Genomic DNA, 55,039 nt, shown 5'->3' with positions numbered 1-55,039 from the left:
CCACGTCATGCACTCCAAAAAATTCTAGCCGCCCGCCTTCAACTGCCGGTCTTGCCGGCGGTCCCCTCATTTAGGGAACCATCTTCGTTCTGCGAGGGGTCGGTCGTTGCGGCGCGTTCGCGCGCCTGCAGCTTCCGGCGCTTCAGGTTCTCGCGCAGCGCCGATTTCAGCCGGTCGTCCCGGGACACCCTCGCCTGCCTCGCGCTCTTGTCAGTCTCGTCAGCCATCACGGCACCATCACAGCAATCGGCAGCAGGATGCCACCGAAGTGTGGCAGCTCAAGAGGCCGACGCGATCCGATCGTGCGAAAGGCGAAATGGAACGAATCCGGCATCCCGGGCAACTGGCCAGTTGGCCGGGGATATCGGCCCCCGAATCGACGAAAAGTCGGTGATTTCGCGTCAAACCGGGCATTCTGGCCCTGATATCGGCCCGATTTTCTCGTTTTGACGAGGCTTGCAAGCTTGCACAGGAGGGGGGCTTGTGGCAGATATCGGCCCGCTTGGTAGGCCCCTCTCGGGCGCCCGATTCTTCACCAGCACATGCTGCCGTAGCTCAGTGGTAGAGCACTCCATTGGTAATGGAGAGGTCGACAGTTCAATCCTGTCTGGCAGCACCAGCTTTTTCCATTGAAGCGAGCCCTCCGCCTGGCAGCGAGCCCGCAACAGCCACGGATGCGATCGTGATCACACGTTCCCTACCCTATGAAGGACTGCTCCACGAGATCGTCGAGCATAATGGCGTGCTCTATCTCGGCGGCATCGTCCCTGAAGATGCGGGGCTCGACATGGCGGGCCAGGCCGACGATGTGCTGCGCCAGTTGAAGACCCTGCTTGATGGGGCCGGCTCCGATCTCTCCTGCGTTCTGCAGGTGACGATCTTTGTGGTTGATCTCGCCGACAAGGCGGCGCTCAACCAGGTGTGGAAGCGCTATTTCACCGCGGACCATCTGCCGGCGCGTGCCGCCGTCGGCGTCGCGGATCTCGGCCCGGGCGTCAAGCTGGAGCTGACGGCGATCGCCGCCCGCCGCTGATCCTCGAGCGGCACGGGCGAGGCGAGAACGCTCAGTCATTACTGTGTTCACGCATAACGCAACGTTCTCGCGGCGCGAAGCGTCCGAGTTTTGCTGGTTTCCTTGACCCTCTCCATGTGAAGAGGGCGCAGGGAAGGCCGGGTGCCGGCTGGCACCCATGATCCGCCGCGCGAAGAATTTGCACACGCAAATGCGCAAGCGGGACAACAGGTGGGCCGGAAAACATCCGGCCTTCCCTGCGCGATGGTTTGACGGCTTATGCGCGCTCTCCCCGGAGCCGAGTTCCTTCTGGCCTCCGTCACCTCGCGAATTGGCGATGTCCCGAGACCCGGTTGAGCCCCGACCCATCTCCGCAAGGCTTGACCGTAGCAACGACGGTCAGGACCACGCGGTTTTGCCGTACGCAGCCGGCCCGGCTTCGCCGGACTTGAGCGCCGTCCGTCCGCACGCAGTCGGGACCTCACGAGGTTCATCTCGCCCTGGTCCCACCTTCGCGTGCCCGGCGCTGCCGCGTCCACCGGACCCCGGCCCACGTTCGTGACGACGTACGATCGCCCCTCTCCCTGGACCGGGATGGCGGGAATATGCCGCAATTCCGAATTTCGGTAAAGTGGAATATTTTCGCAAAAAGGGGTTGACTGGATTTTGCGAGAGGAGGGTGTTTTGCCCGACGGGTCAAAATCGTTGGGATCGATATCCGCTTGCGGTGGCGCTTCGCAAAGATGCAGTCACGCTGTCCTTTTGACCCCTAAATTCACGGTGATAATGTCGTAACCTGCGGTCCGTCCGGGAGGACACCATGGAATGGTTTGACCGGCTGTTTGGAAGGACGTCGTCAGCTCCGACCCGGCTCTTTGCGAGATTCAGGCGGACGTCGAGGGCACCGACTGATCCCGACCTTCTGAAAATCGCCAAAGACCGGAAAGGGCATGTTTCGCGAAGAGCCGTACGAGATGAATATGAGCGGCTGGTCTTGGAGAAGTACGCGCACGATAAGTCGTGATTTCCAAGACCCATCGAGCCTTGCTCAGTGGCGAAACATGATGGTTTCGCAACAGCTCTACACGTCCTGCGCATCATCAATCGAGCCACCCACCTGCAGTGTCGCGAACCGCTCATCCGCCCGTCGCAGCCGTCGGCACAGCTCGCGATTGATGTTCTGCAGGACGATCACATAGGCGCGGATATCGGCCTTGTAGCAAGCGTAGAGCTTCTGGGCCGTCAGCTCGTACAGCTCGGTCGGGCTTTCCGCGACGACCGTGGCGGAGCGGTTCTGCATTTCGATCAGCGTCATCTCGCCGAAGAAATCGCCTGGCTGCAGGCCGGAAAGCGGAATGACGCTGCCCGAACCGACCCGTTTGCTCACCGCCAGCCGACCGGATTTGACGATGAACATCGAGCGTCCCGGCTCGCCCTCCGCAACGACCGTTGCTCCGGCATCGAAGCGGCGCTCGACCAGCATTGAAATCAGGAGGTCGAGGCTCGGCTCCGGGAGACCGCCGAAGAACGGTGTGGCGAGCAGGAACGCCTTCAGATCGGGAGCGCTGGCGGCCATTGCGCAAAGATACGCCCCCTCGCCATCTGCGGCAAGCAGAGGACACCGGCGCTGGCGCCGCCCAATGAATGAGGCTCAATGTGTTCGAACAGGGAGGTCTGCGACGCGCGGTCGGCTTCGCGCGGTTTACTGCCGCGCAACGCTCTCGCCGCGCAACGTCCGCCGTCTCCAGAGGTCAGCCATGATCTTCGCGGCCGCCGCAAGGACGAGCGCGCACAGCGCGACCTTCGAGATCGTCTCCATCGTCCCCTCGATCAAAAGGCAATGCACCACGCTGCCTGCGACGATGACGATCGCGAGGGGAATATGGACGATGCGCCAGGTTCGCAGCCGCAGTCCCAACCGCCGGCGCAGCAGCGCCAGAACCGCAATGATGAAGATGGCCCACATCGCGGTCACGCCGAAGGGAGAGAACGGCGTCGGCGATGTGTAGGTCAGGGCATCGATCATGTCGGGCGGGCTGGTGAACCAGAGGCCGGCGACGTGGATCACCACCGCCACCACCAGCGCACCGCCGATCCAGTGATGGGCGCGCCGTCCGCTATAGGCCGGCAGGCCCGGCAGATATCCGCCGATCAGCAGCGGCTGCACCAGCACGAGGCCGAGGGCGATGATCCCGGCGAAGCCGGCGAGAATGTAGACCGGGCCGCGCCATGCGAGTTGCTCGCTTGCTGCAGCAGCGGCGATCGGCACGCCAATGGCAAGGGCAAGCGCGACCCAGATCAGGACCGCCCGGGCCGATCTCCATCCCTTCATTTGCAAGTCAGCTCAGGCCGGCTGCAGCACGAAATGCGCCTCGAGGCTGGTTTCCTTGGCGCTCCGCATCACCGGCCGCAGGAAGACGGTCCTGAACTCACCGCTGTCATAGGCGAGATGGCCGTGCGGCTGGCCGAAGATCGGAATGATCTGCGGCATCTCGAGCCGGAACTTGCCGTCCTTGTCGGTGAGCGTGGCGCCATGACTCTGCGGCTCGTGCTCCTGCCCTTCGACCGTGTGGGCCCAGATCTGGATGCGCTGCCCGGCGAGCGGAGCGCCGTCGCCGGCGCGGCGGACGGTGCCGCTCATCCAGAAGCCGCCCTTGCCGATCCGCTCCACGATCGCCGCGCCCTTGCGGTAATTGTTCGCCCCGCCCGACATCGACTGGGTCGGTGCGAGGCCGTCCGCGCGCGCCGGCACCAGGAGGCCGGGGAAGGCTGATACCAAGACCCCGGTGGCGAGGACGGTGCCGCCGGCGGCGAGAAGGCTGCGGCGGTCGAGTACGACGTTGGTCATGTCAGTTCCTCCCGGCAACGGGCCTCTTGCTCGCGCAAGCTACAACAACAGGCGCAGAACGCCCAGTTGAGGGGGAGGGGACCATCGGTCGCAATAACAGTGTTGTGAACCGGGGCATTCGCAGCTCATGGCGGGCAGGATGGGTCGCGTGGCGGAGAACCCACCAGCCCTGGTGACGAAACGTGCGAGGGCTCTACCCATCCTGCGCGCTGCCACTACATGTCTTTCCTCAAGACGCGCATGATCGCGCAGCCCTCCACACCGGCAGCCCCCATATGATCCCCTTCTCCGTGCTCGACCTCGCTCCCATCCGCCAGGGCGGCGATGCGGCGCAGGCTTTCCGCAACTCGCTCGACCTTGCCCGGCATGCCGAGGCGTGGGGCTACAAACGGTTCTGGCTCGCCGAGCATCACAACATGACGGGAATCGCGAGCGCGGCGACGTCGGTCGTGATCGGACATATCGCGGGCGGAACAAAGACGATCCGCGTCGGCTCCGGCGGGGTCATGCTGCCGAACCACTCGCCTCTCGTCATCGCCGAGCAGTTCGGCACGCTGGAATCGCTCTATCCCGGGCGGATCGATCTCGGGCTCGGCCGGGCGCCCGGCACCGACCAGTTCACCGCGCGGGCGTTGCGGCGCGATCTCGCCACCACCTCCGAGAATTTTCCGCATGACGTGCTGGAGCTGCAGGCGCTGCTCGGCGACGTGCAGCCGAACCAGGCGATCCGCGCCGTGCCCGGCATGGGGACCAAGGTGCCGCTCTGGATCCTGGGATCGAGCACGTTCGGCGCGCAGCTTGCCGCGATGCTCGGCCTGCCCTTTGCGTTCGCCTCGCACTTCGCGCCGCAGATGATGATGCCGGCGCTGCGCGAATATCGCGCGCGGTTCGAGCCCTCGGCGCAGCTCGACAAGCCCTATGCGATGATCGGCGTCAACGTGTTCGCCGCCGACACCGACGACGAGGCACAGCGGATGTTCTCATCGCTGCAGCAGCAGTTCATCAACCTGCGCCGCGGCACGCCTGGGCCGCTGCCGCCGCCGGTCGACGACATGGACGCGCTGTGGTCGCCGGCCGAGAAGGCCGGCGTCGGCCAGTCGCTGTCGTGCTCCGCAGTGGGTTCGCCGGCCGCCGTGGAAGATAAGCTGAAGGCGCTGATCGCCGAGACCGGCGCGGACGAATTGATGACGACGGGGCAGATCTACGACCACGCCGCGCGGCTGCGCTCGTTCGAGATCGCAGCCGAGGTGCGGGATAGGTTGGCGAAGCAGCCGGCGGTGTGAGCGGGTCCGATTGTTGCCGCGATGAAGGTGCGCTCCCTCCCCCCCTTGCGGGGGAGGGCTGGGGAGAGGGTGTCTCCGCAATGGGACAGCCCCCCTAGAGGAAAGAGCCCTCACCCCGACCCTCTCCCGCAAGCGGGAGAGGGGGCGCACCGCGCGCGTGGCGAGGGGGCTCAGCCCAATCCTCTCATGCCCTAATCCGGAAAGCCGAACAGCTTGGCTGGATTGTGCACCAGGATCTTCTCCAGCTCCGCCTGGTCCGGCGCGTAGCGGTACATCAGCTCGAGCAGGTCGGCATCGTTCGGCGGCTGCTTCACCGAGACCGGATGCGGCCAGTCGCTGGCCCAGACGCAGCGATCGGGAGCGGCCTCGATATAGGCGCGCGCGATCGGGATCACGTCGTCGTAGGGAGCCCCGGTCTTCGAGGTCTTCTCGCCGAGCGACAGCATCACCCAGAAATTGCCCTTGCCGAGCAGCTCCAGCATCTTGCGCAGGTTCGGATCGGCCCTGCCGGCTTCGGGATCGGGGCGCGCCATGTGGTCGATCAGCACGGGCACGTCGAGAGTCTCGTACTTGGCGACGCTCGACATGATGCCGTCCTTCTCCGGCTGGATCTTGACGTACCAGCCGAGCTCGCGGATGCGCGCGATCGCGCGGGCGAAATCGGCATCGGAGAGCACGGCACCAAGCTCCTGGCGGAAGCTGAAGCGCGCGCCGCGCACGCCGGCATCATGCAGCTTGGCGAGGTAGGAGTCGCTCGCCTCGGCGAACACCAGCGCGTTGGCGCAGCCGCGATAGTTCGGCCCCATCGCGGCGAGACCGTCGAGCACGACGGCATGGTCGGCACCGTAGGTCGTGGTCTGCACGATGATGCCGCGCTCGATGCCGAGCGCCTTGTGCATGCGCAGCGCCGCCTCCCAGGTCGCGGTCGGCATCCGATAGGCGGCGCCGGGACGCTCCGGATATTTGTCGATGGGCCCCAGCACGTGAAACTGGCTATCGACGGTCTTCGGCGGCGGCGCCTTGCTTGGCCGGCGCGGATTGGGATCGAACGGCAAATAGGTCGGCATGCGCAAAGCTCCTCAGTCGATCACGGCGGTGAAGTCGCACTGCACCAGCGCGCCGCCGTCCATGTTGTCCATCGGCAGCGCGTGGCGCGCCGGGCGCGAATGCTCGTCCGGAAACATCTTGAGCCACTCGACATTGACCGGGCCGCGATTGCCGCGGTCCTTCAGCCACACCGTCATCTTGATGATGTCGTCGGTGGTGCCGCCCGCGGCCTCCACCGTCGCCTTCATATGCGCGAACATGTTGGCGCATTGGGCGTCGAGACTCTCTGGCATTGCATTGGTCGCGGGATCGCGGCCGAGGATGACGCCCGACATCACGAGATTACCGATGCGGCAGGCGTTGGGAATCGGATTGACGTGCTTGAAGCCGCCGATGTGGATGCTCTTGCGCCGTGTCATGGTGCGCTCCCTGCTTGTTGTTGCCTCAGACGAACTGGCACGACACCGAGCCGAACGTGCCATAGTCGGCATGAAACGTGTCGCCGCGGCGGATGTCGACGGGCCGCGTGAACGATCCCGCCAACACGACCTCGCCGGCGGCGAGGGACTCATCATGCGGCGCGAGGCGGTTGGCGAGCCAGGCGATGCCGTTGGCGGGGTGATTGAGCACGCCAGCGGCAAGCCCGGTCTCCTCGACCTCGCCGTTGCGGAACAACAGCGCGCCGATCCAGCGCAGATCAGCATCCATCGGGCGGATCGGCCGGCCGCCGAGCACCAGCGCGGCATTGGCCGCGTTGTCGGAGATCGTGTCCATGACTTTTCGCGTCCTGCCCGTCTCCGGATCGACGCGATGCATGCGCGTCTCCAGGATTTCCAGCGCGGGCGTGACGTAGTCGGTGGCGTTGAGCACGTCGAAGATGGTGCAATCGGGCCCGCGCAGCGGCGCCTTCAGCACGAAGGCGAGCTCGACCTCGATGCGCGGCGCGTGGAAGCGGTCGAACGGGATCGGCGTGGCGTCGGCATAGAACATGTCGGCGAACAGCACGCCGTAGTCGGGCTCGGAGATGCCGACCGCGCTCTGCATCGCCTTCGAGGTCAGTCCGATCTTGTGCCCCTTGATGACGCGGCCGCGACCGAGCTGGAGCCTGGTCCAGGCGCGCTGAACCGCGTAGGCATCCTCGATGCTGAAGTCGGGGTACTCCTTCGTGAACATCGGAATCAGCGATTTCGTGCGCTCGGCTTCGTCGAGGCGCGCGGCAAGGCGTTCGATCGTCGCAACATCCAGCATGGCTTATTGCTCCGCCGCCACGGTGTTACGCAGCACGCCGATGCGGCTCGACTCGACTTCGACGACGTCGCCGACCTTCAGCCAGCGCGGCGGATCGAACCGCGCGCCTGCGCCGGTCGGCGTGCCCGTCACGATCATGTCCCCGGGCTTCAGCGTCGCGAAGGTGGAGAGATAGGAGATCAGGACGTCGAACGGGAACATCAGCCGCTCGGTCGTGTCCTGCTGCCGCACCTCGCCGTTGACGCGCGTGACGATATCGAGCGGCCCGCGCGGATCGAGCTCGTCCGCGGTGACGATCCACGGACCGATGCTGCCGGAGCGGTCGAAATTCTTGCCTTGCGTGACGTTGAACTTGCCGTGGCGCAGCCAGTCGCGGATCGTGCCCTCGTTGCACAGCGTCATGCCGAAGATGTGCGACCACGCCTGCTCGCGCGGGATGTGACGGCCGCCCTGCCCGATCACGATGACGAGCTCGCCTTCATAATCGAGCTGGTCCGAAACCTTGGGCTTCTCGATCGCTTGGCCGGAGCCGGTCATCGAGGACATGCTGCGCACGAACAGGCTGGGATATTTGGGCAGGTCCGAACTGTCTTTATATTCGGCGTTGCGCTCGGCGTAGTTGACGCCGATGCACCAGAGCTTTTCCGGCGCCAGCACCGGCGGCAGCAGGACGAGTTTTTCCAACGGGTAGTCGGGCTTCTGTCCGGCCGCCGCTTCCTGCGCATCGGACAGCGCATTCGCTGCGATCAGCGCCTTCACATCCGAGAAATCGCGGCCGATCCGTTTCGTCAGATCGATCACACCGCCTTCGACGGCCGCTCCGTAGCGCGGCTCTCCATCCAGGAGATAGCTCAGGAGTCGCATTGTATTTCCTCCAATGATCTTGAGGCAGCTGGGCCCGAGACAGACCCGCGCGCTCAGTCTTTCGACTTGGGAGTCTGGAACACGGTGTTCAGCGTCACGATCTCGCCGAGGCGGGCGTAGCGCGGCCCGCCGATCCGCGCGATCGGGTCGAGCGCCCTGGTCTCGACCTTGCCGTCGTTCACGAGGCCGTCGCGCAGATGAAACATCACGACCTCGCCGACGATCAGCCGGCTCTTGGCCTCGCCGAATTCGAGGCACTGCCGAAAGCGGCACTCCATCGCGACCGGCGCGGCGGCGAGCCGTCGCATCTTGATGAGGTCGCAGGGCAGCGTTTCGAGTCCGAGATGCTCGACCTCGCTGATTTCAGGCGGATGCTCGACGGAGCTGTCGTGCACCGCGGACATCAGCGGGGTATCGGCGATGTGGATGACGTATTCCTCGGTGTCGAGGATGTTGTGCGCGGTGTCCTTGTAATCGGCGCCCTTGCGGCCGACGCTGATGGCGAGCATCGGCGGCTTCTGCGAGACGAAGGTGAAGGCGCTGAACGGCGCGAGGTTGAGCACGCCACTTCGCGACAGGCTCGTCACCCAGGCGATCGGACGCGGCACCACGATGCCGGTCATCAGCCGGTAGATGCGCTCGGCGCCGAGCTCGGCGGGATCGATCCGCATCGATCAATCCGCCCTGATGTTGGCCTTGCGCACGACCGGAATCCACTTGGCGTCCTCGCGTTCGAGATAGGCCTTGAATTCTTCCGGCGTCATCGGTGTAGCTTCGCCGCCGAGCTTCTCGAACTTGTCGACCACGGCGGGGTCTTTCAGGATCGCGACCAGCGTCTCGTGCAGCTTGTCCACGATCGGCGCGGGCGTGCCGGCGGGCGCAAACAGGCCCGTAAACGTCTGGCCGTCGAAATCCTTGTAGCCGAGTTCGGCGAAAGTCGGCACGTCGGGCAGCGACTTCAGGCGGTGCGGGCTGGTGACCGCCAGCGCGCGGAACAGGCCGGCCTTGATGTGCTGGAGGCTGACCGTGAGCTGGTCGAACGCGAACTGCACCTGGCCGCCGAGCAGATCGTTGATCGCCGGCGCATTGCCGCGATAGTGCGCGGTGACCCATTGCAGCTCGAGGTTCGACTGCATCAGCTCGCTGAGCAGATGGTTGGTGGTGCCGGGACCGGGCGAGGCCATCGTCAGCTTGCCGGGCTCGCGCTTGGCGAGATCGAGAAACTCCTTGAGCGTCGTTGCCTGCACCGACGGATGGACCTCGAGCACCAGTGGCGTCATCGAGATCGTCGAGATCGGCAGGAAGTCCTTCTTCCAGTTGTAGGCGTCGCGCTTGTTGCATCTCGGTCGCGAACAGCACCGGGCCGTTGGCACCGACGAACAGCGTGTAGCCATCGGGTGCCGACTTCGCGAAGGCCTCGCCCGCGATCATGCCGCCGGCGCCGGCCTTGTTCTCGATGACGAAGGGCTGGCCGAGCTTTTCCTGGAGCTTGTCGGCGACGATGCGTGCGGCGCTGTCGACATTGCCGCCGGCGGGATAGGGCACGATCAGCTTGACGTTGCGCGCCGGCCATTGCTGGCCCGACGCCGGCCCCGCCAGCATCGCAGTGACGGCAGCTATGGCAATCCAGATTAATCTCATGTTAACCTCCCGGCGGCGCATTCGATTCATTCGAATGCCTGGACGTCGCACGACGCTCACAAGGCATTCCGATCGGAGCGCAATCTCCAGATGCGCGCTTGCCCTGTCGAGGGAATTGTGGCGTTCTTGTCCATATTATGGACAAGAGGCGTTCAACGAAATCCGCCCGTGGCGCCGAGGAACCGCGACAGGGCGCGCAGGCGATCCGGCGGGCGCTCGCGGTGCTGCGCATCCTTGCCGCAGGCCGCGAAGACGGTGTGCCATTGGCCGAGGTGGTCCGCGCCACCGGCCTCACCCGCCCGACCGTGCATCGCATCGTCCACGTGCTGATCGAGGAAGGCATCGTCGAGCGGCATGGCAAGAGCGGGCGCTACGCGATCGGCAACCAGGTGCCGGAGCTGGCGCTCGCACGGCCGCGGCCGTCGCGGCTGCTGGTCGCCGCAAATCCGTCGCTGCAGCGCGCGTCCGCCGAGATCGGCGACACGCTGTTCCTGACGGTGCGCACCGGCAACGACACGCTGTGCGTCGATCGGCGGATCGGCGTCTATCCGATCCAGGTGCTGTCGATCGAGATCGGCGCGCGCCGGCCGCTCGGCGTCTCCAGCGCGGGCGTCGCCATCCTTGCCGCGATGCCGGCGCAGGACGCGCGAAAGATCGTTGCAGCCAACGAGAAGCGGTTCGAGGCCTACCAGACCGACGTGGGCACCGTGACGAGCCAGGTCACTGCAGCGCGGCGGCGGGGCTACAACATGAGAGAGATCGGCCTCGTGCAGGGCACCAAATCGATCTCGACCTGGATCAAGACCCCGGACGGACGGCCGACCGCCGCGATCACGGTCTCCGCCGTTCGAACCAGGCTCGGCCCCCGCCGCGAGCAGGAGGTCGCGGAGATTCTGTTGCGGGAGGCGCGCGCCATCGAGCAGGCGATCCGGGGCTAGGCGGCGTTGTCAATGGGCTGACGTGGTCCCTCGTTTTATGGCACAAGAGCCGCCATCGCCGACCGACAAACGAGGCCACGCATGCCCGCGCCAAAACCGCCTGCTTTCGAGACCCTGAGCCTGCATGCGGGCCAGCATCCGGATCCCGTGACCGGCGCCCGGGCGGTGCCGATCTACCAGACCACGTCCTACGTGTTCCAGGATTCCGATCACGCTGCGGCGCTGTTCAACCTGGAGCGCGCCGGCCACATCTATACCCGCATCTCTAACCCGACCACGGGCGTGCTCGAGGAGCGGCTTGCGGCCCTCGAAGGCGGCGTCGGCGCCATCTGCACCGCCAGCGGCATGGCCGCGCTGCATCTGGCGATCGCGACGCTGCTCAATGCCGGTGACCACGTCGTGGCGTCGAGCTCGCTCTATGGTGGCACCATCAACCTGCTCGCGCACACGCTGCCGCGCTTCGGCATCACCACCACTTTCGTCAAGCCGCGCGATCTCGACGCGTTCCGCGCCGCGATCAAGCCGAACACCAAGCTCGTGATCGGCGAGACCATCGGCAATCCCGGGCTCGAGGTGCTCGACATCCCCAAGGTCGCGGCGATCGCGCATGACGCCAAGATCCCGCTGCTGATCGACAACACCTTTGCCACGCCCTATCTCAGCCGCCCGATCGAGCTGGGCGCCGACATCGTCATGCATTCGGCGACCAAATGGATCGGCGGCCATGGCATCGCGATCGGCGGCGCCATCGTCGACGGCGGCCGCTTCGACTGGCGCGGCTCCGGCAAGTTCGGCGTGCTGACCGAGCCCTATGGCGGCTATCACGGCATCGTCTTCGACGAGCAGTTCGGCACGGCGGCCTTCATCATGCGCGCGCGCACCGAGGGCCTGCGCGATTTCGGCGCCTGCCTTTCGCCGACCAACGCGTTCCAGCTGCTGCAGGGCGTTGAGACGCTACCCGTGCGCATGGACCGCCACATGCAGAACACGCATCTCGTGCTGGAGGCACTGAAATCCAACAAGGCCGTCGACTGGGTGCTGCACCCCTCGCTGGAAACCCATCCCGACTATCAGCTCGCCAAGCAGCTCTTGCCGCGCGGCGCCGGCTCGATCGTCTCCTTCGGCATCAAGGGTGGCCGGCCGGCGGGGCGCAAGTTTATCGAATCGCTGCGCATGATCAGCCATCTCGCCAATGTCGGCGATGCCAAGACGCTGGTGATCCATCCGGCCTCGACCACGCATCAGCAGATGGACGCCGAGCAGCTCAGGGCTGCCGGCGTCGGCGAGGAGCTGGTACGGCTGTCGGTCGGCATCGAGACCGCAAGCGACATCATCGACGATCTCGCCCAAGCGCTGCGCATCTCGCAAAAGGTCTGACGCCATGAAGCTCTCCGTCAACGGCACTGAAGTGTTCGCGGCAACCGGCGGCCGCGACTTCGACAAGTCGCTGCCCGCGGTCGTCTTCATCCACGGCGCCGGCTTCGATCACTCCACCTGGGCGCTGCACACGCGCTGGTTTGCCCATCACGGCTTTGCCGTGCTGGCGCCTGACCTGCCCGGCCACGGCCGCTCTACGGGGCCTTCACTCGGCAGCATCGCGGAGATGGCGGATTGGACGGCGGCGCTGCTGGATGCAGCGGCCGCCACGAAGGCGCATCTGATCGGCCATTCCATGGGCTCGCTGATCGCGCTCGAGACGGCGGCGCGCCATCCCGACAAGGTCTCCGCGCTCAGCCTGATCGGCACCGCCGCGACCATGACGGTCGGCCCGGATCTCTTGAAGGCGGCCGAAGCCAACGCGCAGGATGCAAACGACATGGTCTCGATCTGGGGTCTCGGCTTCAAGGCCGAGCTCGGCGGCAGCCTCGCACCGGGCCTGTGGATGCATGGCGGCGCACAGGCCGTGCTTCAGGCCTGCGAGCCCGGCGTGCTGTTCAAGGATCTGTCGGCCTGCAATGCCTATGCGAATGCGCTTGCCGCCGCGGCGAGCATCAAGGTGCCGACGACGCTCATTCTCGGCGAGCGAGACATGATGACGCCGGCGAAGGCGGGTAAGGCGCTTGCGGCCGCGATCCCGCATGCGAAGACCGTCGTGGTGCCCGGCGCCGGCCACATGATCATGGCCGAACGTCCGGATGAGTTGCTGGCGGCGCTGAGGGGCTGAGCCGCTTCCAACTCAAGCGTTTGGAACGCGGATAGCCGCAGGGAGCGTCATGGCCGGGCTTGTCCCGGCCATCCGCGGCTGGCGATGCAGAACGGTGAACGTGGATGCCCGGGACAAGCCCGGGCATGACGGCGTCCTCTCAATGTCCAGCTCACGAGCCCGGCGTCCATTTCCAGACGATGTCGGAGACGTTAACCGGCTTCGGGATGAGGCCGAGCTTTGCGAAGCGATCGGCGACCGCCTGCTGGCTCTTGACCACCTCGGCATCGAGCGGCACGACGCGATAGTTGGAGCGGGCCACGAAGCGCCTGACAGCCTCGATATCGACGCCGGTCGCCTCTGCTTGCGCCTTCGCCACATCCTCGTGGTGCGAATCCGCCCATACGCCTTCGGACGCGAAGGCTGTGTTGAGCTTCGCGACGAGGGAAGGATACTTCTCCACGAAGTCGGTGCCGGCGATGTAATAGGCGTTCGGCTTGTGAACATCCTTGTCGAACGCGAGGACGCGCGCGCTCTCCTTCAATTCCGCGAGCGCCAGATAGGGATCCCAGATCGACCAGGCGTCGACCGAGCCCTTCACGAAGGCCGCCGTTGCGTCCGCCGGCGCGAGCGGCGCCGGTGTGATGTCGGACCAGGACAGGCCGGCCTTCTCGAGCGAGGCAACGAGGAGATTATGCGCGCTGGATCCCTTGCCGAAGGCGACGCGCTTGCCTTTGAGATCAGCGAGCGTCTTGATCGGTGAATCCTTCGGCACGACGATCGCCTGTGTGTTGCCTTCCGATTTCACCGCGGCAACGTAGCGGATCCTGGCGCCGCCGGCCTGCGCGAAAATCGGCGGCGTATCGCCAACGAAGCCGAAATCGACGCTGCCGACATTGATCGCCTCCAGCAGCGGTGGACCGAACTGGAAGTCGATCCACTTGATCTCGATACCGAGCGGCTTGAAGGCGTTTTCGAGCGTCTGACGCTGGCGCACAGCCGGAAAGAATCCGCCCTTCTGCGTGCCGATGCGGATTTCCGCCGGCTTGTCCGCGGCGCGCACGGGCGCGGCAGCAGCGGTGGCGAGGAGCAGCGCTGCGGTCAGGATATGTCGTCGTGGAATCATGTTGCGGTCCTTTCGGTGGCATCAGTTGGCGAAGAGTTGGGAACTCGCGCGACGGCTCCGCTGCGAGAGCACGGCACGGGCGGCGCGCTCGGCCTCGCGGGCCGAATGGAACTGGCGGCCTTCGAGACTGTCGAACAGGCGCTCGGAGGAGAAGAAGCGGTAGCCGCGCTCACTTCTTGTGATGATGCCGGCGGCGCGGTCGTGGATCTCGATGATGTAGGCATTCGACTGGGTCTGGGACATGATTGCTCGTTCGCCGATGTCTCGGCGTTCCTGTTCGGGGATTCTCGGTGCGAGGTGCTGCTAAGAGGCGGTCAGCAACGACAACAGGCGCCCGTTGCCGCCGAGAAACAGCGCCGCGTCATGCACGCATGCATGTCGCCCTGGTTACGCTGGTGATCCATTCTCATATCGCGGCATCAAGCTCGAGGAGCAGTTTCGATGCTCGGAATATCGAGCGGTTGGCGCGATTGGTCAATGAAATGGCTATCCATATTTGCGGCCGGCGCGCCGGGGCGCTTCTCTCGGCGCAAGCACCGGCAGACGGATTCATCTCGCGATGAGTTCATCACAGGCGCACGGGGCGGCGTGGTACGCTTCAGGAGCCGGAACGCAGGCAATTCGGGAGCTCCAGAGATGGCTGATGATTTGAAGGGGCGCACCGCGCTCGTGACCGGCGGCTCGCGCGGAATCGGCGCCGCCGTCTGTCGCGCGCTGGCCGAAGCAGGCGCCGCCGTGGCGATCAATTGCCGCGAGCGGATCGGGCAGGCCGAGCAGCTGGCTGGCGAGATCGGCAAGCAAGGCGGCCGCGCCATCGTCGTCGCTGCCGACGTCTCGCAAGCCGAAGCCGTGGCCGGAATGGTCGAGCGCGTCACGTCCGGGCTAGGGCCGATCGACATCCTCGTCAACAATGCCGGCATCGCCATCACGCGCGGCATCGACGATCTCAACGAAGACGATTTCGACCGCACCATCCTGGTCAACCTGAAATCCGCCTTCCTGTGCACGCAGGCCGTATTGCCGTCGATGCGATCAAGGAAATGGGGCCGCATCGTCAACATCTCCTCGGGAGCGGCGCGCGGCGCCGGCTCGATCGGCCCGCACTACAATGCGTCCAAGGCCGGCATGGAAGGCCTCACGCGAGGTTACGCCGCGCGGCTGGTGAAGGAGGGTATCACCGTCAACGCAGTGGCGCCGTCGCTGATCGAGACCGACATGATGAGCAGCCAGCCCCAGCTCGTCAGCCGCATCCCGCTCGGGCGCTTCGGCACGGCGGAGGAGGTGGCGAAAGCGGTGATGCTGCTGGTCGACAACGCGTACATGACCGGGCAGACCGTGGCATTGAGCGGCGGGATGGCGTTTAGCTGAGCGCACGCCGTCATGGCCGGGCTTGTCCCGGCCATCCACGCCTTGACGCTAGCGCGAAGAACGTGGATGCCCGGGACAAGCCCGGGCATGACGATCAGCTGCCGATCGAGGCGCAGCGACTCACCACATCGTTGCGGCCGCGCGTTCGGGCCAGATGCGGTCGTACTCCGCGCCGCCGACCTTGTTCTCGCTCATTTCCGCGAGGATCTGGCCGGGCGTCGGCAGCGTCTTTGGATCGACGCGCTTGTCAGGATTCCAGAGGTCGGAACGGACGATGGCGCGGGCGCACTGGAAGTAGATTTCCTCGACGTTCATCACCATGACGCTGCGCGGCGCCTTGCCTTCGACCTTGAACGAGGCCAGCAGCTCCGGATCGATCGAGAGATAAGCGCGACCGTTGGCGCGGACGGCGTTGCCGGAGCCGGGAATCAGGAACATCAGCGACACCCTGGGATCGCGCACGATGTTGCGCAGGGAGTCGACCCGGTTATTGCCGCGGCGGTCCGGCAGCATCAGCGTCTTGGGATCGTGGATACGGACGAAGCCGGGGAGATCGCCGCGTGGCGAGCAATCGATGCCTTCGGGCCCGATGGTGGCGAGCGCGGCAAACGGCGCCTTCTCGATGAAGATGCGGTAGAGCGGCGTGACGTGGTCGGCGACTTTCACGGTCGAGGCGTCATTGGTGGCGCCATAGATGGCTTCCAACTGTTCGACCGTTTCGATCACCGACATTCCACTCTCTCCTCGTTGCATCGGCAGCTATTCCTGCCAGCATTCATTCCTGATCACGCGCACGAGCTGGCGGCCGTGATAGTCCGCGCTGCCGGCGTTGAGGATGGTGACGTCGGTTCGCGCCGATGCGTCATCGACACTGCGCGACAGCCGCTCGGCGATATTTCCGTCGCTGTGCCGCGCCCGCGCGGCAAGCCGCTGCGCCAGCACGTCGGGCGGCGCCGTGATTGCGACGACCACGACGTTTACGTAAGCTCGGCGCAGCGCGGCGATCACCGTGCGCGAGACGTTGGCAACGACGGCTCGGCCGGCCCGGATGTCGTCGTTGATATCGAGCGGCAGGGCATAGGAATGCCCGTGCGCCTCCCAATGCACAGCAAAATCCCCGTGCTCTCGCACGCGGCGGAATTCTTCCTGGCTCACCGCAATGTTGTCCTCGTCGGCAGAGGACTCCCGCGTCACGACCCGGCGCGGGAAGACGATGTCGGGATCGTCGGCGCAGGCCGCTTGCGCCAGCCGCAGCAAAGTGTCCTTGCCCGCGCCGCTGGGACCGACCACGAGCACAAGCCGCCCGGGGCCGATCGCACCCGCCTCGTCCTGCGCCGTGGTCACGGTCTCGCTCATGCGACGCGGTTCCCTTCGCGCCAGACGCTGCGAACGACGGGAACGTCGCCGGCAACGTGCACGCGGATCAGGTCGGCGCGCTTGCCGGTCGCGATCTCGCCGCGGTCGGTGAGGCCGACCGCCTCAGCGGGCGCTTTCGTCACGGTGCGAACTGCCGCCGCGAGGCTGATGGCCGGCACATGCTCCGGCAGTTGCAGCGCGCCCATCAGGAGGCTCGAGGGGATGTAGTCCGACGACAGGATATCGAGCAGGCCTTCGCGGGCGAGATCGACCGCAGCGATGTTGCCGGAGTGCGAGCCGCCGCGCACGACATTGGGCGCGCCCATGAGAATGTCGATGCCAGCCTGGTGCAGGCCACGCGCGGCCTCCAGCGTGGTCGGGAACTCCGCCACCGAGACGCGATCGCGCACGGCGTCCGCGACGTTCTCCTCGGTGGTGTCGTCGTGGCTCGCCAGCGGAATCTTGTACTGATGCGCCAGCGCCACGATCTCGCGCATGTTGTTCGCTGCATATTGCTTCTGATACTCGAAGCGCTTTGCGAACAGCTCATCGAGCTCGGCATCGGTCTTGCCGCCGCCCTTGCCGCGATAATAGTCGCGCAGCTTGACCTCGTCGCGGAACTGGCGCTGGCCGGGCGTGTGATCCATCAGCGACATCAGCTTGACGTCGGGGCGGTCGATCAGCTCCTTGGCCTCCTCGACCACGCTCGGCATCGGGATCTCGCAGCGGAGATGCAGGAAGTGGTCGGCACGCAGCAGGCTGGCGTCGCGCGCGGTGGTGATCGCGGCGGCGAGCACGCCGGCGCGGCCATCGACTTCCTCGGCACCGTCCTCGCGCCAGACCCGGAGCGAGTCGAACACCGTGGTGATGCCGGAGGTGGCGAGCTGGCCATCATAGGAAATCACAGCGGCAACCGGGTTCCAGAACACTTTTGGCCGCGGCACATAATGCGCTTCGAGGTGATCGGTGTGGAGCTCGATCAGGCCCGGCATGATAAGATCGCCGCCGGCGTCCTCTGCGCCCGCCGGCGCCCTGCCCTCGCCGATCTCGACGATGCGTCCGTCGGCAAGAGCGAGCCAGCCCTGCTCGATCACCCGGTCGGCCAATACAATCCTGGCGTTGGCGATCACCGTTACCTTCGGCTTGGCGTTCATTTCCCTCTTCCTTCAGGCCGCGGCGGCAAAGCTGGTGACGTCGACGATGCGGTCCGCAATCAGATGACGGATTTCGTCGTCATGGACAATAGCGACCATGGCAACGCCCTGGCGCTTCTTTTCAGCGACCAGTTCGACCACGACGGCGCGATTGGCAGCATCGAGCGAGGCGGTGGGCTCGTCCAGCAGCAGGATCGGCAGGTCCGAGATGAAGCCGCGCGCGATGTTGACGCGCTGCTGCTCGCCGCCGGAGAAGGTCGCGGGCGGCAGCTGCCAGAGCCGCTCGGGGATGTTGAGACGATGCAGCAGCTCGCCGGCGCGCGCCTGTGCGTCGGCACGTGCCATGCCGTTCACGATCAGCGGCTCGGCGACGACGTCGATGGTGGCAACGCGCGGCACTGCCCGCAGGAACTGGCTGACATAGCCGATGGTGGAGCGGCGGATGTTGAGCACCTGCCGCGGCTCCGCGGTGGCGAGGTCGATCACCGTGCCGCGATGGCGGATGCCGATGCGGCCGCTATCGCAACGGTAGTTGCCGAAGATCATCTTCAGGATCGACGATTTACCGGCGCCCGAGGGTCCCGACAGCACGACGCACTCGCCGGGATTGACGTGGAACGTCACGCCGCGCACGACCGGCAGCTCGATGCCGCCTTGCAGGTGCATCGTAAAGGTCTTTTGGGCATCGGCAACGTCGATCATGGCGGTCATCGAAAAACTCATGGCGGGAGAATCGAGGAGACGAGGAGTTGCGTATAGGGTTCGCGGGGGTCGTCGAGCACCTGGTCGGTGAGACCGGTCTCGATGACACGGCCGCCCTTCATCACCATCACGCGATGCGACAACAGGCGCGCGACCGCGAGATCGTGGGTGACGATGATGACGGCGAGATGCAGCTCGGCGACGAGGCTGCGCACGAGATCGAGCAGGCGCGCCTGCACCGACACGTCGAGGCCGCCGGTCGGCTCGTCCATGAACACCAGCCGCGGCTCGGTGACGAGGTTGCGGGCGATCTGAAGACGCTGCCGCATGCCACCGGAATAGGTCCGCGGCGCATCGTCGATGCGCGCGACGTCGATCTCGACGCGGGTGAGCCAGTCCGACGCGGTCTCGCGGATGCGGCCGTAGTGATTCCAGCCGACGGCCATCAGCCGCTCGCCGACATTGGCACCGGCCGAAACCGCCATGCGAAGGCCCTGCGCGGGATCCTGGTGCACAAAGCCCCAATCGGTGCGGAACAGGAAACGCCGCTCGGCCTCGCCGAGCGTCGTGAGATCACGCGCGATGCCGTCGCGCATCCGGTAGGACACATGGCCGGCACTCGGTGCAAGCTGGCCCGACAGCATCTGCAGAAGCGTCGACTTGCCCGAGCCTGACTCGCCGACGATCGCCAGCACCTCGCCGGGATAGAGCGCGAAGGAGACGTCGCGGCAGGCGGCGATGCGGCCGAAGGACTTGCTGAGGGACTCCGCCACCAGCAGCGGCTGGTCGTTTTCGAGCGTATCGAGGTCGGCCAAGTCTTGATCAACCATGTGAGCCCGCCTTTTCCTTGTACGGCGCAGCGCTGAGACTGCCATGATGGCCGGCGGCCTGGCGGCCCTCGCAATAATCGGTGTCCGAGCAGACGAACATCCGCCCGCCCTTGTCGTCGGTGACGATCTCATCGAGATAGGAATTTTCCGCCCCGCAGAGCGCGCAGGGCGCGTTGAAGCGATAGGGCTCGAAAGGGTGGTCCTCGAAATCGAGCGAGACCACCAGAGTATAGGGCGGGATCGCGTAGATGCGCTTCTCGCGGCCGGCGCCGAACAATTGCAGCGCGGGACAATTGTCCATCTTGGGATTGTCGAACTTCGGCGTCGGGGACGGATCCATCACGTAGCGCGCGTTCACCTTCACCGGATAGGCGTAGGCGGTCGCGATATGGCCGAAGCGGGCGATGTCCTCGTAGAGCTTCACATGCATCAGGCCGTACTCGGCAAGCGCGTGCATGCGCCGCGTCTCGGTCTCGCGCGGCTCGAGGAAACGCAACGGTTCGGGGATCGGCACCTGATAGACCAGCACCTGGTTTTCATTCAGCGCCGTCTCCGGGATGCGGTGACGGGTCTGGATCACCGTCGCCTCCGCCGTCGCGGTCGTCGTCGCAACGCCTGCGGTCTTGGCGAAGAACTTTCGGATCGAGATCGCGTTGGTGGTGTCGTCGGAGCCCTGGTCGATCACCTTGAGCACGTCCTGGGGACCGAGGATCGCGGCGGTGACCTGCACGCCGCCGGTGCCCCAGCCATAGGGCATCGGCATCTCGCGGCTGGCGAACGGCACCTGGTAGCCGGGAATGGCGATCGCTTTCAGGATCGCGCGACGGATCATCCGCTTGGTCTGCTCGTCGAGATAGGCGAAATTGTAGGCGGGCGCGTTCATTCCGCGGCTTCCTTCATGGCATCAGGCGCATTGGCATCCGCGAACTCCTGCCGCAGCTTGCGCAGCAGGCCCAGCTCGGACTGGAAGTCGACATAATGCGGCAGCTTCAGATGCTCGACGAAGCCTGTCGCCTGGACGTTGTCCGAATGCGACATCACGAATTCTTCGTCTTGCGCAGGGGCGAGCGCCTCCTCGCCGAGCTCGCGGGCACGCAGTGCGCGATCGACCAGCGCCATCGACATGGTCTTGCGCTCGCTCTGGCCGAAGGCAAGGCCGTAGCCGCGGGTGAAGCACGGCGCTTCGGTCGCGGAACCCTTGAACTGGTTGACCATCTGGCACTCGGTCAGCTCGATCGAACCAAGCGGCACGGCGAAGCCGGCGTCTTCCGCGATGAACTCCACCTCGACCTCGCCGAAGCGGATCTCGCCGGCGAAGGGATGGTTGCGGCCATAGCCGCGCTGGGTGGAATAGCCCATCGCCAGCAGGAAGCCTTCGTCGCCACGCGCCAGATTTTGCAGGCGCAGGTCGCGATCCGCCGGGAAATTCAGCGGCTCGCGGGTGAGATCGCCGACCGGCGCGCCGTCCTCGGCCCGGGGCGAGGGTTCGATCAATCCGTCGCGACCGAGAATGTCGGTGACGCGCGGCGTTGGCGCGGTGGGCGCTTCAGCCGTCGCCGGGGCGTCGGGAACGAAGCCTTCGGCGAGCGAGGGATCGAGCAGGCGATGCGTGTAGTCGAAGGTCGGCCCGAGGATCTGCCCGCCGGGAATGTCCTTGAAAGTCGAGGACACCCGCCGTTGCACCCGCATGGCGCCGGTGTCGACCGGCTCGCTGGCGCCGAAGCGCGGCAGCGTGGCGCGGAAGGCGCGGACCAGGAAGATCGCTTCGATCAGATCGCCGCGCGCCTGCTTGATCGCAAGCGCCGCGAGCTCGCGATCGTAGAGCGAGCCCTCGCTCATGACGCGGTCGACGGCGAGGCCGAGCTGCTCCGAGATCTGGTCGAGCGTGACCTCCGGAACGTTCTGGTCGCCGCGCCGCTTATGCGCGAGCAGGCGATGGGCGTTCTCGATGGCGCGTTCGCCGCCCTTGACTGCGACATACATACTTCAGCTTCCTTTGCTCACGACGCGCGTGGTGCGCGGGATCGCAACCACGGCGTCATCGGCGACCAGCACCACATCGCTGCCGCGCGGAAACAGCGCCTCGTTGATCCGCAGGCGTTCGAACAGGTCGAAAGGCTTGATTGACGCCTGCAGCGTCGCGACACCGTCGATGCCGGGGCCGCGCAGCTCGAAGCCGCGCCCGGAGGCCAGGCTATCGACCTGAATGATCACCGTGGTCGAACGATCCGGGTATTCGCTCGTCCCGAGCGCAAACCGATCGAGCGGCGGAAGCGCCGTGCCGTCGCTGATCAGCGCGAAGCTCGCGATCGAGCAATCCCGCACCACCGGCGCGCCGGTATGAAATTTCAGCCACTTTACCAGGTCGGAGCTTTCCACCATCCGCGCATCGAGCCAGAGCGGCGTGTCGTGGTCGAACAACGTGAGCGCGATCGCGGCGGTGCCGCGCATCATCGGCCCCGGCGCTCCGGCCATCGGCACGATGCGCTGAACCGAGCCCGGCCGCGCCATGGCATCCATGACGGAGCGAAAGGTCGATTGCGCCGACAGCACCTTGTCGGCGAAAGCCGGCGGCAGTTCCGCAATCGTGGTCATGATCTCACCCCTCACCGCGCACCATGGTGTAGAAATCAACCTTCGTCGCAGCGATCTCGGCCGCCGCCTGCTTGCGCCTGATCATCAGCTGCTTGCGCAACGGCGCGACAACGTCCCGCTCCACCGCTCCGCCGTGATCACGCGACTGCACCAGCGCATCGCACAGCGCGATCAGCCGCGCCTTCTCACCGTCGCGGCCGAGCGCGTAGCCGAACCCGACCTCACCGCTCGCAAGCCGCACCGCGGCGCGCGACACCGTGGCTTCGCCGAGATTGAACGGCGCGCCGTCGCCGCCGACCCGGCCGCGCAGCATGACGAGCCCGTTTTCCGGCGCGCGCAGATCCTGGTGGGCCGGGAGGGCCAAGTTGCGGAGGCGAGCGGCGATCTCGCCCGCCTCCGCGTGCGCCAGCACCGCCATAGCGGCCTTGCGCTGGGCTTGCTGATTGTTGTGCTGCGTCACTGGTCCACCGAACTTGCCGCATTGAAGTTGTCTATGATAATAGACAACTTAATACGGACGCGCCATGACTGTTTCGTGACAATGATGTGATTTTCGGAGTAGGCTTCCCGCGACATGAGCATGCAGGACACAGCCTCCTCGGGCGTCGCGCTATGGCTCCTCGTTGCCGACGGCATCGAGCGCGGCATCGCCGACGGCCGCTTTGCGGCCGGCGACAAGCTGCCTGGCGAGATGGAGATCGCCGAAACCTATCGCGTCAACCGCCACACCGTGCGGCGCGCGCTGGCAGCCCTCGCCGAGCGCGGCCTGGTGCGGGCCGAGCGCGGCAGCGGAACCTATGTCGAGGCGCAGAAGCTCGCCTATCCGCTGCGCTCGCGCACACGCTTTTCCGAGATCGTCGGTGCGGGCGGCCGGGAACCGCATGGGCGGCTGATCGATGCGACCGACGATATCGCGACGCGCGAGCTCGCACGGGAGCTGGGACTGAAGACCGGCGCGCCCTTGGTGCGGATCGAGGCGATCCGCCTCGCCGACCGCACGCCGATCTGCGTGTCCACCACCTGGCTGTCGGCGGAGCGGTTTCCGGACGCCGGCGCCGTGTTCGCGGCGACGCGCTCGATGACGAAGCTGCTGGCGCATTACGGCGTGCGCGACTATCGCCGCGGCGCAACCCGAATCACGGCCGGCATCGTCGATGCGACCGATGCCGCACGGCTTGATCTGGCGCTGGGTCGGCCGATCCTGGTGGTGGATGCTACCGACAACGATCTCACGGGCAAGCCGCTGCTGACGAAGCACTCGCGCTTTGCGGCGGAACGGGTGGAATTTCTGGTGGAGAACGGGTGAGATGCCTGCTCTCCCTCCCCAGTTCTTATGCGGGGCTATCGCATATGAGTTCGTTCTTGGCAGGGGCCTGAGCGAGCGCCTCGTCCTTCGAGACGACCGCTTCGCGGTCTCCTCAGGATGAGGCTGAGCGGCATCTTCGCTTGTGGAAACTGCTGTCACGCACTCGGTCCTCATCCTGAGGGCCCGCCAAAGGCGGGCGTCTCGAAGGATGGCCGCAGGGAAAAGCTCTCGAATGCGATCGCCCTGCGTTCTTGCGAGGAGAGGCGGAGGACCTACACCGCAGCCCGCCTGCCAATGATCGCAAAGCGCAGCTTGCCCGAGATGAAATCGATCGCGGCCACCGCAACCAGGATCATCAGGATCAGGAACGAGACCTTCTGCCATTCCAGCACGCGGATCTGCTCGGCCAGTTGCAGGCCTATGCCGCCGGCGCCGACGATGCCGATGATGGTGGCCGAGCGGGTGTTCGATTCGATGTAGTAGAGCACTTGGCCGGCGATGACGGGCAGCACCTGCGGCATCAGGCCGAAGCGGATCTCGTGCACGGCACTGCCGCCGGAGGCGCGGATGCCCTCGACCTCCTTCTGGTCGGCGCCCTCGATCGCCTCCGAGAACAGTTTGCCGAACGCACCGAAATCCGACACCGCGATGGCGAGCACGCCGGCAAACGGGCCGAGCCCGACCACGTTGATCCACACCAGCGCCCAGATCAGCGTATCGACGCCGCGAATCGAATCGAGGAAGCGCCGGACCGGGAAGCGAAAGAAACCCGACGGCACGATGTTGCGCGCCGCAAGCAGGCTCACCGGCAGCGCGAACAGTGCGGCGAGCGTGGTACCGAGCAGCGCGATCGACAACGTCTCGCCGAGCGCCTTGAGATACAACGGCAGCGATGAACCGGGATCTGGTGGGATCATCATCATCGTGATCCAGCCGAGCTGGCTGACGCCGGCAACGAGGCGCGACGGTGAAAAGTCGAGGTCGACCAGCCCGAACACCAGAACTGCGAGCGCGACGGCGATCATCGCCGGCGTCGCGAGACGCGCGGACGCCGGCCGGCTGAAGACATCAGGATAGCGCGCGCGAAGCTGTGCCGTATCGACTTCGGGATGGTGGCTCATGTCCGTGCCTCTCTGCCGAACAGGCGGCCACGCAGCCAGCCGGTGCCGATGTCGATGAGGAAGACCGTGACGATGATGGTCAGGAGGATCGCGCTGACGTCGGAATAGTAGAACTTGCGGATCGCAACAATCAGCTCCATCCCGATGCCGCCGGCCCCGACAAAGCCCATCACCGAGGCTTCTCGCACATTGATCTCGAAGCGCAGCAGCGCGTAGCTGACATAGCCCGCGATCACCTGAGGCAGCACGGCAAAACGCATGCAGGACAGCCAGCTTGCCCCGGTCGAGCGCACGCCTTCGACCGGCCTCATGTCGGCATTCTCGACGATCTCGGAGAACTGTTTGCCGAGCGCGCCGGTCGAATGGATGGCAATCGCCAGCACGCCAGCCATCGGCCCCAGACCGAAGGCGATGACGAAGATCAACGCGAACACGATGCTCGGCACGGTACGGGCGAACTCGAGCAGGCGGCGCACCACGAAGAGCAACCAGCGCGCCGGCGCGGTGTTTTCGGCGGCGAAGAAGTTCAGCGCAACCGCGAAGAGCGCGCCAATCAGCGTGCCGACATAACTGATCAGCAGCGTCTCGCCCAGGAGCTTCAGCCATTTGTGCCAGCCCCAGAACCATTCGCCGATGTCGGTCCAGACGCGCTGGCCATTGTCGAGCGTGAAGATGCGATCGAAGTAGCTGACGAAATTGCCGAAATGGGCGAAGAAGGTGCGCAAGTTCACTTCGGCGCCGATCGCAGCGACGAGCAGCGCGGCGATAAACAGCGCAGCGCCAAGCAGCAGGCGCAACCGCTTGCGCGCGACCGCCTTGCGGTAAGCCGCATTCAGCGCAGCCAACTGTTGCTCGGGAAGGATCGAGACTGCGATGGTCATTCGGTCGGAGGCGAGCCAGTCATGGAAAGAGCCGGGTCGATTGACCCGGCTCGAGGTCCGTTGTCCCGAGCGATCAGGACGCCTTCTTGCGCAGATGGTCGACGAACTTAATCAGCTCGATCGTCTTGTTGTAGTCTTCGTTCGTGACCGGATCCCAAGGCTTGTTCTTGCCGTCGGAGAGCTTCTTGAAGGCCTCGGGGTCCTTCTGCGCGGCGTCCAGGAACGTCTTCTTGATCGCAGCCTTCATGTCGTCCGGGAGATCGCTGAGATAGGCGACGGGCGAGTTGATGATCATGTCCGACTTCACGACGATACGGAAGTCCTCCTTCTTCATCGGCGTGCCGTCGGCATTCTTCAGCATGCCCTTGGTGAGCATGCGGGTCAGGTTGGAATCGTCATCGGCGTTCCACCAGTTGGCGGCGACATCCACGGTGCCTTGCGCGAGCGCCAGCACCGCATTTTCATGGCTGCCTGTGAAGACGACCTTTGAGAAATAGGCCTCGGGATCGACGCCCATCTGGTTCAGCTTGAAGCGGGGCATGTTGTTGCCCGACGTCGAGTTCGGGTCGACGAGCCCGAGGTTCTTGCCCTTGAGGTCCTCGACCTTCTGGTAGGGCGATTTCGCGAGCACGTAGAAGACCGAGTAGTAGCCCTTTGAGCCGTCAGCATTGACCTCGATCGCGAACGCATCGGTCTTGACACCGGTCAGCCGGGCGCGGGCAAAGGCTGCAGGGCCGTAATAGCCGATGTGAATGTTTCCGGCGCGCTGGCCTTCGATCACGGCGGCATAGTCATTGGCGACGCGTAGCGTGACCTTCGTGCCGAGCTCCTTCGACAGATAGTTGATGAAGGGCGTAAAGCGCTCGGTGACGCCGGAGGCGTTCTCGGCGGGAACCACGGCGAGAGTGATCTCCGGGTATTTCTTCCGCCAGTCTTCGGCGGAGGCGGAGGCGGTGAAGGCCAGGGCCGCGGCACCGGCAAGAATCAATCGACGAGTAATCATGATACCCCTCTTCTTCAGCTGGAGTTCTTTTAACGCGAAACGTTGAATATACGCTTCCGCCGCTCAGGCGGCGGCAGCGCTGCCGAGCGCCGGAACACCCTCGGGCGCGGCGGTCGGCGCACCGCCCATGACCTCGTTGGCTTCCAGATCGTAGAGCTCCCGCGCAATCCGATCTGTCAGCATCGACGGCGCGCCGTCGAACACCACGCGGCCTGCGGCCATGCCGATCAGCCGGTCGCAATAGCTGCGGGCGAGATCGAGCGAATGCAGGTTGCAGAGCACGGTGATGCCGAAATGCTTGTTGATGCGCAGAAGGGCATCCATCACGATCTTGGTGTTGCGCGGGTCGAGCGAGGCGATCGGCTCGTCGGCCAGAATGATGTCGGGCTGTTGCACCAGGGCGCGGGCGATCGCCACGCGCTGCTGCTGACCACCGGAGAGCTGGTCGGCGCGCTGGGCGGCGAGCGAGGCGATGTCGAACTGCTCGAGGGCCGACATAGCCAGCGCCTTGTCCTGCTCGGGCCAGGCCTGCGACAGCGAACGCCAGGCGGGCATCGTCGCAAGACGCCCCATCAGGACGTTGGTGAGCACGTCGAGCCGGCCGACCAGGTTGAATTGCTGGAAAATCATCGCCGAGCGCGCACGCCACCGCCGCAGCTCCTTGCCGCTCAATGCGGTGACGTCGACGCCGTCGAACAGGATGCGTCCCTCAGTCGGCGTCACCAGACGGTTGATGCTTCGCAGCAATGTCGACTTCCCGGCGCCGGATCGCCCGATCACACCGACGAAGCCGCCGGGAGAAACCTCAAACGAAGCGTCGTCCACCGCGGCTTTTGCGCCGAAGCGACACGTCAGACCATCCACCACCAGCATGCAGGGCTCCAGAGTAGCTGGAGCCAATCGCTAACGTCCATGCTTAACACTTGTGTGACACGACCGTTGCAGCGCAGCGATCCTGCACACGTCATCCCCTGTCATCGCTACGTCATGACATTGTCATGAATCCACTCGAAGAGGAACGCCCGCCCTCGCACCCCGGATGCAACATGGCCGCCAAAGCTCTTTCGGTCCAGCCGACCATCGACCCCTCGGCCAAACTGCATGAGACCAGGCTCGGCGCTTATACCGAGGTTGGCGCGCGCACGATCCTGCATGAAGTGGCGATGGGCGATTACTCCTATGTCGTCAACGATTCGCAGATCACCTACACCACCATCGGAAAGTTCTGCTCGATCGCGGCGATGACGCGCATCAATCCCGGCAACCACCCGATGCACCGCGCGACACAGGCGCACTTCACCTACCGCTCCAGCGCCTATTTCGAAGGTGAGAGGGACGATGCCGAGTTCTTCGACTGGCGGCGCCAGCATCACATCCATATCGGCCACGACGTCTGGATCGGCCATGGCGCGATCGTGTTGCCGGGGCGCAACATCGGCACCGGCGCGGTGATCGCCGCCGGCGCCATCGTCACCAAGGACGTGCCGGCCTACACCATCGTCGCCGGCAATCCGGCCCGGATCGTGCGGCGGCGGTTCTCGGAGGAGATCGCCGGGCGCCTTGCGAAGCTCGCCTGGTGGGACTGGGATCACGACAAATTGCGCGAGGCGCTGCCCGATTTCCGCAAGCTCGGGATTGAAGATTTTCTTTCGACATACGAAGCACGGGCGAGCTCTCTCGCCAGTTCTCCCGCCAGCAAACGAAGCGCGATCGCGTGACAGACATATTCCTCGAAGGCGGCCGGGCCCTGATCGGCGCCGAGTTCGTCGAAACCTCACTTCTCGTGTCCGGAACGGATATTGCACAGGTCGATGCTTCGCGCGGTCGTGCGCGGCTGGCGATCGATGCCCGCGACCTGCTGGTGCTGCCCGGCATCGTCGATCTGCATGGCGATGCCTTCGAGCGACAGATGATGCCGCGCGCCGGCGTCGATTTCCCGATCGACGTCGCGCTCGCCGACAGCGACCGCCAGGCGATCGGCAACGGCATCACCACCGTCTTTCACGCCACGACCTGCTCCTGGGAGCCGGGCCTGCGCAGCGCCGACAATGCGCGCGGCCTGATGGAGGCGATCGAGCGCCAGCGCCCGCAATTCGCCGCCGACACCCGCTTTCATCTGCGGCACGAGACCTACAATCTCGACGCCGAAGGCGAGATCGCCCAGTGGCTCGCCGAGGGCCGCGTCGACCTGTTCGCCTTCAACGACCACATGGACGGCACCGTCGCCGACATGGCCAAGCCGCGCAAGCGCAACCGCATGGTGGAGCGCACTGGCCTTTCGAGCGAGGAATTCGACCGGCTGGTCGAGCGCGTGGTTTCGCGCGCCGACGAGGTGCCCGCTTCGGTATCGCGCCTCGCCGCTTCTGCCCGCGCGGCCGGGGTACGGATGCTCTCGCATGATGACGCAACGCCGGCGATGCGCCGGGAGTTTCGCGAGCTCGGCGCTGACATCGCGGAGTTTCCGATCAACGAGGAGACGGCGCGGGCGGCAGCGAGCCACGGCGATGCCATCGTCTACGGCGCGCCGAATGTCGTGCGCGGCGGCAGTCACACCGGCTGGACCAGGGCATCCGACATGATCGCCAAGGGGCTCTGCTCGGTGCTGGCGTCGGACTATTATTATCCCGCACAGCTGCTCGCCGCGTTCCGCCTCGCCGCCGATGGCGTGGTGCCGCTGACACAGGCCTGGGATCTGGTCTCCGCCGGCCCGGCGCGTGCGACCGGCCTTGCCGATCGCGGCATGCTCGCGGAGGGACGCCGCGCCGACATTCTCCTCGTCGACGACAGCGTGAAGCTGCGGCCGCGGCTGATCGCAGTGATCTCGGGCGGCAAGCTCGTGCATCTCACCGACGCGACAAGGCTGCTCACTGCCGTGCCGGCGCCGCGCGAGGCTGTCGTCGCGGCTTAAATTGGCTATGCTGAGTCGATGACAGGTTTCCCCCGCTACGCGATCTATTTTGCCGCCGGCGCCAACGGTGCCTTCTCCCGCTTCGGCGCCGAACTGCTCGGCTATGACGCCCGCACGGGCGACGAGGTGCCGTTTCCGCGCGAGGCGCTGCAGATTGCTCCGGACTGGCACGACCTCACCACCGATCCCCGCAAGTACGGCTTTCACGCCACGCTGAAGGCGCCGATGGTGCTGGTATCAGGCAGGACCGAGGCCGAGCTCATGGCGGGCTGCGCGACGTTTGCCGGCCAATCGCGGACAATTCCAGTGATCCGCCCCGTCGTCGATACCATCAGCGGCTTCATTGCCGTCATTCCGGCCGAACCGGTCGACGCTCTCCAGCAGCTTGCCGGCGATTGCGTTCGTGAATTCGACTCCTTCCGCGCGGCCCTCGCCGCGGACGATCGTGCGCGGCGCAAACCCGAAAAACTCACCGAGCGGCAGCGCGATTATCTCGACCGCTGGGGCTACCCTTACGTGATGGAGGAATTCCGCTTCCACATGACGCTCACCGGCCGGCTGGATGCAGATCGCCGCGGGCCGATACTGGAGATGTTACGGGCCCGGTTTGCGTCGCTTCGTCTCGGCGCGCTGGCGATCGACCGCCTCGCACTGTTCAAGCAGGACGACGCAAAGGCTCGCTTCCACATCATCGGCGAGTGGGCGTTGACGCGGTAAGCGCCCCACTCTCAGCTCCCAAGATTGAAGGCGAGCGCCACGGCGCCGACCAGGACGAGACTGGTCGCCCAGACTGCATCCAGATTGAACCAACTTCGCGAGACGAACTTCAGCCCCAGATAACGGTAGACCAGCCAAGCCAGACATCCGCCGGCGCTGACCATGGCGGCAACGTGCACCAGGGCCACGAGCACCGCCATCCCGATACTTGCCTTCATCAACTCGCCCGCCGCCTCATGTCCGGCATCGAGCTCGAAGGCCTGGCAGAGCCCAAGATAGATCGGCACGAGCATCAGGGCGGCGCCGTGAGCAATGGCCACGGCAAACGACCAGAGCACCAATTGCGCCGGCGGAATTCGTGCCAGCGCGCGCGGATGGCGCCGAATGATCAACCGATAGACGCCGAAGCCAATGACGAGAAGGCTCGCGCCGATCTGGATCGGACGCTGCCACTCCGCCAGCACGAGCAGGAACGCGAATGGCAGCAGCACGAGAAGCGTAGCGAGCAGATGCCCGGCCGACAGGGCCCACAGAGCGCGGAAAAGCGCGCGCGGGCTCTTGTCCATGAGCCCGGCCGAAACGGCGAGCGGCCATCCCATGCCTGGATTGACGCCGTGGTAGAGGCCGCTCGCAACGAGAGCGAGCCACAGCCAGCCGAGTGCCGGGCTCGCGTGACCCCAATCTAGACCGACGGGTAGCAAAAGGAATCCGTCGAACAATCGCCGCCCTCGAGCCTGATCTGGTGCGCACGATATCCGTCGGGGAAGCTCACGAAATAGTCCTTGTCGAGCTCGAGGCCGCCGTTGCGACCGACATTGGCCATGACCTCCACGCCCGGAACCCCATCGGGATAGAACTGGTTATCCCAGGTGGAATAGAGCGAGTTGGTCCAGTAAACGCGCCTGCCGTCGCGGCTGATCTCGACCATCTGCGGACCCGCCGCAAATGCCTTGCCGTTCGGATGAGGCGTGCGGCGCGCGATACCGCCGATGTGGACCGAGCCCGCAAGCTTCGGCTTGCGCGGATCACTGACGTCGTACTGGCGCATTTCACCCGTGCCCCAGCACGAGACATAGAGAAACCGGTCATCCATCGACAGGTCGATGTCGGTCACCAGCGGCGGCACGGCGCCAAATCCCTGGAGCAGCGGCGGGAGCTTCTCCTTTGGCGCTGGCTCGGGTGGGATGGTCGCGGTCTTCTCCGCATGGAATTTCCCGCCTTCTCGCCACCATGTCCAGATCGATGCTTCGAGATTCGTGGTGTCGACCACGACGCCTACGAAGCCGTACTCGCGAACCGGATCGTGCGCCGGTCGTACCTCCAGCGCCATTTGATGATTGGCGCCGAGGTCGATGGTCTGGACGTTGCGACGTGCGCGAAGATCCCAGAAGTGGAGACGATGTCCATATTTGTTCGCAAGCAGATCTTCCGGGACGATCCCGTTCTCGAACTGTGGCGGCAATGCCCATTCGCTCGTCACCATGTAGTCGCGCGGCAGATTCCACCAGAAATCATAATGCAGCGTCTGTGGACCGCGGTCGATCTCCCATCGTCCGAGGACCTCGAAGGTCTCGCAATCCATGATGAAGACGCCGGGAGGGCCGTCGGTGCCGTCCTTGCCGCCGCCGCCCAGCGTGCTCACGTAAATGCCGTCCGGCCCGCAATGGATCGTGTGTGGCCGCGAGTAGCCGGTCTTCTTGAAGACTTCCTCCGGCTCGATGATCTTGTGGATCTTGGCTTTGGTCGGATCGGGCTTGGTATCGATGATGTAGATGCGCGACGAGCGCAGCCCGGGAATGATGAGATAGCGCCGCTCGACGAAGGCATGTCCGGCGAGCGGCGACAAGGCGGAGGAGCAGGCATTCCAGCCGAAGTGATGAAACTCATCGCCCTTGTTGGGCATCGTCACGGTGTGGACGACTTGGCTATAGGTCGGCGATCCCGGCTTGACGTCGATGACCGCGAGTGCATCCGGCTTCGAGAAGTCCGGACTGAGCAGCAATGTGTAGGCAAAGTTCTCCGCAGGTGCTTCCATCGCAAGCTTGGGCGATGCGTGAAAGGTGGGATCCGGCCTCATCGTCATGGCACTGCCTCCCTGTTCTGTCGGTTTGCGCCAACCTGACTCGGGATAACGGCATAGTGAAGAGGTATTGCGCGATGTCTCGACTGCTCCGCAGAGTCTGGTTGGTCAGCGTACGATACTTGATCGCCGGGTCCGGGGAAACTGGCGGAATTGCGCCAATTCGACACCTCTAACCGAATGGGCAGTCCCGTCCATTGGGAGCGCAGCGAAAATTGTCTCCGCGGAACCGGTCTGGATTGCTTCGTCGCTTTGCTCCTCGCAATGACGACGGAAAGACCGAATTTCGGCGGGAGAAGGTTACCTCCCCCACCGCAGCGCCAGTGCATCGCGCTCCTTGGCGAGCTCCAGCAATCCCGCGCGCGTTGCCGGATGCAGCGGCTGGAGCGGATGCCGCACGGCTTCCGACTTGATCACGCCGCCGGCCTGCATCATGACCTTGCAGGCGATCAGGCCGCATTGGCGGTTCTCGTAGTTGATCAGCGGCAGCCAGCGCTCATAGGCGGCCTTCGCCTCCTCGCGCTTGCCGGCGAGATACGGATCGATGATCTGGCGGATACCGTCGGGATAGCCGCCGCCGGTCATGGCGCCGGTGGCGCCGGCGTCGAGATCGGCCAGCAGCGTGATCGCCTCCTCGCCGTCCCAGGGGCCTTCGATATCGCTGCCGCCCGCCTCGATCAGGCTGCGCAGCTTTGCGGCGGCGAAGGGAACCTCGATCTTGAAATAGCGGATGTTGGCGAATTCGCGCGCCAGCCGCGCCAGCAGCTCGACCGAGAGCGGCGTGCCGGCCACAGGCGCGTCCTGGATCATGATGGGAATATCGATGGCGCCCGAGAGCACCTTGAAGAATTCGACGATGCCCTTCTCGGGGACCCGGAAGGTCGCGCCGTGATAGGGCGGCATCACCATCACCATCGCGGCGCCGGCCGCCTCGGCCTGCTTGCTGCGCGCCGCGCACACCGCCGAGCTGAAATGCGTGGTGGTCACGATCACGGGAACCCGGCCAGCCACATGTTCCAGCACCGCATGCATCACGGCCTCGCGCTCGGCGTCGGTGAGCACGAACTGCTCGGAGAAATTGGCGAGGATGCAGATGCCGTGCGAGCCGGCATCGATCATGAAATCGATGCAGCGGCGCTGGCCATCGAGATCGAGCTCGCCGCGCTCGTCGAAGATGGTGGGCGCGACCGGGAACACACCGCGATAGGGGCGCTGGGCCTTGTGTTGTGGCGCGACCGGCATCGAACTCTCCATCCCTGATATGTCTTACGTCTGTCTCAGCGCTCGCGGAGCGAGGCGCCACAGATGTACCCGCCACGCGGACCGACGGCAATGCCCGCGCGACATCGGATGGTGAGAGAACGAAACTACGCGGTCTTGACGGCTCCCAAGAAGCCCTCGACCGCGACGCGCAGGCGATCGGCGTCGGCCGACATCTTCTTGACGGACTCCGACAGCACCGTGCCGGCGTTGCCGGTCTCCTGGTTCAGCCTCGCGACGCTGCCGATGGTGTCGGTCACCTCGCGGGTGCCTTGGGCGGCCTGCTGGAAGTTGCGCGAGATCTCCGTGGTCGCCGCGCGCTGCTGCTCGACCGCGGCCGCAATCGCCGTCATCTTCTCGTCGATGCCGCTGATGGCGCCGCCGATCGAGCGGATTGCGGCGACGGCCTGGCCTGTGGCGCCCTGGATCTCCGCGACCTGGCGCGAGATCTCTTCCGTCGCTGTCGCCGTCTGGGAGGCGAGGCTCTTGACCTCGCCCGCGACGACGGCAAAGCCGCGGCCGGCCTCCCCCGCGCGCGCAGCTTCAATAGTGGCGTTCAGCGCCAGGAGGTTGGTCTGGGCGGCGATCGCGTTGATCATCTTCACGACCTCGCCGATGCGGCTCGCGGTCTGGTCGAGGATCTCGACCGTCGCGTTGGTCTGCTCGGCCTGCGCCACGGCCTCGCGGGCCTCGCGGGCGCTCGACTGCACCTGTGCGGAGATTTCGCCGACGGATGCGGAGAGCTCTTCGGTCGCGGCCGCGATGGTCTCGAGATTGTTGGTGGCCTGCTCGGCGGCGGACGAAACCGCGGCGGTCTGGCTGCTGGAGTCCGAGACCAACGAGCGCACGCCGGTCGCGGTGGCGTCGAGCTCCCGCGTCGAGGCCACGACGCTCTGGATGACCGCCTGCACCGTGTCGTCGAAACTGCGGCAGGCGGCATCGACAGTGCCGGACCGGGCGAGCTGAAGCGCCTGTTGCGATTCGCGTTCCCGGCCCAGCCGTTCCGCGGTCGCCGCGCTCTCGCGCAGGCTCTCGAGCGCGGCGGCCATGGTGCCGAACTCGTCGGCGTGACGGGATTGCGGAACCGGCGTCGCATAATCGCGCGCGCTGATGCGCGCGATGGCATCGAGGATGGCGCGCACCGGACGCATCAGGCGATTGCGTACCACGAAGACACCGGCCAGCGTCACGGCCAGCGCGAGCAGGAACGCGAGCGACTGCACGATGAGATTGGTCAGGGCTTTCGCCTGAACCGTCTCCGCGCGCGCGATCGACAGGTCGAGCGCCTTGTTGGCGACTGCGACGATGGACGCGAAGGGCGACTGGCAAAGTGCGTTCCATTCCGAGGCGGGCATCGCGGGACGGCCGCTGCCGTCGAAGTTCCTGGTCAGATCGCCGATCTGCTTGAGAACGCCGTCGGTCTTGGCGCGTGCGTCCCTGGCCGTGTTGACGAGGTCCGCCGTCACATCAGGCGCAGCCAGCAGTTCCTCCATGCCGGCCCATCCGGCAGTGATGGTGCCATTCCATCCGGCCACGGTCTGCTTCTGGGTCTCGTCGAGCGGCTTTGAGCCGTTGACGTTCGGACGCAGGGTCGAGCACTGAATGCCATAGCGATCGCGCACCTGCCAGGCGAGGCGACGGGCCTGGATCATGCGGGTGATGAAAGGATCGTTCATCCAGGCGCGGTTCGACACCGCGGTGGACGCGAGGTTCGCCGTCTCGATCACCTTGGTGACGGCATCGTACCAGGCCGCTGTGCGCTCCACCTTGCGTTCGGCGCGCGGCAGCTTGGCCTCATCGTAGAACAGCTGGAACTTCGGCGCGGCCTCGCTCCAGCGCTGCTTCAGCGTGTTTGCGAGCTCGTCGCGCCGGGCAAATTCGATGGTGGAGAGCGCTGCGGCAATGGCATCATAGCCGGCCTGCTCGGCCTTCTCGGCGGCGCCGAGCTTGGCGCGCGGATCGTCCTCGCCCAGCAGCGCGCTCTGGGCATCGCCGCGATTGTTGCGCAAAGCCAGCACGCCTTGGAAAATCGCCTTGTCGGCATTCGCGAGCCGCTCGGTCTCCAGGCTGTCGCTGTAGCGGCTGAAGGCCCCGCCCATCTGAATGGCCGTGCTGGTCAGCGCACCGGCGGCCAGCAGAGTCATCAGAACCAGGAGGAGCGTGCTTACCGATTTCTTAAAAATTGACATGGACCAAAAGACCTACTCGTCACGAGCGGTCATCTTGCACGGGGACATGCCAAAGTTTCGTTAAGGTTTATTTCAAATGATATGGACCTCGGAAGCTGCCACTCTGTCGGGAGATCGCCTCACGCCACCTTCGTGAAATCCGGCGGCCGGCGCTCGGCGAACGCCGTAAACGCCTCGCGCGCCTCCGCGGTGCGCAGACGCGGCGCGAACTGCTCGCCTTCGGCCTGCATCTGGGCGACCAGCGCCTCGCCGTTGCGCATCAGCTTCTTGGTGGCCGTGAGCGCGCCGAGCGGCTGACGGGCGAGACGCTGCGCGAGGGCGAGCGCCTCGGCATCGAGCTTGTCGAGCGGCACCACACGGTTGGCAAGGCCCCATTCCAGCGCCGACCTGGCGGGCACGGTCTCGCCGAGCGCGAACATCTCATAGGCGCGCGCATAGCCGATGCGCGCCGGCATCAGCAGGCTGGAGGCGGCCTCCGGCACCAGCGCGAGGCTGACGAAGGGCGTCGACAATTGCGCGTTGTCGGCGAGCACGACGAGATCGCAATGCAGCAGCATCGTGGTGCCGACGCCGACGGCACGGCCCTGCACGGCTGCGACCAGCGGCCGGGTGCAGCGCGCCAGCGACTGGATGAAGCGCACGACGTTGCGGCTGCCTTCGGATTTGCCGGCTGCGACCGCGGCGAATTCGCCGACGTCGTTGCCGGCGGTGAACATGTCGCCCTCGCCGCGAATCAGGATCACGCGAGCGGACGGATCGAACTCGGCGGATTCGATTGTGTCCGCCAGCTTGCCGTACATCGCATCGGTCAGCGCGTTCTTCTTGTCGGGACGCGCCAATGTCAGGGTGAGAATTCCGCCGTTGCTCTCGATCCGGACGTGCTCGGTCATTCGTCTGCTCCTCTTGGAAACTTGTTCTGAATGCTCGTCAGCCAGCGTGCGACGATGTCGATCTCCGCAGCCGTGAATCCTTCCGTCAGCGCCGCGTTGACCTCGGCCGCCGAGGTCTTCGCCTGCGCCAGCGCGCTGCGCCCCTTGGGCGTCAGCCAGATGCGCCAGGCGCGGCCATCCTCGCGATCGGCGCGGCGCTCGATCAGTCTTGCGGCTGCGGTGCGGTCGACCAGGCCGGAAATGCCGGCCGGCCCCATATCGAGCGCCGCGCCCGCCTCGCCGATCAGGACGCCGTCCTGCCTGCCGAGGATGAACAGCAGCCCAGCCTGCGCCGGCGTCACCGTGCTCTGCGGCTGCGCCGCCATCCAGCGCTGCAGGCGCCGGTGCGCGACGCTCAGCAGGTAGATCAGCCGATGATGCTTTGCCGCGGCCTCGTTATTTCGCATGCGAAACATCTAGCCGGGCGCGAGGCGATTGTCAAACGAGCCGTTTCGTCACGGCGCACAGGCAAAGCTCGACGCCTCCGTCAGCGCACCCGCCTTGTAGTGCGGCCAGGCCGGCCAGCGGCACAGCGGCATCGCGCGCAGCGTCGCGAACGACGGCGCCTCGACCTTCTGCTCGCTGACTTCGAGGTCGCCGGGCGCCTTGCCCTTCTCGACCCAGTCGACCAGCACGCTCAGCATGTCGACATTGGCCGGCGCGCCGGAGCCGACATGGTCGACACCGGGCGCGGTGTACAGCCGCGCGAATTCCGCCGTCTCGGCCTTGCCCATCTTGCGTTCGACGCTCTCGAAATAGCGGATGCCGGCATAGGGACTCTGCGCATAGTCGGCCATGTGCTCGAGCATGATCAGACGGCCGCCGCGCATCCGGAAGCGGCTGAGGTCGGGATCGGTCGAATCCATCAGCTTCGAGACCTCGAGCAGCCGCGCCTTGTGGTGCTCCACGTTGTAGGTGGTGACATCGAGCTTCGGATCGCGCGCGAAGACATATTGAATGCCGCCGGCGCCGTAGATCCAGGCGATGCCGTTGTTGCGCGCAGGCGGCTGCGCCGAACAACGCGGCAATGAGTGCGGCGAACGGCGCGAGCAGCAGGACGCTCCAGCCGCGGAAGGCGAAACAGGACGAGTAGGCCGAGCCCGACGAGGAGGCCGAGGAGACCCATGCCTCAGCACTCAGACAGCAGGACATCGAGATCGGCGGTCGAACGACGGCCGATCTCCGCGCCGTGCTCGGCGAGGAAGTCGTCCGCGGCCATGCGTCCCTCGGCGCGCAGCATCGAGACGAACTCCCACTCCGCGTTGAGCTTCGAGGAGGCCCCGAACTTCGCCAGCATGTCGCTCTTGATCCGGTGTGTGCGCATCTTCGCCCAGCGCGCGCCCTCGCCGCTGCCCGGATCGGCCGCCTGGTGCAGCAGTGCGATCATGCGCAGCTCCTTCATCAGCGGCGAGTTGAATGAGATTTCGTTGAGCCTGTTGAGGATTTCCGCAGCCGTCCGCGGTTCCTCCAGCCGCTCAGTCGGATTGATCTGGACGAGAATGGTGTCATGCGCGTCGCTTTCGCGCACCAGCGGCGTGATCGTCGGGTTGCCGGCAAAGCCGCCGTCCCAATAGGGCTCGCCGTCGATCTCGATCGCGCGGAACATGGTCGGCAGGCAGGCCGATGCCAGCAGCACATCCGCCGTGATCTCCGCGTTGCGGAAGATACGGCCGCGCCCGGTGCGCACCCGAGTCGCGGTGATGAACAGCTGGATCGGCGAGCGCACGAGGCGTTCGAAATCGATACTCTCGGCCAGCACCGCGCGCAGCGGATTGTAGCCGGTCGGATTGAGGTCGTAGGGCGACAGCACACGCGACATCAAATCGGTGAGGATGTAGAAGGGCGACGTATCGAGGGTCCAGCGCCCCATCAAGCGGTCGAGCGGAGAGCGTTGTAGCGGGCTGAAGGCCGCGGCCTTCGAGACACGGCGCCAGTATCGGTCGAGCGCCTCTCGTGCGCCCTCGGCGCCGCCGGCTGTCCAGCCGTCCGCCAGAACCGCCGCATTCATCGCGCCTGCGGAGGTTCCGGAGATTGCGGCGATCTCCAGCCATTTCTCTTCCAGAAGACGGTCGAGCACGCCCCAGGAGAAGGCGCCGTGCGAACCGCCGCCCTGAAGCGCGAGATCAATCAGTACGGCGTCCCGTTCCATGGCGGACACTCACGCAACTGAAGCTCAAATTCGACGCGATTTTTGACCGGGCCGAATTCGACGACAGTGTGGGAGCAGTTGCTACAAGTTGCAACCGGAACGTGGGGTGGTCTGGAGCTATTTCCGTTCTGATGCGATCGGAACGGAAATGGCTCTAGATTCTGGTTGACGCGTTTGCTTTATATCCACTTCGCTCGAAACGCTTTAGTGCTCGAACACCAGCCGCGCGCCGATGGTGCCGTCGAGGGCGCGGATCTGCTGGAGCAGCTCGCCGGAGTCCTGGCCGCCGAGATCGGCATCGAGCACGACATAGCCGAGGTCGCCGGCGGTCTCGAGATATTGCGCGGCGATATTGATGTCGCGCTGGAGGAAGACCTCGTTCAGCCGCCGCAGCATGCCCGGCACGTTGCGATGGACATGGCTGAAGCGAGCGCCGGAGGGACGTAGATGCAATTGCACTTCCGGGAAGTTCACCGCCCCCATGGTCGAGCCGGTGATGAAATAGTCGACCAGCTTGCGCGCCACCTCGCCGCCGATGCGCTCCTGCGCCTCTTCGGTCGAGCCGCCGATATGCGGGGTGAGGATGACGTTCTCGAGGCCCTGAATGGGACTCTTGAAGCGATCGGAATTCGAGGACGGTTCGACCGGAAACACGTCGACGGCCGCGCCGGCAAGGTGACCATCGCGCAGGGCGCCGGCAAGCGCGTCGAGATCGACCACGGTGCCGCGGCTGTTGTTGATCAGGAACGAGCCCGGCTTCATCGCCCGCAGTTCCTTCTCGCCGATCATGCCCGCGGTCTCCGGCGTCTCCGGCACGTGCAGGCTGACGACGTCGCTCTGCGCCAGAAGCTCGCCCAGCTTCTCGACAGGCTCGGTGTTGCCGTGGCGAAGCTTGTCGGTGCGGTCGAAATAGATCACGCGCATGCCCATGGCTTCGGCCAGGGTCGAGAGCTGCGAGCCGATATTGCCGTAGCCGACGATGCCTAGCGTGCGGCCGCGCACCTCGCGGCTGCCGGTCGCCGACTTGTCCCAGCCCCCCGCATGAGCCGACACCGAGCGCGGAAAGATTCGCCGCAGCAGCATCACGATCTCGCCAATCACGAGTTCGGCGACGCTGCGCGTATTGGAGAACGGGGCATTGAACACGGGAATACCACGCTTGCGCGCGGCCAGGAGATCGACCTGGTTGGTGCCGACGCTGAAGCAGCCGACGGCGAGGAGCTGGTCCGATGCCGCAAGCACCTCATCGGTGATCTGGGTCCGCGAGCGGATGCCGAGCAGCGATACGCCCTTGATCGCCCGCCGCAGGTCCTCACCGTCCAGCGCCTTGGTCAGCCGCTCGACATTGGTGAAACCCGCGCTCCTGAACAGGTCCACGGCACTGTCATTGACGCCTTCGAGCAGCAGCGCCTTGGCGCTTCGCTCAGGGCTTTGGCCTGGGGCTGGCATGATGTCTCCATAGATATGAGCTTTGTCGCAGCTCATAGACCGCGGATGGCGCGCGGCACAATAGGGCTTGGATAGGGGGAGAAGATGGCGAGGCGGTAGGGGGGCGCCTTGGTCCCCACTTCCCCGTCACCCTAGGGCGCGAGCCATGAGGCGCAATGCAGGTCACCGGTCTCAAATCACGTAGAACCCATGCGTGCCGTCGCGGCGGAGCTGCTCGACGAGGCCGTATTCCCAGTCGAGATAGGCCTGCATCGCAGCTTCGGCCACATCGGTCCCTTCATAGGGCCGGCGGTAGCGGTGTGCCGGATCCGGCTTCGGCAGGACGTGCGGCGGGCCGACCTCGAGCGCGCCGTCATGGCCGCCTTCGAGCACATAGACTTCCCAGCCCATCTGCGCCAGCCAGGACGCCGTCATGTCGGCACGAACGCTCTGGTCGTCGGTCAGGAGAATGCGCGCGCCGCGCACGGGCGCGGCCATGTCGGTCTCCTGGACGAGCTGGCCGCCGGAATAATGGCGGAAGCCGGGAAGATGGCCTGCCGCATATTCCTCGGCATCGCGCACGTCGAAGCGATAGAGCGTACGATGGGTCTGCGCGACAAGCGCCGACATCTCGTTCGCACCGATATGGCGAACACCTGCGCGGTAGGCGACATCGCGAGCATTGGCCGGGCCACCCTCGAACGGGCCGATTGCGCCGCGCCTGTCAGCGCCGTGATCGAGCTGATGCCGCGCCAGCGTCCAGCCGATGGTGCCGTTGCGCAGCGCGCGCACCCTGTTTGGCACGCCGGCATTGATCAGGGACTGGGTGCCGATGATCGAGCGGGTGCGGCCGGCACAGTTGACGATGATCGTCGTCTCGGGATCGGGTGCGGCTTGCCCCGCCCGCAGCACCAGCTCCGCGCCGGGCACGCTGACCGAGCCCGGAATGTTCATGGTCGCATATTCGTCGAAACGGCGGACGTCGAGGATGGCAATGTTGGCCTTGTCGGCGATGAGCTTGGCCACCTCGTCGGCGCTGAGCGAAGGCGTATGGCGGCGCGACTCGACCAGCTCGCCGAACGCCTTCGAGTAGGAGTTGACGTCCTCGAAAACCTCAAATCCAGCCGCGCGCCAGGCCGTCAGCCCGCCCTCGAGTGCGCTGATGTCGGTGTAGCCGAGCGCGGCGAGACGTTCGGCGCCGGGCCCGACCAGCCCCTCCCCGTCGTCATAGAGCACGATCGCCACATCCTTGCGGGGCAGCCTGACCTCGGCCTCGACCGCAATCCGATCCGCGGCCATGTTGGCGGCGAACAGCGGATGTCCGGTCGCGAAGGCAGCCTCGAATCTGAGGTCGAGCAGCGCGATCTCCTCGCGAAGCAAGAGCGCACTGCGGATATCGGCGGGGGTGACGGTCGGAAGCTTCATGGCATGAACCCTACGAGGACAAGCCATGGGCTTTTGAACGATTGAGAGCGCGTTGGCTAGCCTTGCCGGCTCACTCGCCGGGAACGAGCCGCCCGAGCGGCGGCTGCGACGGGCGCCGCAGCCTGCGGCGCGACAGATAGAGCAGGATGCCCGTGACCGAGAACAACGGCATCAGGGCCGCGGCAATCATGAACGCGAGCTTGCCCGGCCATCCCAGGATCGCGCCGCGATGGATGTCGTAGATGGCCGCGATGATCTTCTCGCCGAACGTCTTGTCGGCATAGCGTTCAGCGGAAAGCAGCTGCCCGGTAATCGCCTCGATGCGAAATTCGTCACGTGTGGTTTCGAGTGTCCGATCCTTCTCCCACGACCGGATCCGTATCACCGTGCCCGAGCCAGCCGGCAGCGTCAGCAGGGCCCTGGAGAAGCGGCCGCCTTCCTCGCGCTGGAACGTCGTCCATGCCTGATCGAATCCGATCGGTTGCGCGGTCCCGGAACGGTCGACCGCCCGCGGTGACTTTGCGGGCATCTTCGCTGCGGTGACGTGAGGACGTGCCAACAGCCAGGTCACGCCGTCCTTATACCATTCGAAAGAGAACCACAGCCCGGTGAGCGTCATCGCCAGATAGATCGGAAGCACCCAGGTGCCGATCACCGCATGCAGCGACCGGTGCAGTCCGCGGCCGCTCAGCGCGAGATTCGGCTTCAGCCACATCTTCACGCTGCCGGCGCGGCGCGGCCAGCGCAACACGAGGCCCGAAATCAGCATGACGATCAGACCGAGCGCAATGGTGCCGGTGATCGGACGCCCCCAGCCCTTGGCGTCGCCGGGGATCAGCAACCAGCGGTGCAGCCTGCGCACGGTCGCGAAGAACGCCTCGCCACGCGGCGAACCCAGCACGCGCGCGTCGTAGGGGTCGACATAGAGAGAGGACGGCCGTCCACCGCTTTCGTCGCGCGCGAAGCGGACATGGGCCGCCGCCGGATCGCTCGACAGCGTGATGGCCGAGACCTTGCCGACGTCCTGCGCCGCCTTCAGCCGGGCGATCAGGTCACCAGGCATCAGCATCGGCGCTTGACGCGGCGCAACCTGCATGATGCCGGCATTGAGATGATCGACGATCTCGTCCTCAAAACTCATGATCGCACCGGTCAGCGCGATCGGGGCGAGCAGCAGCGCGAGCACGAGGCCTACGATGGAATGGACCTGAAGCAGGACCCCTTTGATCGTGTGCCCCCGCAGCAGCGTCATCGCTAGAACTTCACTGTTGCCGACAGCGACACGCGGCGCGCGTCGCCGATGGCGACGCCCAGATTGTTCTGGGCGGAGGTGTAATAGAGCGTATCGAACAGGTTCTTGACGTTGAGCTGATAGATGACCGGAAGTGTCTGGTGCTTCGTCTCATAGGTCGCGAAGACATCGGCGACGACATAGGACGGCAGCACGAACGTGTTCAACGCATCGCCGGGCCGGTCGCCGACATAGCGGGCGCCGCCGCCGAGCCTGAGCTGGCCGGGAAGCATTGTCCCAAAATCGTAGACCAGATAGAGCGAGGCCGTGTTCATCGCAACGTTCTGCAGCTGCTTGCCGGCATATGTCGGATCCTCGGTCACACGCGCATCGGTGTAACCGTAGCTTCCGATCATGCTCCAATTGTCGGAGAGCCGGCCGGTGACGTCGATCTCGAGGCCGCGCGAGCGGACCTTGCCGGCCGCGGTGTATACGTTGAGACCGGTCGCAGTGTTGAGCTGGCTGACCAGCACATTCTGCTTCTCTATGTCGTAAACCGCGAGCGTACCGGAGAGGCGCTTGTCGAGATCGAACTTGAGCCCGGTCTCGTACTGCGTGCCTTCTTCCGGCGCGATGTTCGAGCCGAGCACGACGCCGCCGCCATTGCTCAGCGGAGCAATGGTCGAATTCGGCTTCAGCGATTGGGTGTAGCTCGCATAGAGCGAAATCTGGTCGGTGAGCTTGAAGATCGCGCCGCCGAGCGGAAGCACCGCATCCGCCGAGACGTTGGTGTTGGTGATGAACGGCTTCCCGCGTCCGGCCAGCTGATCATAGTCCATGTAGCGCACACCGCCGACCAGCGCGAAACGCTCGGTCAGATGCAGCGTGTCCTGGAAGAACAGCGACCACTGGCCGAGCTTGTCGGTCTGGGCGCTGTCGCTATTCGAAACCGTCGTGCCCGGCCCGATCAGACCGTAGACGGGGTTGTAGACATTGAAGGACGGGGCCGCCTGCCGGATCAGGTTGTCACGGTAGATGGTGCGATACTGGCCGTCGCCGCCGAACAGCACCTCGTTGCGCATGTCGCCGAGCCAGAATCCGCCCGAGATGTAGGACGTCCCGTAGCTCGAATTGCTCAGAGAACCCTGCGTGCCGTCATTGCTGCGCGTCTCGACGCCGGTCTTCGCGTTGACGCCGGTGATGCGGAGCTGGTTCGCGCTGAAGGTCTCGGTATTGTAGCTGTAGCCGGCAAAGAGCTTCCAGTCCTGGTTGATGCGATGCTCGACCGAGGCCTGGATCAGGTCGGACGTTCCCCACATGTTGTTGTAAGGCTCGTCGAGCCGGCGCGTCTTCGGGATCGCCAGCGGCGCACCGTTGATGAACGCCGTGCCGCGGTCGAACGGATAGATGAACTCTCGATGCTCGTAGTTGAGCTGGACCGTCGTGTCCTTTCCGTACCAGGCCAGTGACGGCGCAACCAGCATCTCGCGGTGCCGGCCGAAATTGCGCCAGTAATCCTCGCTGACGCCGTAGCCGATGAAGCGATAGGCAAGACCCTGATCGCCGATCGGGCCGGTGACGTCGAGCAGGCCGTCGGCGCCGCTGCGGTTGTTCGCGTAGGTCGAGCCGAGCAAGGTGACCGAACCGTGCTGATACAGCTCGGGCCGCTTGCTGATGGTGTTGACGATGCCGCCGGGGTCCATGATGCCGTAGAGCAGCGAGGCCGGCCCCTTCAGCACCTCGACGCTTTCGACCGCGGGATTGAGGCTGCGGCCCTGCACCAGCGGCATGCCGTTGCGCATGATCGAGCCGTCGCGATTGTCGCCAAAGCCGCGGCGGATCACGGCGTCCTGGGTACCGGCGAGCGTGTTGGTCTGGGTGATGCCCGAGACGTTGGCGAGCGCATCATCGATGTTGCGCGGCAGCTGATCCTTCAGCACCTGCTCGGGCACCACATTGACGGCCTGCGAGGTGTCGAGCGGCGAGGCTCCGCTGCGCAGCGTGGTCGCGCTCGGCATCGCGCGGTAGCCGAGCTTTGCGGCTTGCTGTGCGGCGGCTTCCGCGGCCGCTCGCTCCGAGAGCGTCGGCGCTGCGGGTGCGGTATTGCGATTACGCTGGCGCGCGGCGGTTTGGGGGCGGCGTGAAGACTGGTCCGATGCCCGCGCCGGTTTCGGCCGCTGCGCCGGCGCGTCCACCGTCACCGGCGGCAGCGCCGATTGCGCCCGGGCGGTCGTCATGTTGGAGGGGCATTCGGCGAGCAGCACAGCCGCTGAGATGAGAAGACCGGCGCAGCTCTTGCCGGCACGATGACGGTGGCCGCTGGTGCATTGGCCATCCAGATAAGCACGCACGTTCGATTCACTTCCAGGTCAGACGCAGCATTGAAGCTGGCGCGTCTAACAGGCACGGAGTGCGAGCGGAACCGCAAGCGGACTTGAATAGCTCTAGTATTGAATGGTTCTAAGAACGCATCGGCGCTGAACGGCAATCTCAAATGGTCGTCTTGCCGAGCGCGGCACGCAGCACGCGAATACGCGGCGGCGCGTCGCGATCTTTCGCGGGCTCACGCGATGGCAGGCGCCATCAACGCGTCGAGCTTCCGCTTGAGCGCGGTGCCGTCGGACAACGCGCGAAGCGGGGGGCGCACGCGCAGCCAGCCTGTATCGCCCGTCTGGGCCGCGAGGATGGCCTTCAACGTCGCGACCAGGGACGGCGTCTTCACCACGGCATCCGCCGCTGCCTGCATGCGCGCCTCGACATCCTTGCCGTCGAGCATGCCCTTGACCAGCTCCGGCACGATATTGGCCATGCCGCAAATGGTGCCGGCGCCGCCCGCGGCGATCGCGCGGGCGATGTCGGGCTCGTTGCCGACGGTGATGGCGAGCTCGGGCGCGGCCGCGCGGAATGCCTGGAACTGCTTGAAGTCGCCGCTGGAGTCCTTCAGGCCGGCGACCTGCTTGCCATAGCGCTTGCGCAAGTTCGCGGCGACCGTTGTCGGGATCGCAACGCCCGACACCTGCGGGATGTGATAGAGCGAGGCGCGCAGCCGATCGTCGGCGACACCATCGACGATCGCGGCAAAGGCATCCGCGATGCCTTCGGGCGTGACGCTGCGGTCGAAATAGGGCGGCAGCAGCAGCACGTGGCGCAGGCCGAGGCCGAGCACGGCGCGCGTCAGCGCAATACTGTCGGTGATGGCGGGAAAGCCGCCGCCGATTCCAATGTGCTCCGGCGCAACGCCGGCCTTGAGCATGGCTTCGATGGTCGCGACGCGTTCGGCGACATTGAATGAGGTGCCTTCGCCGGTGGTGCCGAACAGAACGACGCCGTCGACGCTCTTGCTGAAGAGTTGCTTGGCATGGCTGGCGAGCCGGCCGTGATCCACGCTGCCATCGGCCGCCAGCGGCGTCGCCGACGCCACCCAGAACCCGCGAATTGCCTCCGTCATCACACCGCCCTTGCTGTCGTCCAGAGCTAAGCCGCTGATCTCAAACGATCTTCCGCAACTTACCGGGATTCTGTTTCTGCTTTACATTCTAGCTTGTACCTTACATACAAGGACGAATGCAAATCCCGGCGCCCTGGGCGTGGCAGAAATATTGAGGAGGTCTCGCATGGACATGGCGACCCCCGCCGGACGGCCCGACCAGCTGCTCGGCCAGTTGCGCGACAGGCTCGGCGCAGCCGCCGTGCTGACCGGCAGCGAGGTGCCCGCCCGCAATTGCAACGACTGGAGCGCGAGCCTGCCGCAGACGCCGCTCGCGGTGATCCGGCCGCTCGATGCGCAGGGCGTGGCGGATGCGATTGCGACCTGCCGGCAGGCGCGGCTGCCCTTCGTGCCGCAGGGCGGATTGACCGGACTGTGCCGCGGCGCCTCGCCCGAAGCGGGCTGGGTCGCGATCTCGCTGGAGCGCATGACCGGCATCGAGGAGATCGATCGCGCCTCCGCGACGATGACGGTGAAAGCAGGCACGCCGCTGGAGACGATCCAGAAGGCCGCCGACGAAGCCGGCTTCTTCTTTCCGCTCGATCTCGGGTCGCGCGGCTCCTGTGCGATCGGCGGCAATCTTTCGACCAATGCCGGCGGCAACCGCGTGATCCGCTACGGCATGACGCGCGAGCTGGTGCTTGGCCTGGAGGTCGTGCTGCCCGACGGCACCATCATCACCAGCCTCAACAAGCTGATGAAGAACAATGCCGGCTACGATCTGAAGCATCTGTTCATCGGCTCGGAAGGCACGCTCGGCATCATCACCCGCGTGGTGCTGAAGCTGTTCCCGAAGCCGCGCTCGACGATGGCGGCGCTTTGTGCGCTGAAGGATTATGCCGCGGTGGTCGCGCTGCTCGACGCCGCGCGCAGCGGGCTCGGTCCGCTGCTGTCGGCGTTCGAAGTGATGTGGCCGGACTATTGGAACGTGATCACGAATCGCGCCGGAGTGAAGCCGCCGGTCGCACCAGGTCACGGCCTTTACGTGCTGGTCGAGGCGCAGGGCACCGATGAGAGCGTGGACGGACCGCGATTCCAGAACTGGCTCGAAGAGCTGATGGAACGTGGGCTGCTCGCCGACGCTGCCGTGGCGCAGTCGCTGGCGCAGACGCAGGCCTTCTGGCGCGTGCGCGACATCTGCGCCGAGTTCGGGCAGGTGCTGGGGCCGCACATCTCTTACGACATCGGCCTTGCGGTGGCGCTGATGGACGAGTTCGTCACGCGCTGCAAGGCCGCGCTCGCTTCCGGCATCAAGGGCTGCGAGAGCGTCTATTACGGCCATATCGGCGACGGCAATCTGCATCTCGTCTCCTGGGTCGCCGGCCTCTCGGTCGCGCAGCAGCCGAAGGACGCGATGGACGCGATCATCTACGGTCTCGTCCGCGACATGGGCGGCAGCGTCTCCGCCGAGCACGGCATCGGCACGCTGAAGAAGCAGTGGCTGGGTCATGCCAGGAGCGAGGCCGAGATCGCGCTGATGCGGACGCTGAAGGCTGCGCTCGATCCCGAACACCTGCTCAATCCCGGCAAGGTGATCTGAGCGCGCCATGCGATCGCTCAGGCTCGATACGCCGAAATCGCTGTCGCAGCGGGTGATGCAGCGGCTGCGCCAGGCCATCATCGACGGCGAGTTCGCGCTGGGCGCTGCCATCTCCGAGGAGATGGTGGCGAATTCCTTCGGCGTCAGCCGCACGCCGGTGCGCGAGGCCATGGGACAGCTGCAGGCGCAGGGCCTCGTCGTGATCCGGCCGCAGGTCGGCAGCTTCGTGTTCACGCCGAGCGCGGAGGACATCAACGCGCTCTGCACCTTCCGCATCGCGCTGGAGCCCAAGGCGGCCGAGCTCGCCTTCCGCCACGATCGCGACGGCACGATTGCGACAATGAGCGCGGCGATCACGGCAATGGAGCCGGCGGTCACGGCGAAGGACAACATCGCCTATGGCCGCGCCGACGCCGCCTTCCACGAGGCGCTGTTCACGCATTGCGGCAACCACTACCTCGCCGAATCCTATCAACTCGTCTCCGGCCGCGTCGCCGCGCTCCGCACCAATCTGACCTCGCCGATCGACGTGCGCACCCGCACGTCGTTCGACGAGCATCGCAAGCTGCTCGATTTCTTTGCACGCGGCGAGTTCGCCGCCTTCGATGGCCTGATGACGACGCACATCAACAATTCGGGAATTGTCTACGCGAAAGCGCTCAAGGTGGATTGAGCGCGTCTACCGCTTTTCCTTCGCTTCCGGCCTGTCCAGAAAATCCAGCGCGGTGTTGATCTGCTCGAGCTGGTGTTCGATTCTATCGCGGTCCTCGACCGACGGCGCCTTTTCGAGCTGTTCCACGAGCTTCTGCTTCCGCAACAGCAAGTTCTCTATGACCGTGCTCACAGCTCCCCCATCGCCAGAGGCGACGTCACCGGACGCCAGAATGATCCAGACGCGCGCGACCCGGGCCCGCGTCGAAACCTCAAAAGAATGTTCGCGGGCGGGGTTGGTTCCTATGGCCCGATATCCGATCTGCGCCGTTACGAGGACGGAACCCGCCTCGAAACGAAACGAGGAGGCCACGGGATGGATCGAGCGGTGTGTGGACCGCGTCACGGTCCCGCACGGCATCACAATCGGCGGTGGCGGCACACCGATCGGTTGAATTCGCCCGCCCGGAGTCCTATGCGTAGCGCCATGGACACCCAGATGATCACCGCCGAAAAGCCGCTGATGGCCCGGGCGCAACCGCGCAAGCCGGCACCGTTCCTACCCATGAGCCGCGGCGAGATGGATGCGCTCGGCTGGGACGCCTGCGACATCGTGCTGGTGACGGGCGATGCCTATGTCGACCATCCGAGCTTCGGCATGGCGATCATCGGCCGGCTGCTCGAGGCGCAAGGCTTCCGGGTCGGCATCATCGCGCAGCCGGACTGGCACTCGGCCGAGCCGTTCAAGGCACTGGGCAAGCCGAAAGTGTTCTTCGGCGTCACCGGCGGCAACATGGACTCCATGGTGAACCGCTACACCGCGGACCGCCGCATCCGCAGCGACGACGCCTACACGGCCGGCGGCGAAGGCGGCAAGCGGCCGGACCGCTGCACCATCGTCTACGCCCAGCGCTGCCGCGAGGCGTTCAAGGATGTGCCGATCGTGCTCGGCGGCATCGAGGCCTCGCTGCGCCGGATCGCGCATTACGACTACTGGTCCGACAAGGTGCGCCGCTCGGTCCTGGCCGACGCCAAGGCGGACTTGCTGCTCTACGGCAACGCCGAGCGCGCCGTGGTCGAGGTGGCGCAGCGCCTTGCCGCCGGCGAGGCGCCGCGCGAGCTCGACGACATCAGGGGCGTCGCACTGTTCCGCAAGGTCCCTGCCGATTACACCGAGCTGCACGCCGACGATCTCGATTCCGCCGACGAGGGCGCATCGCGTCAACGCGGGCCGACCGTGATCCGCCTGCCCGCGCTGGAGCAGGTCGAGCAGGACCGCGAGGCCTATGCGCGCGCCTCACGCGTGCTGCACCGGGAGAGCAATCCCGGCAATGCGCGGCCGCTGGTGCAACGTCACGGCGATCGCGATCTCTGGCTCAACCCGCCGCCGATCCCGCTCACCACCGAGGAGATGGATGCGGTCTACGATCTGCCTTACGCGCGCGCCCCGCATCCATCCTACGGAGATGCAAAGATCCCCGCCTGGGAGATGATCAAGTTCTCGGTGACGATCATGCGCGGCTGCTTCGGCGGCTGCACCTTCTGCTCGATCACCGAGCACGAAGGCCGCATCATCCAGAACCGCTCGGAGGGCTCGATCCTGCGCGAGATCGAGAAGATCCGCGACAGGACGCCCGGCTTCACCGGCGTCATCTCCGACATCGGCGGCCCCACCGCCAACATGTACCGGATGGCCTGCAAGGACCCGAAGGTCGAAGCCGCGTGCCGGCGGCCGTCCTGCGTCTTCCCCGAGATCTGCCCGAACCTCAACACCTCGCATGACGACCTGATCCGGCTCTATCGCAAGGTGCGCGAGACGAAGGGCATCAAGAAGGTGATGGTCGCCTCCGGCGTGCGCTACGACCTCGCGGTCGAGAGCCCCGAATACATCAAGGAGCTCGTCACCCATCACGTCGGCGGTTACCTGAAGATCGCGCCCGAGCATACCGAGCGCGGCCCGCTCGACAAGATGATGAAGCCGGGCATCGGCGCCTATGACCGCTTCAAGCGGATGTTCGACGCCGCGGCCGAGCAGGCCGGCAAGAAATATTACCTGATCCCCTATTTCATCGCGGCGCATCCGGGCACGACCGACGAGGACATGATGAACCTCGCGCTCTGGCTGAAGAAGAACCGCTACCGCGCCGACCAGGTGCAGACCTTCCTGCCCTCGCCGATGGCGACGGCGACCGCGATGTACCACACCGGCGTCAATCCGTTGCGCGGCGTGCGCCACGGCGGCAGCGACAAGGTCGAGGCGATCAAGGGCCTGCGCCAGCGCCGCCTGCACAAGGCCTTCCTGCGCTATCACGATCCCGACAATTGGCCGGTGCTGCGCGAGGCCTTGATAGAGATGGGCCGCCGCGACCTGATCGGCTCGCAGCCCCATCAACTCGTGCCTGCACACCAGCCGCCCGGCACCGGCAAGGCCGCCGGCACGAAGCGCCCTTTGCGTCCCGGCGGAAAGACGCAGCGGTTCACGACCAAGGGCGTGCGGGTGATGAAGTAGCGGACGGGAGCCGGACCAGGTCCGGTTCTGCGTGGCGCCTTCGCACCTCCAAAACAAAAAACGTCGAAAACAACCCCATGCACAGTAGCCGGGGGCAGCAAAATCAAGGGCTTGGAGCATAGCGAGATCCGGCTGGATCGTCCTCGCGCCTGAGCTTGTGGATCAAGCACGATCTTTTGGAAGGCCGCTGCGCGTTTTCCTGATTTGACGAAACTGTTGCTCCGTCGGGCAAAACAGGCGCATGATGACATCATTGCAGGACGTGGGACAAGGCGAGCCCCTTCCGCTATCCCATATCGACATCCTCGCACTTCACGCCGCGTCCCGCGCGAGCTGTTTGCTCGCCTGTTCGGCTCGCTGCAGGAGACGGCGTTCCTGATCGCCTGCTCACCTGGCAGACCAGCAACGTCTGCGAAATGACCGCCGCAGGACTTGCCTTGCCCGCACCGCGCTCAAATCTTTCTATCCTGGTTCATTGTGCTCATAGATGTCGGGTTTCGGAGGCAACGCGGAAGTCAATCGTCTCAAGCGGGATAGGCGGCTTATGACCCTGGCTGTGTGAAAACGTGAAATCTCCCGAAGGGCAGAGAATCTGCTTCTCGGATACGGCTGCGCCGCAGTTCAGTATGCTCCTCATGCTCCCAGAGCGGGCTTTCGAAGAAATACTTTTCTCTGCAATTTGCTCTGCGTTGCGTTTTTACACGGCCAAGACCCATTGCCGACATGATCCGTGTCCGACATATTGGTCGCATGCCGAGGGATGAGAGCTATCTTGAAAGAATTTTTGATCTTGCGCCTCAATTGAGAGAGGTGCTCGCTAAACTAAAGGCCGAATGGTCGCCTGAAGTGGTGCCTGTAACCCTCGTGGGTACGGCATTGGCGGAGGCTCTTGTCGAGCATTTCAATCGACTACCAAAAAGCACAATACAATCCGTCTTTGAACTCTGCGAGCAAGCGCTCGAAGACGGCGCTGCTCAAGAACGTGCCGCTTTATCAACCGGCTTTCTTGAATCACTGCAGCATGCAGATGGCAGAAAGGCATTCGATTTCAGGTCGGTGGTAGGCTTTCTGGGGCCGAAGTCCAGAGAGCATTGCTTAGCGATGGATAGGTTTTGGAAAGCCACGACGACCGGCTTGTAGAGGTCCGGTGTTGGCCCGATGGCGAAGTGCGGTTTGGCTCAGGTATGGTCAGCTGATCGGGGCACACCGGAAGTGACGCGGCGCCGTTCAAACCGGCGCTTCTGACCCATTGCGGACTTTGGGAGATCGGTACTAGAGAGTCTATGGTCGTGGATTCCCGGGAGTAGAGCTTGAAGAACATTCAGATCATAGATCGCGCAGTGAACGCGACGTTCAGCTTGTTTCAAGCGACCGATGATGAGTTCGCTGCCATCTTTCCAGGCGAGGGCCAAGACATAGAGTTGATAGAGGACTTTACCGAACGCATGGGGGAAGAGCAGGCGCTGCGAATACTGTCGCCCGTATGGGAGCGCCCCATTTTGAAGCGCGATGCGCAAGGTATCCACGGGACGCTGTACTACGAGTACGCGGACCGGAAGCAATATCTTCCGGCATCCAAGAGAGAGGTCGACTGGCCCGATTCCTACGTTAATCTCGCGCAGCGCAAGCTTTTTGCCAGCAAACGTTAAGCGTCTGCATTTGGCCCATCGCTTCCGTTAGAGCATTGCAGCGACATGTCCGGAGTCGGGGATAAACCGGAAGCGCCGGGCCGTTGGTCAAACGGCGCTTTTGACCCACAACGGTCGTGAGATAGCCTGAACCATCGCGCCGCGCGGCCGTCAGGCTAGGGGCCGCTTAGGCAAGATAACCGCCGTCAATTGCTAAGACCGTTCCCACAGCAAAGGAGCTGGCCTCCGAACAGAGCCAGAGCACGGCCGCGGCGACTTCATCCCCTGTTCCTATGCTTCCACGAGGCGTCTGCTTCGTGATTGCCTTTGCAACGTCCTCGTCTCGCTTCATCCAATTCGCGACGGGAGGGGTGTTTATCCACCCGGGCGCAACAGCGCAGATGCGAGGACCGTGAGCGGCATGCTCTAGTGCAGCACTGCGGGTGAGACCAATCACGCCGTGCTTTGCCGCTGAGTAGGCTGCCCCGCCAGGAAACGGATACCCCCGCAAGCCATCAACCGACGCATTGTTGACGATCACGGATTTGCTCGGGTCTGTCATTGCGGCGATTTCAGCACTCATGCACAAAAACACCGATGTCAAGAAGCCATCGATCGTCTTGCGCCAAGCGTCCTCCGACATCCTGGCAACCGGAGCCGATCGTCCACCACTACCACCATTATTGAAAGCGTGATCGAGGCGACCATGCATTTTCATGATCGCATCCATCAAACGCCCGACAGCCTTGCCGTCAGTTGTATCAGTCGGGAACCAGTGTGCATCTCCCAGCGCGGCAAGTTGCTTGAGCGCACTTTTTGCACTGGATTCCCTCCGGCTTGCGATCACAACTTTTGCTCCTTGACGTGCAAAAGCGCGCGCCGTGGCTAGACCAATACCACTACTACCCCCGGTGATAAGCACAACCTTTCCTTGCATATCAGAATAGCGCGGCATCGCGGAAGCTCGTTCGTGAACGCTATTTGTCACGCTTCCTCCATAAGCAACAGATTACGTGGTTCTTGCCCCGCAACGCGTAGGCCTGACAAAACAATGATCAGGTTGGAGAAAGTCTGCGCACTCATCGCTTCGGGGTGCGCCCGCGGATATGGTCAAAGCCTTGCTTGATTCCGGCGAATCGCGCTTCGACTATCGGCTCAAATTCTAGGTCGGTGAAGATATAGGGCCAGTCGTTTTCGACGCCTTCGCGGACGAGTTCGCCGACATAGATGGGGTCGATACCTTGAGTGACGCGTTCCTGGATCTGATCGATCCGTTCGGCAATCGGGCCCGAAGTCGGCGGGGCACGGACTGCCCCGACGAAGCGCTTGGGGAGGTTGCGGCCTGAGTTCATGATTTGAGTGCGGATGTACCCAGGACACAGTACCGATACGCCAATTCCGCGGGGCGCGAGCTCTTGCCGCAGCCCCTCGGACAGCGCGACAACGCCATACTTTGAAACGTTGTACGCAGTGCTCGCTCCTGAAATGAGGCCTGCGATCGAGGCTGTGGAGACGATATGTCCACCCTCGCCATGCTGCTCGATCAACGGCCCGAAGATCTCGATCCCCCAAATGGTCGCCATCAGGTTGACGCCCAAGGTCCAATTCCAGGACGCATCGGTCCAGGTGCCGTAGGGCCCACCGCCGCCGACGCCTGCGTTATTGACGAGAATATGGACCTTGCCGTAGCGGGCGGTCGTGGCTTTTGCCGCAGCCGCAAGTTCGGCTTTGAGCGAGACGTCTGCCTTCACGCCGTCGACATCGACGTTAGTGAGCCGCAGTTGCTCGAGCGCTGCGGACAGCGCCGCCTCTTCAATATCGCAAAGCATCACTTTCGCCCCAGCCTGGGCGAAAGCGGTCGCGATCCCCAATCCAATGCCCGACGCCGCACCGGTCACGAATGCTGTCTTTCCCGCCAGTTCCTTCACGCGCATTCTCCTCCGGGCGAGCGGACACGCTCGCCCCACAACGCCAAGTTTTAGCTGACGCTCACCGCACTTTCAACGATTCGGAAGCATGCGGGATGTTCGTTTTTGGAACGTGGCTGATCCCAGCCCAGACCGCAGTGACGTCCGCTCCCAAGAGGATTGTGTTGCAAAACTCCAGTTGAGGCGACTCGCGAACCGTGATTCCGTTGGTTTGAGGCGGCATTTGCGGGAGCAGCGGATGTTAGGGCGGCAGGAGAGCGGTCAGGGCCAGTTCTTTTACTCCTTTGATCTCGACAGGGTGGTGCCGGCTGATCACTTGGTACGACAAATCGACGGTTTGCTGGACCTGAGTTGGGTGCACAACGAGCTCGCTCCGTTCTACTCGCACACTGGCCGGCCTTCGATTGATCCGGTGCTCATGATCCGGATGCTGGTCTTGGGCTACGTATTTGCACTTCGTTCCGAGCGTCGGCTCTGCGCCGAGGTCCAGGTCAATCTGGCTTACAGATGGTTT

55 protein-coding genes, 1 tRNA gene and 2 pseudogenes (1 of these 58 only partly in view) are annotated in these 55,039 nt (G+C 64.9%); 17 read left to right on the top strand and 41 right to left on the bottom strand.

The features are described from left to right. Positions 1–38 precede the first annotated feature (38 nt). Positions 39–227 (bottom strand): hypothetical protein, encoded by a 189-nt coding sequence (locus ABIA42_RS36715; protein WP_370116136.1) that lies wholly within the window; start codon positions 225–227, stop codon positions 39–41. A 317-nt stretch (positions 228–544) separates the two neighbouring features. Between ABIA42_RS36715 and ABIA42_RS36710 the strand changes: the two genes are divergently transcribed. Together ABIA42_RS36710 and ABIA42_RS36705 are read left to right on the top strand one after the other, a co-directional pair. Continuing rightward, a tRNA-Thr gene (locus ABIA42_RS36710) sits at positions 545–619 on the top strand. Positions 620–682: 63 nt separating this feature from the next. Then, positions 683–1,033, top strand: coding sequence for a RidA family protein (locus ABIA42_RS36705; RefSeq protein ID WP_370116138.1), 351 nt, complete (start codon positions 683–685; stop codon positions 1,031–1,033). 1,060 nt (positions 1,034–2,093) lie between these two features. Here the strand turns inward: ABIA42_RS36705 and ABIA42_RS36700 are convergent. The 3 genes from ABIA42_RS36700 to ABIA42_RS36690 form a co-directional block, all read right to left on the bottom strand. Further along, positions 2,094–2,588 carry a Crp/Fnr family transcriptional regulator gene (locus tag ABIA42_RS36700; protein ID WP_370116140.1) on the bottom strand — a complete coding sequence of 165 codons (495 nt, stop codon included), beginning with the start codon at positions 2,586–2,588 and terminating at the stop codon, positions 2,094–2,096. Positions 2,589–2,714: 126 nt separating this feature from the next. Further along, positions 2,715–3,344, bottom strand: coding sequence for a ferric reductase-like transmembrane domain-containing protein (locus ABIA42_RS36695; RefSeq protein WP_370116142.1), 630 nt, complete (start codon positions 3,342–3,344; stop codon positions 2,715–2,717). Positions 3,345–3,356: 12 nt separating this feature from the next. Then, on the bottom strand, positions 3,357–3,860 hold the full coding sequence (locus ABIA42_RS36690; RefSeq protein WP_370116144.1) for a Twin-arginine translocation pathway signal: 504 nt from the start codon (positions 3,858–3,860) through the stop codon (positions 3,357–3,359). Between the two features lie 275 nt (positions 3,861–4,135). Between ABIA42_RS36690 and ABIA42_RS36685 the strand changes: the two genes are divergently transcribed. Further along, the gene (locus ABIA42_RS36685) at positions 4,136–5,143 is read left to right on the top strand and encodes an LLM class flavin-dependent oxidoreductase (RefSeq protein WP_370116146.1); all 1,008 of its coding nucleotides are present in this window, start codon (positions 4,136–4,138) and stop codon (positions 5,141–5,143) included. A 191-nt stretch (positions 5,144–5,334) separates the two neighbouring features. Here ABIA42_RS36685 and ABIA42_RS36680 read toward each other — a convergent pair whose 3' ends face one another. The 6 genes and pseudogenes from ABIA42_RS36680 to ABIA42_RS36655 all read right to left on the bottom strand — a co-directional run bounded on the left by ABIA42_RS36680 (position 5,335) and on the right by ABIA42_RS36655 (position 9,943). Beyond that, positions 5,335–6,210, bottom strand: coding sequence for an amidohydrolase (locus ABIA42_RS36680; protein ID WP_370116148.1), 876 nt, complete (start codon positions 6,208–6,210; stop codon positions 5,335–5,337). A gap of 12 nt (positions 6,211–6,222) precedes the next feature. Continuing rightward, entirely contained in the window at positions 6,223–6,609 is a 387-nt protein-coding gene (locus ABIA42_RS36675; protein WP_035706477.1) for a RidA family protein, read from the bottom strand. Positions 6,610–6,634: 25 nt separating this feature from the next. Then, a complete protein-coding gene (gene hpaH / locus ABIA42_RS36670; protein ID WP_271527141.1) occupies positions 6,635–7,438 on the bottom strand; it encodes a 2-oxo-hept-4-ene-1,7-dioate hydratase in 804 nt (267 codons plus the stop codon). Positions 7,439–7,441: 3 nt separating this feature from the next. Beyond that, positions 7,442–8,302, bottom strand: coding sequence for a fumarylacetoacetate hydrolase family protein (locus tag ABIA42_RS36665; RefSeq protein ID WP_370116151.1), 861 nt, complete (start codon positions 8,300–8,302; stop codon positions 7,442–7,444). A 53-nt stretch (positions 8,303–8,355) separates the two neighbouring features. Beyond that, the gene (locus ABIA42_RS36660; RefSeq protein WP_370116153.1) at positions 8,356–8,973 is read right to left on the bottom strand and encodes a flavin reductase family protein; all 618 of its coding nucleotides are present in this window, start codon (positions 8,971–8,973) and stop codon (positions 8,356–8,358) included. Between the two features lie 3 nt (positions 8,974–8,976). Beyond that, a pseudogene (locus ABIA42_RS36655) lies at positions 8,977–9,943 on the bottom strand (Bug family tripartite tricarboxylate transporter substrate binding protein). A 137-nt stretch (positions 9,944–10,080) separates the two neighbouring features. Between ABIA42_RS36655 and ABIA42_RS36650 the strand changes: the two are divergent. From ABIA42_RS36650 to ABIA42_RS36640, 3 genes are all read left to right on the top strand, one after another. Then, the gene (locus ABIA42_RS36650) at positions 10,081–10,881 is read left to right on the top strand and encodes an IclR family transcriptional regulator (RefSeq protein WP_370116157.1); all 801 of its coding nucleotides are present in this window, start codon (positions 10,081–10,083) and stop codon (positions 10,879–10,881) included. Between the two features lie 81 nt (positions 10,882–10,962). Next, the gene (locus tag ABIA42_RS36645; RefSeq protein ID WP_370116159.1) at positions 10,963–12,258 is read left to right on the top strand and encodes an O-acetylhomoserine aminocarboxypropyltransferase; all 1,296 of its coding nucleotides are present in this window, start codon (positions 10,963–10,965) and stop codon (positions 12,256–12,258) included. Between the two features lie 4 nt (positions 12,259–12,262). Beyond that, positions 12,263–13,045 carry an alpha/beta fold hydrolase gene (locus tag ABIA42_RS36640; RefSeq protein WP_028176558.1) on the top strand — a complete coding sequence of 261 codons (783 nt, stop codon included), beginning with the start codon at positions 12,263–12,265 and terminating at the stop codon, positions 13,043–13,045. 151 nt (positions 13,046–13,196) lie between these two features. Here ABIA42_RS36640 and ABIA42_RS36635 read toward each other — a convergent pair whose 3' ends face one another. Then, the gene (locus ABIA42_RS36635; protein ID WP_370116161.1) at positions 13,197–14,150 is read right to left on the bottom strand and encodes an aliphatic sulfonate ABC transporter substrate-binding protein; all 954 of its coding nucleotides are present in this window, start codon (positions 14,148–14,150) and stop codon (positions 13,197–13,199) included. Positions 14,151–14,171: 21 nt separating this feature from the next. Continuing rightward, the gene (locus tag ABIA42_RS36630) at positions 14,172–14,393 is read right to left on the bottom strand and encodes a hypothetical protein (protein WP_271527149.1); all 222 of its coding nucleotides are present in this window, start codon (positions 14,391–14,393) and stop codon (positions 14,172–14,174) included. Positions 14,394–14,786: 393 nt separating this feature from the next. Between ABIA42_RS36630 and ABIA42_RS36625 the strand changes: the two genes are divergently transcribed. Continuing rightward, on the top strand, positions 14,787–15,518 hold the full coding sequence (locus tag ABIA42_RS36625; protein WP_370116163.1) for an SDR family NAD(P)-dependent oxidoreductase: 732 nt from the start codon (positions 14,787–14,789) through the stop codon (positions 15,516–15,518). Positions 15,519–15,638: 120 nt separating this feature from the next. Here the strand turns inward: ABIA42_RS36625 and ABIA42_RS36620 are convergent, their stop codons facing one another. Genes ABIA42_RS36620 through phnG form a run of 9 tightly spaced genes read right to left on the bottom strand, consistent with a single transcriptional unit; the run spans position 15,639 to position 22,573 of the window. Next, positions 15,639–16,250, bottom strand: coding sequence for a pyridoxamine 5'-phosphate oxidase family protein (locus ABIA42_RS36620; RefSeq protein WP_271527151.1), 612 nt, complete (start codon positions 16,248–16,250; stop codon positions 15,639–15,641). A gap of 27 nt (positions 16,251–16,277) precedes the next feature. Continuing rightward, the gene (phnN, locus tag ABIA42_RS36615) at positions 16,278–16,874 is read right to left on the bottom strand and encodes a phosphonate metabolism protein/1,5-bisphosphokinase (PRPP-forming) PhnN (RefSeq protein ID WP_271527152.1); all 597 of its coding nucleotides are present in this window, start codon (positions 16,872–16,874) and stop codon (positions 16,278–16,280) included. Beyond that, the gene (locus ABIA42_RS36610) at positions 16,871–18,028 is read right to left on the bottom strand and encodes an alpha-D-ribose 1-methylphosphonate 5-triphosphate diphosphatase (protein ID WP_370116166.1); all 1,158 of its coding nucleotides are present in this window, start codon (positions 18,026–18,028) and stop codon (positions 16,871–16,873) included. The genes phnN and ABIA42_RS36610 overlap by 4 nt, the downstream gene beginning before the upstream one ends. A gap of 12 nt (positions 18,029–18,040) precedes the next feature. Next, positions 18,041–18,739 (bottom strand): phosphonate C-P lyase system protein PhnL, encoded by a 699-nt coding sequence (gene phnL, locus ABIA42_RS36605; RefSeq protein ID WP_370116168.1) that lies wholly within the window; start codon positions 18,737–18,739, stop codon positions 18,041–18,043. An 8-nt stretch (positions 18,740–18,747) separates the two neighbouring features. After that, entirely contained in the window at positions 18,748–19,560 is an 813-nt protein-coding gene (gene phnK / locus ABIA42_RS36600) for a phosphonate C-P lyase system protein PhnK (protein WP_370116170.1), read from the bottom strand. Continuing rightward, positions 19,553–20,443 carry an alpha-D-ribose 1-methylphosphonate 5-phosphate C-P-lyase PhnJ gene (locus ABIA42_RS36595; protein ID WP_370116172.1) on the bottom strand — a complete coding sequence of 297 codons (891 nt, stop codon included), beginning with the start codon at positions 20,441–20,443 and terminating at the stop codon, positions 19,553–19,555. Before ABIA42_RS36595 ends, phnK begins: the two co-directional genes overlap by 8 nt. Beyond that, positions 20,440–21,543 carry a carbon-phosphorus lyase complex subunit PhnI gene (locus ABIA42_RS36590; RefSeq protein WP_370116173.1) on the bottom strand — a complete coding sequence of 368 codons (1,104 nt, stop codon included), beginning with the start codon at positions 21,541–21,543 and terminating at the stop codon, positions 20,440–20,442. The genes ABIA42_RS36595 and ABIA42_RS36590 overlap by 4 nt, the downstream gene beginning before the upstream one ends. Before the next feature lie 3 nt (positions 21,544–21,546). Next, complete coding sequence (gene phnH, locus ABIA42_RS36585) at positions 21,547–22,155, bottom strand: phosphonate C-P lyase system protein PhnH (RefSeq protein ID WP_370116175.1); 609 nt, start codon at positions 22,153–22,155, stop codon at positions 21,547–21,549. A gap of 4 nt (positions 22,156–22,159) precedes the next feature. Further along, the gene (gene phnG, locus ABIA42_RS36580) at positions 22,160–22,573 is read right to left on the bottom strand and encodes a phosphonate C-P lyase system protein PhnG (protein WP_370123721.1); all 414 of its coding nucleotides are present in this window, start codon (positions 22,571–22,573) and stop codon (positions 22,160–22,162) included. Positions 22,574–22,729: 156 nt separating this feature from the next. On the opposite strand from phnG, the gene phnF reads away from it, so the two are divergent. Beyond that, complete coding sequence (gene phnF / locus ABIA42_RS36575) at positions 22,730–23,461, top strand: phosphonate metabolism transcriptional regulator PhnF (protein ID WP_370116177.1); 732 nt, start codon at positions 22,730–22,732, stop codon at positions 23,459–23,461. Between the two features lie 272 nt (positions 23,462–23,733). Here the strand turns inward: phnF and phnE (ABIA42_RS36570) are convergent, their stop codons facing one another. The 4 genes from phnE (ABIA42_RS36570) to phnC all read right to left on the bottom strand — a co-directional run bounded on the left by phnE (ABIA42_RS36570) (position 23,734) and on the right by phnC (position 27,339). Then, positions 23,734–24,582, bottom strand: a complete 849-nt coding sequence (gene phnE / locus ABIA42_RS36570; RefSeq protein ID WP_370116179.1) for a phosphonate ABC transporter, permease protein PhnE — start codon at positions 24,580–24,582, stop codon at positions 23,734–23,736. After that, entirely contained in the window at positions 24,579–25,463 is an 885-nt protein-coding gene (gene phnE / locus ABIA42_RS36565; RefSeq protein ID WP_319338352.1) for a phosphonate ABC transporter, permease protein PhnE, read from the bottom strand. The genes phnE (ABIA42_RS36570) and phnE (ABIA42_RS36565) overlap by 4 nt, the downstream gene beginning before the upstream one ends. Before the next feature lie 73 nt (positions 25,464–25,536). Continuing rightward, entirely contained in the window at positions 25,537–26,466 is a 930-nt protein-coding gene (gene phnD / locus ABIA42_RS36560) for a phosphonate ABC transporter substrate-binding protein (RefSeq protein WP_271527161.1), read from the bottom strand. A 63-nt stretch (positions 26,467–26,529) separates the two neighbouring features. Then, positions 26,530–27,339, bottom strand: coding sequence for a phosphonate ABC transporter ATP-binding protein (phnC, locus tag ABIA42_RS36555; RefSeq protein WP_271527162.1), 810 nt, complete (start codon positions 27,337–27,339; stop codon positions 26,530–26,532). A gap of 173 nt (positions 27,340–27,512) precedes the next feature. Here phnC and ABIA42_RS36550 point away from each other — a divergent pair, with 173 nt between their 5' ends. Genes ABIA42_RS36550 through ABIA42_RS36540 form a run of 3 tightly spaced genes read left to right on the top strand, consistent with a single transcriptional unit; the run spans position 27,513 to position 30,091 of the window. Further along, a complete protein-coding gene (locus ABIA42_RS36550; RefSeq protein WP_370116182.1) occupies positions 27,513–28,184 on the top strand; it encodes a chloramphenicol acetyltransferase in 672 nt (223 codons plus the stop codon). Beyond that, a complete protein-coding gene (locus ABIA42_RS36545; protein ID WP_370116184.1) occupies positions 28,181–29,374 on the top strand; it encodes an alpha-D-ribose 1-methylphosphonate 5-triphosphate diphosphatase in 1,194 nt (397 codons plus the stop codon). The genes ABIA42_RS36550 and ABIA42_RS36545 overlap by 4 nt, the downstream gene beginning before the upstream one ends. An 18-nt stretch (positions 29,375–29,392) precedes the next feature. Continuing rightward, the gene (locus ABIA42_RS36540; RefSeq protein ID WP_370143724.1) at positions 29,393–30,091 is read left to right on the top strand and encodes a DUF1045 domain-containing protein; all 699 of its coding nucleotides are present in this window, start codon (positions 29,393–29,395) and stop codon (positions 30,089–30,091) included. Positions 30,092–30,102: 11 nt separating this feature from the next. On the opposite strand, the gene ABIA42_RS36535 is transcribed toward ABIA42_RS36540, so the two are convergent. From ABIA42_RS36535 to ABIA42_RS36475, 13 genes and pseudogenes are all read right to left on the bottom strand, one after another. Then, positions 30,103–30,690 carry a hypothetical protein gene (locus tag ABIA42_RS36535; RefSeq protein ID WP_271527457.1) on the bottom strand — a complete coding sequence of 196 codons (588 nt, stop codon included), beginning with the start codon at positions 30,688–30,690 and terminating at the stop codon, positions 30,103–30,105. A gap of 83 nt (positions 30,691–30,773) precedes the next feature. After that, the gene (locus ABIA42_RS36530) at positions 30,774–32,174 is read right to left on the bottom strand and encodes a selenium-binding protein SBP56-related protein (RefSeq protein ID WP_370116186.1); all 1,401 of its coding nucleotides are present in this window, start codon (positions 32,172–32,174) and stop codon (positions 30,774–30,776) included. Positions 32,175–32,471: 297 nt separating this feature from the next. Next, the gene (locus tag ABIA42_RS36525; RefSeq protein ID WP_370116188.1) at positions 32,472–33,413 is read right to left on the bottom strand and encodes a dihydrodipicolinate synthase family protein; all 942 of its coding nucleotides are present in this window, start codon (positions 33,411–33,413) and stop codon (positions 32,472–32,474) included. A gap of 125 nt (positions 33,414–33,538) precedes the next feature. Beyond that, positions 33,539–35,620 (bottom strand): methyl-accepting chemotaxis protein, encoded by a 2,082-nt coding sequence (locus ABIA42_RS36520; RefSeq protein WP_370116190.1) that lies wholly within the window; start codon positions 35,618–35,620, stop codon positions 33,539–33,541. 119 nt (positions 35,621–35,739) lie between these two features. Next, complete coding sequence (locus ABIA42_RS36515; RefSeq protein WP_370116192.1) at positions 35,740–36,510, bottom strand: enoyl-CoA hydratase; 771 nt, start codon at positions 36,508–36,510, stop codon at positions 35,740–35,742. Further along, complete coding sequence (locus tag ABIA42_RS36510) at positions 36,507–36,956, bottom strand: MarR family winged helix-turn-helix transcriptional regulator (RefSeq protein ID WP_370116194.1); 450 nt, start codon at positions 36,954–36,956, stop codon at positions 36,507–36,509. Before ABIA42_RS36510 ends, ABIA42_RS36515 begins: the two co-directional genes overlap by 4 nt. Before the next feature lie 48 nt (positions 36,957–37,004). Further along, positions 37,005–37,562 (bottom strand): annotated as a pseudogene (locus tag ABIA42_RS36505) (tannase/feruloyl esterase family alpha/beta hydrolase); the annotation flags it as partial. A 116-nt stretch (positions 37,563–37,678) separates the two neighbouring features. Next, positions 37,679–38,698, bottom strand: coding sequence for a patatin-like phospholipase family protein (locus ABIA42_RS36500; RefSeq protein ID WP_271527171.1), 1,020 nt, complete (start codon positions 38,696–38,698; stop codon positions 37,679–37,681). 204 nt (positions 38,699–38,902) lie between these two features. Beyond that, positions 38,903–40,147, bottom strand: coding sequence for a phosphoglycerate dehydrogenase (serA, locus tag ABIA42_RS36495; protein ID WP_271527172.1), 1,245 nt, complete (start codon positions 40,145–40,147; stop codon positions 38,903–38,905). A 171-nt stretch (positions 40,148–40,318) separates the two neighbouring features. Further along, entirely contained in the window at positions 40,319–41,551 is a 1,233-nt protein-coding gene (locus tag ABIA42_RS36490) for a rhodanese-like domain-containing protein (protein WP_370116197.1), read from the bottom strand. Between the two features lie 70 nt (positions 41,552–41,621). Then, positions 41,622–42,803 (bottom strand): PepSY-associated TM helix domain-containing protein, encoded by a 1,182-nt coding sequence (locus tag ABIA42_RS36485; RefSeq protein WP_370116199.1) that lies wholly within the window; start codon positions 42,801–42,803, stop codon positions 41,622–41,624. Positions 42,804–42,805: 2 nt separating this feature from the next. Then, the gene (locus tag ABIA42_RS36480) at positions 42,806–45,133 is read right to left on the bottom strand and encodes a TonB-dependent siderophore receptor (RefSeq protein ID WP_370116201.1); all 2,328 of its coding nucleotides are present in this window, start codon (positions 45,131–45,133) and stop codon (positions 42,806–42,808) included. A gap of 212 nt (positions 45,134–45,345) precedes the next feature. Next, a complete protein-coding gene (locus tag ABIA42_RS36475; protein ID WP_370116202.1) occupies positions 45,346–46,230 on the bottom strand; it encodes a dihydrodipicolinate synthase family protein in 885 nt (294 codons plus the stop codon). A gap of 166 nt (positions 46,231–46,396) precedes the next feature. Between ABIA42_RS36475 and ABIA42_RS36470 the strand changes: the two genes are divergently transcribed. Together ABIA42_RS36470 and ABIA42_RS36465 are read left to right on the top strand one after the other, a co-directional pair. Continuing rightward, complete coding sequence (locus tag ABIA42_RS36470; protein WP_370116204.1) at positions 46,397–47,809, top strand: FAD-binding oxidoreductase; 1,413 nt, start codon at positions 46,397–46,399, stop codon at positions 47,807–47,809. A gap of 7 nt (positions 47,810–47,816) precedes the next feature. Further along, entirely contained in the window at positions 47,817–48,482 is a 666-nt protein-coding gene (locus ABIA42_RS36465; protein WP_370116206.1) for a GntR family transcriptional regulator, read from the top strand. 6 nt (positions 48,483–48,488) lie between these two features. Here ABIA42_RS36465 and ABIA42_RS36460 read toward each other — a convergent pair whose 3' ends face one another. Further along, positions 48,489–48,833, bottom strand: coding sequence for a hypothetical protein (locus tag ABIA42_RS36460; protein ID WP_370116208.1), 345 nt, complete (start codon positions 48,831–48,833; stop codon positions 48,489–48,491). A gap of 114 nt (positions 48,834–48,947) precedes the next feature. Between ABIA42_RS36460 and ABIA42_RS36455 the strand changes: the two genes are divergently transcribed. The 3 genes from ABIA42_RS36455 (at position 48,948) to ABIA42_RS36445 (ending at position 52,618) form a co-directional block, all read left to right on the top strand. Then, positions 48,948–50,969, top strand: coding sequence for a YgiQ family radical SAM protein (locus ABIA42_RS36455; RefSeq protein WP_370123724.1), 2,022 nt, complete (start codon positions 48,948–48,950; stop codon positions 50,967–50,969). 723 nt (positions 50,970–51,692) lie between these two features. Continuing rightward, positions 51,693–52,109: a hypothetical protein gene (locus ABIA42_RS36450; RefSeq protein WP_370116210.1), complete on the top strand. Its 417-nt coding sequence runs from the start codon at positions 51,693–51,695 to the stop codon at positions 52,107–52,109. Positions 52,110–52,279: 170 nt separating this feature from the next. Continuing rightward, entirely contained in the window at positions 52,280–52,618 is a 339-nt protein-coding gene (locus ABIA42_RS36445) for a hypothetical protein (protein WP_370116212.1), read from the top strand. Between the two features lie 166 nt (positions 52,619–52,784). On the opposite strand, the gene ABIA42_RS36440 is transcribed toward ABIA42_RS36445, so the two are convergent. Beyond that, positions 52,785–53,552 (bottom strand): SDR family NAD(P)-dependent oxidoreductase, encoded by a 768-nt coding sequence (locus tag ABIA42_RS36440; RefSeq protein ID WP_370116214.1) that lies wholly within the window; start codon positions 53,550–53,552, stop codon positions 52,785–52,787. Positions 53,553–53,676: 124 nt separating this feature from the next. Next, positions 53,677–54,531, bottom strand: a complete 855-nt coding sequence (locus tag ABIA42_RS36435; protein WP_370143723.1) for an SDR family NAD(P)-dependent oxidoreductase — start codon at positions 54,529–54,531, stop codon at positions 53,677–53,679. 232 nt (positions 54,532–54,763) lie between these two features. On the opposite strand from ABIA42_RS36435, the gene ABIA42_RS36430 reads away from it, so the two are divergent. Further along, positions 54,764–55,039, top strand: the 5' portion of a protein-coding gene (locus ABIA42_RS36430; protein ID WP_370114641.1) for an IS1182 family transposase. 1,125 nt of this gene lie beyond the right edge of the window; the window shows 276 of its 1,401 coding nt (coding positions 1–276); it begins with the start codon at positions 54,764–54,766; its stop codon lies off the right edge, out of view.

The sequence above is a fragment of the Bradyrhizobium sp. USDA 327 genome (assembly GCF_041262065.1).
GTDB lineage: Bacteria > Pseudomonadota > Alphaproteobacteria > Rhizobiales > Xanthobacteraceae > Bradyrhizobium > Bradyrhizobium liaoningense.
This window is presented reverse-complemented; position numbering and strand designations above follow the sequence as displayed.

Excerpts from the sequence above, each read along its gene's own strand:
- ABIA42_RS36700 (WP_370116140.1), bottom strand. The coding sequence starts at position 2,588 with ATGGCCGCCAGCGCTCCCGATCTGAAGGCGTTCCTGCTCGCCACACCG.
- ABIA42_RS36690 (WP_370116144.1), bottom strand. The coding sequence starts at position 3,860 with ATGACCAACGTCGTACTCGACCGCCGCAGCCTTCTCGCCGCCGGCGGC.
- phnC (WP_271527162.1), bottom strand. The coding sequence starts at position 27,339 with ATGCTGGTGGTGGATGGTCTGACGTGTCGCTTCGGCGCAAAAGCCGCG.
- ABIA42_RS36715 (WP_370116136.1), bottom strand. The coding sequence starts at position 227 with ATGGCTGACGAGACTGACAAGAGCGCGAGGCAGGCGAGGGTGTCCCGG.
- ABIA42_RS36465 (WP_370116206.1), top strand. The coding sequence starts at position 47,817 with ATGCGATCGCTCAGGCTCGATACGCCGAAATCGCTGTCGCAGCGGGTG.
- ABIA42_RS36695 (WP_370116142.1), bottom strand. The coding sequence starts at position 3,344 with ATGAAGGGATGGAGATCGGCCCGGGCGGTCCTGATCTGGGTCGCGCTT.
- ABIA42_RS36680 (WP_370116148.1), bottom strand. The coding sequence starts at position 6,210 with ATGCCGACCTATTTGCCGTTCGATCCCAATCCGCGCCGGCCAAGCAAG.
- ABIA42_RS36645 (WP_370116159.1), top strand. The coding sequence starts at position 10,963 with ATGCCCGCGCCAAAACCGCCTGCTTTCGAGACCCTGAGCCTGCATGCG.
- ABIA42_RS36510 (WP_370116194.1), bottom strand. The coding sequence starts at position 36,956 with ATGCGAAATAACGAGGCCGCGGCAAAGCATCATCGGCTGATCTACCTG.
- ABIA42_RS36490 (WP_370116197.1), bottom strand. The coding sequence starts at position 41,551 with ATGAAGCTTCCGACCGTCACCCCCGCCGATATCCGCAGTGCGCTCTTG.
- ABIA42_RS36660 (WP_370116153.1), bottom strand. The coding sequence starts at position 8,973 with ATGCGGATCGATCCCGCCGAGCTCGGCGCCGAGCGCATCTACCGGCTG.
- ABIA42_RS36675 (WP_035706477.1), bottom strand. The coding sequence starts at position 6,609 with ATGACACGGCGCAAGAGCATCCACATCGGCGGCTTCAAGCACGTCAAT.
- ABIA42_RS36630 (WP_271527149.1), bottom strand. The coding sequence starts at position 14,393 with ATGTCCCAGACCCAGTCGAATGCCTACATCATCGAGATCCACGACCGC.
- ABIA42_RS36515 (WP_370116192.1), bottom strand. The coding sequence starts at position 36,510 with ATGACCGAGCACGTCCGGATCGAGAGCAACGGCGGAATTCTCACCCTG.
- ABIA42_RS36635 (WP_370116161.1), bottom strand. The coding sequence starts at position 14,150 with ATGATTCCACGACGACATATCCTGACCGCAGCGCTGCTCCTCGCCACC.
- ABIA42_RS36685 (WP_370116146.1), top strand. The coding sequence starts at position 4,136 with ATGATCCCCTTCTCCGTGCTCGACCTCGCTCCCATCCGCCAGGGCGGC.
- ABIA42_RS36500 (WP_271527171.1), bottom strand. The coding sequence starts at position 38,698 with ATGGAACGGGACGCCGTACTGATTGATCTCGCGCTTCAGGGCGGCGGT.
- ABIA42_RS36665 (WP_370116151.1), bottom strand. The coding sequence starts at position 8,302 with ATGCGACTCCTGAGCTATCTCCTGGATGGAGAGCCGCGCTACGGAGCG.
- ABIA42_RS36455 (WP_370123724.1), top strand. The coding sequence starts at position 48,948 with ATGGACACCCAGATGATCACCGCCGAAAAGCCGCTGATGGCCCGGGCG.
- ABIA42_RS36535 (WP_271527457.1), bottom strand. The coding sequence starts at position 30,690 with ATGGGATGGCCGCTCGCCGTTTCGGCCGGGCTCATGGACAAGAGCCCG.
- ABIA42_RS36540 (WP_370143724.1), top strand. The coding sequence starts at position 29,393 with ATGACAGGTTTCCCCCGCTACGCGATCTATTTTGCCGCCGGCGCCAAC.
- ABIA42_RS36620 (WP_271527151.1), bottom strand. The coding sequence starts at position 16,250 with ATGTCGGTGATCGAAACGGTCGAACAGTTGGAAGCCATCTATGGCGCC.
- ABIA42_RS36610 (WP_370116166.1), bottom strand. The coding sequence starts at position 18,028 with ATGAACGCCAAGCCGAAGGTAACGGTGATCGCCAACGCCAGGATTGTA.
- phnL (WP_370116168.1), bottom strand. The coding sequence starts at position 18,739 with ATGACCGCCATGATCGACGTTGCCGATGCCCAAAAGACCTTTACGATG.
- ABIA42_RS36590 (WP_370116173.1), bottom strand. The coding sequence starts at position 21,543 with ATGTATGTCGCAGTCAAGGGCGGCGAACGCGCCATCGAGAACGCCCAT.
- ABIA42_RS36450 (WP_370116210.1), top strand. The coding sequence starts at position 51,693 with ATGATCCGTGTCCGACATATTGGTCGCATGCCGAGGGATGAGAGCTAT.
- ABIA42_RS36485 (WP_370116199.1), bottom strand. The coding sequence starts at position 42,803 with ATGACGCTGCTGCGGGGGCACACGATCAAAGGGGTCCTGCTTCAGGTC.
- ABIA42_RS36475 (WP_370116202.1), bottom strand. The coding sequence starts at position 46,230 with ATGACGGAGGCAATTCGCGGGTTCTGGGTGGCGTCGGCGACGCCGCTG.
- ABIA42_RS36640 (WP_028176558.1), top strand. The coding sequence starts at position 12,263 with ATGAAGCTCTCCGTCAACGGCACTGAAGTGTTCGCGGCAACCGGCGGC.
- phnK (WP_370116170.1), bottom strand. The coding sequence starts at position 19,560 with ATGGTTGATCAAGACTTGGCCGACCTCGATACGCTCGAAAACGACCAG.
- ABIA42_RS36625 (WP_370116163.1), top strand. The coding sequence starts at position 14,787 with ATGGCTGATGATTTGAAGGGGCGCACCGCGCTCGTGACCGGCGGCTCG.
- ABIA42_RS36470 (WP_370116204.1), top strand. The coding sequence starts at position 46,397 with ATGGACATGGCGACCCCCGCCGGACGGCCCGACCAGCTGCTCGGCCAG.
- ABIA42_RS36520 (WP_370116190.1), bottom strand. The coding sequence starts at position 35,620 with ATGTCAATTTTTAAGAAATCGGTAAGCACGCTCCTCCTGGTTCTGATG.
- serA (WP_271527172.1), bottom strand. The coding sequence starts at position 40,147 with ATGCCAGCCCCAGGCCAAAGCCCTGAGCGAAGCGCCAAGGCGCTGCTG.
- ABIA42_RS36435 (WP_370143723.1), bottom strand. The coding sequence starts at position 54,531 with ATGCGCGTGAAGGAACTGGCGGGAAAGACAGCATTCGTGACCGGTGCG.
- phnH (WP_370116175.1), bottom strand. The coding sequence starts at position 22,155 with ATGACCACGATTGCGGAACTGCCGCCGGCTTTCGCCGACAAGGTGCTG.
- ABIA42_RS36530 (WP_370116186.1), bottom strand. The coding sequence starts at position 32,174 with ATGACGATGAGGCCGGATCCCACCTTTCACGCATCGCCCAAGCTTGCG.
- phnN (WP_271527152.1), bottom strand. The coding sequence starts at position 16,874 with ATGAGCGAGACCGTGACCACGGCGCAGGACGAGGCGGGTGCGATCGGC.
- ABIA42_RS36595 (WP_370116172.1), bottom strand. The coding sequence starts at position 20,443 with ATGAACGCGCCCGCCTACAATTTCGCCTATCTCGACGAGCAGACCAAG.
- phnD (WP_271527161.1), bottom strand. The coding sequence starts at position 26,466 with ATGATTACTCGTCGATTGATTCTTGCCGGTGCCGCGGCCCTGGCCTTC.
- ABIA42_RS36525 (WP_370116188.1), bottom strand. The coding sequence starts at position 33,413 with ATGCCGGTCGCGCCACAACACAAGGCCCAGCGCCCCTATCGCGGTGTG.
- ABIA42_RS36550 (WP_370116182.1), top strand. The coding sequence starts at position 27,513 with ATGGCCGCCAAAGCTCTTTCGGTCCAGCCGACCATCGACCCCTCGGCC.
- phnG (WP_370123721.1), bottom strand. The coding sequence starts at position 22,573 with ATGGCGGTGCTGGCGCACGCGGAGGCGGGCGAGATCGCCGCTCGCCTC.
- phnE (WP_319338352.1), bottom strand. The coding sequence starts at position 25,463 with ATGACCATCGCAGTCTCGATCCTTCCCGAGCAACAGTTGGCTGCGCTG.
- phnE (WP_370116179.1), bottom strand. The coding sequence starts at position 24,582 with ATGAGCCACCATCCCGAAGTCGATACGGCACAGCTTCGCGCGCGCTAT.
- hpaH (WP_271527141.1), bottom strand. The coding sequence starts at position 7,438 with ATGCTGGATGTTGCGACGATCGAACGCCTTGCCGCGCGCCTCGACGAA.
- ABIA42_RS36650 (WP_370116157.1), top strand. The coding sequence starts at position 10,081 with ATGGACAAGAGGCGTTCAACGAAATCCGCCCGTGGCGCCGAGGAACCG.
- phnF (WP_370116177.1), top strand. The coding sequence starts at position 22,730 with ATGAGCATGCAGGACACAGCCTCCTCGGGCGTCGCGCTATGGCTCCTC.
- ABIA42_RS36440 (WP_370116214.1), bottom strand. The coding sequence starts at position 53,552 with ATGCCGCGCTATTCTGATATGCAAGGAAAGGTTGTGCTTATCACCGGG.